General features: G+C 62.6%; 51 protein-coding genes (2 of these 51 running past the window's edge). 27 read left to right on the top strand and 24 right to left on the bottom strand.

The window, feature by feature from the left end; all coding sequences use genetic code 11:
* Positions 1 to 178: the 5' portion of a LysR family transcriptional regulator gene (locus NIM87_RS06755; protein ID WP_254673869.1), read on the bottom strand. Its footprint begins 701 nt before the window's first position; 178 of the gene's 879 nt are visible here — the first part of the coding sequence; its start codon is at positions 176 to 178; its stop codon lies off the left edge, out of view.
* 94 nt (positions 179 to 272) lie between these two features.
* On the opposite strand from NIM87_RS06755, the gene NIM87_RS06750 reads away from it, so the two are divergent.
* Positions 273 to 1,769 (top strand): CoA-acylating methylmalonate-semialdehyde dehydrogenase, encoded by a 1,497-nt coding sequence (locus NIM87_RS06750; RefSeq protein ID WP_254673868.1) that lies wholly within the window; start codon positions 273 to 275, stop codon positions 1,767 to 1,769.
* 50 nt (positions 1,770 to 1,819) lie between these two features.
* Here NIM87_RS06750 and NIM87_RS06745 read toward each other — a convergent pair whose 3' ends face one another.
* The 5 genes from NIM87_RS06745 to NIM87_RS06725 all read right to left on the bottom strand — a co-directional run bounded on the left by NIM87_RS06745 (position 1,820) and on the right by NIM87_RS06725 (position 7,612).
* Positions 1,820 to 2,818: an ABC transporter permease gene (locus NIM87_RS06745; RefSeq protein WP_254673867.1), complete on the bottom strand. Its 999-nt coding sequence runs from the start codon at positions 2,816 to 2,818 to the stop codon at positions 1,820 to 1,822.
* A gap of 11 nt (positions 2,819 to 2,829) precedes the next feature.
* Complete coding sequence (locus NIM87_RS06740; RefSeq protein ID WP_254673866.1) at positions 2,830 to 4,350, bottom strand: sugar ABC transporter ATP-binding protein; 1,521 nt, start codon at positions 4,348 to 4,350, stop codon at positions 2,830 to 2,832.
* A gap of 116 nt (positions 4,351 to 4,466) precedes the next feature.
* Positions 4,467 to 5,411: a sugar-binding protein gene (locus NIM87_RS06735; protein ID WP_254673865.1), complete on the bottom strand. Its 945-nt coding sequence runs from the start codon at positions 5,409 to 5,411 to the stop codon at positions 4,467 to 4,469.
* A 162-nt stretch (positions 5,412 to 5,573) separates the two neighbouring features.
* Positions 5,574 to 6,548 carry an NAD-dependent epimerase/dehydratase family protein gene (locus NIM87_RS06730; RefSeq protein WP_254673864.1) on the bottom strand — a complete coding sequence of 325 codons (975 nt, stop codon included), beginning with the start codon at positions 6,546 to 6,548 and terminating at the stop codon, positions 5,574 to 5,576.
* A gap of 74 nt (positions 6,549 to 6,622) precedes the next feature.
* On the bottom strand, positions 6,623 to 7,612 hold the full coding sequence (locus NIM87_RS06725) for a sugar-binding protein (protein ID WP_254673863.1): 990 nt from the start codon (positions 7,610 to 7,612) through the stop codon (positions 6,623 to 6,625).
* Positions 7,613 to 7,945: 333 nt separating this feature from the next.
* Between NIM87_RS06725 and NIM87_RS06720 the strand changes: the two genes are divergently transcribed.
* Together NIM87_RS06720 and NIM87_RS06715 are read left to right on the top strand one after the other, a co-directional pair.
* Positions 7,946 to 8,686, top strand: a complete 741-nt coding sequence (locus NIM87_RS06720; RefSeq protein WP_254673862.1) for an ATP-binding cassette domain-containing protein — start codon at positions 7,946 to 7,948, stop codon at positions 8,684 to 8,686.
* A 20-nt stretch (positions 8,687 to 8,706) separates the two neighbouring features.
* Entirely contained in the window at positions 8,707 to 9,711 is a 1,005-nt protein-coding gene (locus NIM87_RS06715; RefSeq protein ID WP_254673861.1) for an ABC transporter permease, read from the top strand.
* Positions 9,712 to 9,744: 33 nt separating this feature from the next.
* Here NIM87_RS06715 and NIM87_RS06710 read toward each other — a convergent pair whose 3' ends face one another.
* Positions 9,745 to 10,770 (bottom strand): LacI family DNA-binding transcriptional regulator, encoded by a 1,026-nt coding sequence (locus NIM87_RS06710; protein WP_254673860.1) that lies wholly within the window; start codon positions 10,768 to 10,770, stop codon positions 9,745 to 9,747.
* Between the two features lie 691 nt (positions 10,771 to 11,461).
* On the opposite strand from NIM87_RS06710, the gene NIM87_RS06705 reads away from it, so the two are divergent.
* The 4 genes from NIM87_RS06705 (at position 11,462) to NIM87_RS06690 (ending at position 17,722) form a co-directional block, all read left to right on the top strand.
* Positions 11,462 to 12,643 carry a serine hydrolase domain-containing protein gene (locus tag NIM87_RS06705; RefSeq protein ID WP_254673859.1) on the top strand — a complete coding sequence of 394 codons (1,182 nt, stop codon included), beginning with the start codon at positions 11,462 to 11,464 and terminating at the stop codon, positions 12,641 to 12,643.
* A gap of 126 nt (positions 12,644 to 12,769) precedes the next feature.
* The gene (locus tag NIM87_RS06700; protein WP_254673858.1) at positions 12,770 to 13,426 is read left to right on the top strand and encodes a carbonic anhydrase; all 657 of its coding nucleotides are present in this window, start codon (positions 12,770 to 12,772) and stop codon (positions 13,424 to 13,426) included.
* A gap of 66 nt (positions 13,427 to 13,492) precedes the next feature.
* On the top strand, positions 13,493 to 14,725 hold the full coding sequence (locus tag NIM87_RS06695) for a hypothetical protein (RefSeq protein WP_254673857.1): 1,233 nt from the start codon (positions 13,493 to 13,495) through the stop codon (positions 14,723 to 14,725).
* 57 nt (positions 14,726 to 14,782) lie between these two features.
* On the top strand, positions 14,783 to 17,722 hold the full coding sequence (locus NIM87_RS06690; protein ID WP_254673856.1) for a hypothetical protein: 2,940 nt from the start codon (positions 14,783 to 14,785) through the stop codon (positions 17,720 to 17,722).
* A gap of 157 nt (positions 17,723 to 17,879) precedes the next feature.
* On the opposite strand, the gene NIM87_RS06685 is transcribed toward NIM87_RS06690, so the two are convergent.
* Positions 17,880 to 19,307: an aminobutyraldehyde dehydrogenase gene (locus tag NIM87_RS06685; protein WP_254673855.1), complete on the bottom strand. Its 1,428-nt coding sequence runs from the start codon at positions 19,305 to 19,307 to the stop codon at positions 17,880 to 17,882.
* Positions 19,304 to 20,095: a gamma-glutamyl-gamma-aminobutyrate hydrolase family protein gene (locus tag NIM87_RS06680; protein ID WP_254673854.1), complete on the bottom strand. Its 792-nt coding sequence runs from the start codon at positions 20,093 to 20,095 to the stop codon at positions 19,304 to 19,306. The genes NIM87_RS06685 and NIM87_RS06680 overlap by 4 nt, the downstream gene beginning before the upstream one ends.
* 80 nt (positions 20,096 to 20,175) lie before the next feature.
* Here NIM87_RS06680 and NIM87_RS06675 point away from each other — a divergent pair, with 80 nt between their 5' ends.
* The 6 genes from NIM87_RS06675 to NIM87_RS06650 all read left to right on the top strand — a co-directional run bounded on the left by NIM87_RS06675 (position 20,176) and on the right by NIM87_RS06650 (position 26,245).
* Positions 20,176 to 21,537, top strand: a complete 1,362-nt coding sequence (locus NIM87_RS06675) for a glutamine synthetase family protein (RefSeq protein WP_254673853.1) — start codon at positions 20,176 to 20,178, stop codon at positions 21,535 to 21,537.
* Positions 21,537 to 22,838: an NAD(P)/FAD-dependent oxidoreductase gene (locus NIM87_RS06670; protein WP_254673852.1), complete on the top strand. Its 1,302-nt coding sequence runs from the start codon at positions 21,537 to 21,539 to the stop codon at positions 22,836 to 22,838. The genes NIM87_RS06675 and NIM87_RS06670 overlap by 1 nt, the downstream gene beginning before the upstream one ends.
* 335 nt (positions 22,839 to 23,173) lie before the next feature.
* A complete protein-coding gene (locus NIM87_RS06665; protein WP_254673851.1) occupies positions 23,174 to 23,545 on the top strand; it encodes a GntR family transcriptional regulator in 372 nt (123 codons plus the stop codon).
* A complete protein-coding gene (locus NIM87_RS06660) occupies positions 23,542 to 24,441 on the top strand; it encodes an ABC transporter ATP-binding protein (protein ID WP_254673850.1) in 900 nt (299 codons plus the stop codon). Before NIM87_RS06665 ends, NIM87_RS06660 begins: the two co-directional genes overlap by 4 nt.
* The gene (locus NIM87_RS06655; protein ID WP_254673849.1) at positions 24,438 to 25,328 is read left to right on the top strand and encodes a hypothetical protein; all 891 of its coding nucleotides are present in this window, start codon (positions 24,438 to 24,440) and stop codon (positions 25,326 to 25,328) included. The genes NIM87_RS06660 and NIM87_RS06655 overlap by 4 nt, the downstream gene beginning before the upstream one ends.
* Before the next feature lie 107 nt (positions 25,329 to 25,435).
* Entirely contained in the window at positions 25,436 to 26,245 is an 810-nt protein-coding gene (locus NIM87_RS06650) for a hypothetical protein (RefSeq protein WP_254673848.1), read from the top strand.
* Here the strand turns inward: NIM87_RS06650 and NIM87_RS06645 are convergent.
* From NIM87_RS06645 to NIM87_RS06635, 3 genes are read right to left on the bottom strand one after another with little or no spacing between them, the layout of a single operon-like run.
* Positions 26,242 to 27,114, bottom strand: coding sequence for a glycosyltransferase family 8 protein (locus tag NIM87_RS06645; protein ID WP_254673847.1), 873 nt, complete (start codon positions 27,112 to 27,114; stop codon positions 26,242 to 26,244). The genes NIM87_RS06650 and NIM87_RS06645 overlap by 4 nt on opposite strands.
* 3 nt (positions 27,115 to 27,117) lie before the next feature.
* Positions 27,118 to 27,993 (bottom strand): glycosyltransferase family 8 protein, encoded by an 876-nt coding sequence (locus NIM87_RS06640; protein ID WP_254673846.1) that lies wholly within the window; start codon positions 27,991 to 27,993, stop codon positions 27,118 to 27,120.
* Positions 27,990 to 29,195 (bottom strand): O-antigen ligase family protein, encoded by a 1,206-nt coding sequence (locus NIM87_RS06635; protein ID WP_254673845.1) that lies wholly within the window; start codon positions 29,193 to 29,195, stop codon positions 27,990 to 27,992. The genes NIM87_RS06640 and NIM87_RS06635 overlap by 4 nt, the downstream gene beginning before the upstream one ends.
* 129 nt (positions 29,196 to 29,324) lie before the next feature.
* On the opposite strand from NIM87_RS06635, the gene NIM87_RS06630 reads away from it, so the two are divergent.
* The 5 genes from NIM87_RS06630 (at position 29,325) to NIM87_RS06610 (ending at position 34,347) form a co-directional block, all read left to right on the top strand.
* Positions 29,325 to 30,212, top strand: coding sequence for a metal ABC transporter substrate-binding protein (locus NIM87_RS06630; RefSeq protein ID WP_254673844.1), 888 nt, complete (start codon positions 29,325 to 29,327; stop codon positions 30,210 to 30,212).
* The gene (locus NIM87_RS06625; RefSeq protein WP_254673843.1) at positions 30,209 to 31,081 is read left to right on the top strand and encodes a manganese/iron ABC transporter ATP-binding protein; all 873 of its coding nucleotides are present in this window, start codon (positions 30,209 to 30,211) and stop codon (positions 31,079 to 31,081) included. The genes NIM87_RS06630 and NIM87_RS06625 overlap by 4 nt, the downstream gene beginning before the upstream one ends.
* Positions 31,074 to 31,925 carry a metal ABC transporter permease gene (locus NIM87_RS06620; protein WP_254674084.1) on the top strand — a complete coding sequence of 284 codons (852 nt, stop codon included), beginning with the start codon at positions 31,074 to 31,076 and terminating at the stop codon, positions 31,923 to 31,925. The genes NIM87_RS06625 and NIM87_RS06620 overlap by 8 nt, the downstream gene beginning before the upstream one ends.
* Positions 31,925 to 32,758 carry a metal ABC transporter permease gene (locus tag NIM87_RS06615; protein ID WP_254673842.1) on the top strand — a complete coding sequence of 278 codons (834 nt, stop codon included), beginning with the start codon at positions 31,925 to 31,927 and terminating at the stop codon, positions 32,756 to 32,758. The genes NIM87_RS06620 and NIM87_RS06615 overlap by 1 nt, the downstream gene beginning before the upstream one ends.
* A gap of 542 nt (positions 32,759 to 33,300) precedes the next feature.
* Positions 33,301 to 34,347: a DUF2793 domain-containing protein gene (locus tag NIM87_RS06610; protein ID WP_254673841.1), complete on the top strand. Its 1,047-nt coding sequence runs from the start codon at positions 33,301 to 33,303 to the stop codon at positions 34,345 to 34,347.
* Between the two features lie 107 nt (positions 34,348 to 34,454).
* Here NIM87_RS06610 and NIM87_RS06605 read toward each other — a convergent pair whose 3' ends face one another.
* The gene (locus tag NIM87_RS06605; RefSeq protein ID WP_254673840.1) at positions 34,455 to 36,113 is read right to left on the bottom strand and encodes an MBL fold metallo-hydrolase RNA specificity domain-containing protein; all 1,659 of its coding nucleotides are present in this window, start codon (positions 36,111 to 36,113) and stop codon (positions 34,455 to 34,457) included.
* 124 nt (positions 36,114 to 36,237) lie between these two features.
* On the opposite strand from NIM87_RS06605, the gene NIM87_RS06600 reads away from it, so the two are divergent.
* Positions 36,238 to 36,588, top strand: a complete 351-nt coding sequence (locus NIM87_RS06600; protein ID WP_254673839.1) for a DUF1428 domain-containing protein — start codon at positions 36,238 to 36,240, stop codon at positions 36,586 to 36,588.
* Between the two features lie 52 nt (positions 36,589 to 36,640).
* Here NIM87_RS06600 and NIM87_RS06595 read toward each other — a convergent pair whose 3' ends face one another.
* Complete coding sequence (locus NIM87_RS06595) at positions 36,641 to 37,192, bottom strand: ActR/PrrA/RegA family redox response regulator transcription factor (protein ID WP_254673838.1); 552 nt, start codon at positions 37,190 to 37,192, stop codon at positions 36,641 to 36,643.
* Positions 37,193 to 37,243: 51 nt separating this feature from the next.
* A complete protein-coding gene (locus NIM87_RS06590; RefSeq protein ID WP_254673837.1) occupies positions 37,244 to 38,551 on the bottom strand; it encodes an ActS/PrrB/RegB family redox-sensitive histidine kinase in 1,308 nt (435 codons plus the stop codon).
* 149 nt (positions 38,552 to 38,700) lie between these two features.
* Between NIM87_RS06590 and NIM87_RS06585 the strand changes: the two genes are divergently transcribed.
* From NIM87_RS06585 to NIM87_RS06570, 4 genes are all read left to right on the top strand, one after another.
* Positions 38,701 to 39,168, top strand: coding sequence for a DUF2852 domain-containing protein (locus NIM87_RS06585; protein WP_254673836.1), 468 nt, complete (start codon positions 38,701 to 38,703; stop codon positions 39,166 to 39,168).
* Positions 39,169 to 39,293: 125 nt separating this feature from the next.
* Entirely contained in the window at positions 39,294 to 40,043 is a 750-nt protein-coding gene (locus NIM87_RS06580; RefSeq protein ID WP_254673835.1) for a M48 family metallopeptidase, read from the top strand.
* Between the two features lie 49 nt (positions 40,044 to 40,092).
* Positions 40,093 to 40,431, top strand: a complete 339-nt coding sequence (locus NIM87_RS06575) for a hypothetical protein (RefSeq protein WP_254673834.1) — start codon at positions 40,093 to 40,095, stop codon at positions 40,429 to 40,431.
* Positions 40,432 to 40,486: 55 nt separating this feature from the next.
* Positions 40,487 to 41,173, top strand: a complete 687-nt coding sequence (locus tag NIM87_RS06570; RefSeq protein WP_254673833.1) for a L,D-transpeptidase — start codon at positions 40,487 to 40,489, stop codon at positions 41,171 to 41,173.
* A 79-nt stretch (positions 41,174 to 41,252) separates the two neighbouring features.
* On the opposite strand, the gene NIM87_RS06565 is transcribed toward NIM87_RS06570, so the two are convergent.
* Complete coding sequence (locus tag NIM87_RS06565) at positions 41,253 to 43,922, bottom strand: transglycosylase domain-containing protein (protein WP_254673832.1); 2,670 nt, start codon at positions 43,920 to 43,922, stop codon at positions 41,253 to 41,255.
* Between the two features lie 252 nt (positions 43,923 to 44,174).
* On the opposite strand from NIM87_RS06565, the gene NIM87_RS06560 reads away from it, so the two are divergent.
* The gene (locus NIM87_RS06560) at positions 44,175 to 44,702 is read left to right on the top strand and encodes a hypothetical protein (protein ID WP_254673831.1); all 528 of its coding nucleotides are present in this window, start codon (positions 44,175 to 44,177) and stop codon (positions 44,700 to 44,702) included.
* Here the strand turns inward: NIM87_RS06560 and NIM87_RS06555 are convergent.
* Positions 44,699 to 45,721: an LLM class flavin-dependent oxidoreductase gene (locus tag NIM87_RS06555; protein ID WP_254673830.1), complete on the bottom strand. Its 1,023-nt coding sequence runs from the start codon at positions 45,719 to 45,721 to the stop codon at positions 44,699 to 44,701. The genes NIM87_RS06560 and NIM87_RS06555 overlap by 4 nt on opposite strands.
* Positions 45,722 to 45,832: 111 nt before the next feature.
* Here NIM87_RS06555 and NIM87_RS06550 point away from each other — a divergent pair, with 111 nt between their 5' ends.
* Positions 45,833 to 46,180, top strand: coding sequence for a zinc ribbon domain-containing protein YjdM (locus NIM87_RS06550; RefSeq protein WP_269467953.1), 348 nt, complete (start codon positions 45,833 to 45,835; stop codon positions 46,178 to 46,180).
* A gap of 59 nt (positions 46,181 to 46,239) precedes the next feature.
* On the opposite strand, the gene gyrB is transcribed toward NIM87_RS06550, so the two are convergent.
* From gyrB to mutM, 7 genes are all read right to left on the bottom strand, one after another.
* A complete protein-coding gene (gene gyrB, locus NIM87_RS06545) occupies positions 46,240 to 48,693 on the bottom strand; it encodes a DNA topoisomerase (ATP-hydrolyzing) subunit B (protein ID WP_254673828.1) in 2,454 nt (817 codons plus the stop codon).
* Positions 48,694 to 48,791: 98 nt separating this feature from the next.
* Entirely contained in the window at positions 48,792 to 49,907 is a 1,116-nt protein-coding gene (gene recF, locus NIM87_RS06540) for a DNA replication/repair protein RecF (protein WP_254673827.1), read from the bottom strand.
* Between the two features lie 165 nt (positions 49,908 to 50,072).
* Positions 50,073 to 51,194 carry a DNA polymerase III subunit beta gene (gene dnaN, locus NIM87_RS06535; RefSeq protein WP_254673826.1) on the bottom strand — a complete coding sequence of 374 codons (1,122 nt, stop codon included), beginning with the start codon at positions 51,192 to 51,194 and terminating at the stop codon, positions 50,073 to 50,075.
* Positions 51,195 to 51,317: 123 nt separating this feature from the next.
* A complete protein-coding gene (locus tag NIM87_RS06530) occupies positions 51,318 to 51,713 on the bottom strand; it encodes a hypothetical protein (RefSeq protein ID WP_254673825.1) in 396 nt (131 codons plus the stop codon).
* 238 nt (positions 51,714 to 51,951) lie between these two features.
* Positions 51,952 to 53,403 carry a chromosomal replication initiator protein DnaA gene (gene dnaA / locus NIM87_RS06525; RefSeq protein WP_254673824.1) on the bottom strand — a complete coding sequence of 484 codons (1,452 nt, stop codon included), beginning with the start codon at positions 53,401 to 53,403 and terminating at the stop codon, positions 51,952 to 51,954.
* A gap of 914 nt (positions 53,404 to 54,317) precedes the next feature.
* Entirely contained in the window at positions 54,318 to 54,584 is a 267-nt protein-coding gene (gene rpsT, locus NIM87_RS06520) for a 30S ribosomal protein S20 (protein WP_254673823.1), read from the bottom strand.
* Between the two features lie 167 nt (positions 54,585 to 54,751).
* Complete coding sequence (mutM, locus tag NIM87_RS06515) at positions 54,752 to 55,636, bottom strand: bifunctional DNA-formamidopyrimidine glycosylase/DNA-(apurinic or apyrimidinic site) lyase (protein WP_254673822.1); 885 nt, start codon at positions 55,634 to 55,636, stop codon at positions 54,752 to 54,754.
* Between the two features lie 100 nt (positions 55,637 to 55,736).
* Between mutM and ubiE the strand changes: the two genes are divergently transcribed.
* Together ubiE and ubiB are read left to right on the top strand one after the other, a co-directional pair.
* A complete protein-coding gene (ubiE, locus tag NIM87_RS06510; protein WP_254673821.1) occupies positions 55,737 to 56,501 on the top strand; it encodes a bifunctional demethylmenaquinone methyltransferase/2-methoxy-6-polyprenyl-1,4-benzoquinol methylase UbiE in 765 nt (254 codons plus the stop codon).
* A 3-nt stretch (positions 56,502 to 56,504) separates the two neighbouring features.
* A protein-coding gene (gene ubiB, locus NIM87_RS06505) for a 2-polyprenylphenol 6-hydroxylase (protein ID WP_254673820.1) crosses the window boundary here: on the top strand, positions 56,505 to 56,957 show its 5' end (the start). Its footprint extends 1,092 nt past the window's final position; only the first 453 of its 1,545 coding nucleotides appear in the window; the start codon lies at positions 56,505 to 56,507; the stop codon falls past the right edge of the window.

Below are 56,957 nucleotides of genomic sequence, written 5' to 3'. Positions count from 1 at the left end.
CCCCGGACAGGTCCGAACCATTGGTCTTGCGCACAAAGAGCTTGCTGCCAAGCGCCTCCTCCAGAGCCGTCAATCGGCGCGCGACCGTGGCATGGTTGAGCCGCAAGGCCCTGGCCGCGCCCAAGATCTGCCCACTCCGGGCAATGGCTAGAAAGATGCGAACGTCGTCCCAATTCATGGCACTATAATATCTGCACAACAGATGCGAAAACAATCGTGTAGTTATGACAATTGTGCACGCGCAGAGTGTTCCCCGAACACGGGAGACCCTCATGCGCACCATCGGCCATTTCATCGACGGCGTCGAAACCACCGGCAACAGCGCCGAATTTCAGGATGTATTCAATCCCGCCACCGGCGAGGTTCAGGCACGCGTGGCGCTGGCGACCGAGGCGGACCTCGACGCCGCCGTAGCCGCCGCTGCCGCCGCCCAGCCAAAGTGGGCCGCGACCAATCCGCAGCGCCGCGCCCGTGTGTTCTTCAACTTCGTGGCGCTGATCAATCGCGACATGCAGGACCTGGCCGAATTGCTGAGCGCCGAGCACGGCAAGACGGTGGAAGACAGCAAGGGCGATATCCTGCGCGGGCTGGAAGTGGCCGAGTTCGTCGCCGGTGCGCCGCATTTGCTCAAGGGCGAGTTTACCGACGGAGCCGGACCGGGCATCGATATGTATTCCATGCGCCAGCCGGTTGGTATTGGCGCCGGCATCACGCCGTTCAATTTCCCAGCGATGATCCCCCTCTGGATGCTGTCGCCTGCCATTGCTGCCGGGAATGCCTTTATCCTCAAGCCATCCGAGCGCGATCCCTCCGTGCCGATGCGTCTGGCGCAACTGGCTATCGAGGCCGGCCTGCCCAGGGGCATTCTCAACGTACTGCACGGCGGCAAGGCGGTCGTCGATGGCATCCTGCATCACGACCAGATCAGCGCCGTGAGCTTTGTCGGCTCCACCCCGATTGCCCGCTATGTCTATGCCACGGCCGCCAGCGAGGGGAAGCGCGTGCAGGCCTTCGGCGGCGCCAAGAACCACATGATCATCATGCCGGACGCCGACATGGACAAGGCCGCCGACGCCCTGATGGGCGCTGGCTATGGCTCGGCTGGCGAGCGTTGCATGGCCGTGTCGGTGGCGGTTCCGGTGGGCGAGGAAACGGCGGACCGCATCGTTGCGGCGCTCAAGCCGCGCATTGAAAAGCTCAAGGTGGGTCCGGCCACGGACAAGGCAAGCGAAATGGGCCCTGTCATCACCAGGGCCTCCAAGGACCGCATCGCGGCGCTGGTCGAATCCGGCATTGCCCAGGGCGCCACGCTGGCCGTCGATGGTCGCGCCTTCTCGTTGCAGGGCTATGAGAATGGCTATTTCGTCGGGCCGTCGCTGTTCGACCATGTGACCACCGACATGGACATCTACAAGGAGGAAATCTTCGGTCCGGTGCTGAGCGTGGTGCGCAGCAAGACTTACGAAGACGCGCTCAGGCTGACAATGGACAATCCCTATGGCAATGGCACCGCGATCTTTACCCGCGATGGCGACGCGGCGCGCGATTTTGCGGCACGGGTCAATGTGGGCATGGTGGGGATCAATGTGCCCGTGCCGGTGCCGCTGGCCTATCACAGCTTCGGCGGCTGGAAAGCCAGTGCCTTTGGCGACCTCAACCAGCACGGCACCGACGCCATCAAGTTCTGGACCCGCACCAAGACGGTGACGGCCCGCTGGCCCAGCGGCATCAAGGACGGCGCCGAGTTCCAGATGCCGGTGATGAAATAGGCGAGCGCTGACGTCATGCGGATTGCAACAAGCCCGGCGCCAATGGTGTGTCAGCCAGGGGTGGCGGCTTCCTTGTCCAATGCATCAAGGGCCCGGGCGGCGCGGCGTTGCTGGCGGTAACGGCTAAACTGCTGGTCGGCCAGGACGCCCACCAGGATGACACCGCCCATGACCGCGAAGTTGAGGGACGAGGGAATGCCGAGCAGGTTCACCAGGTTCTGCAGTTGCTGCAGCAGCACGGCGCCCAGGATGACGCCGATGATCGAACCCTCGCCACCGCGCAGCGAGAAGCCGCCCAGAACCGCAGCGGCAATGGCGTAAAGCTCATAGAAATTGCCGTGGGAAGACGGCTGCACCGACCGGGTGAACATAGCGAAATAGACCGCGGCAATCGATGTCAGCACGGCGCAGATGACATAGGCCGAGGTGATGACCAGACCCGTCCGCACCCCGGAATAACGCGCCGCATCTTCATTTTTGCCGACGGCTTGAAGATGGCGCCCGTAAACCGAGCGATGCAGCACGAACCAGCAGATCACCCCGATGATGATCATGGCGTAGAAGGAATGGGGAATGCCGAAGGAGCGGCCAATGGTCAGCCATTCCAGTTCGGGATAGCTGGCCCCGAACGGGAACCCCGCCGTTGCCTCGCCGGTATAGCCTCTGGCCACGCCGCGATAGATCAATAGGCCGCAAAGCGTGACCACGAAGGGCTGCATCTTCAGTTTGGTGATCAGCAAGCCATGGGCCAGGCCCATCAACGTGCCCACAAGGACCGTGATGGCCATGGCCAGCGGCCAGGGGACGCCCAGCCGACCGACCAGATCGACAAAAATCACCCCCAGCAGAGCGATCATCGAACCGACGGAGAGGTCGATCCCGCCCGTCATGATGACAAAGCCCTGGCCGATGGCGAAGAGGCCGAACAGGCCGATCAGGTTGGCGGTATTGCCCAGGTTGATGGGTGAGAGAAATAGCGGATTGCGCAGATAGACAATGGCGCCCACCACGATGATCAGGACCGCCAGTCCCATGTCTTTCTTGTGCATTGTACTGGTCCCTAATTGGCGCCGACGGCGAGCCTGAGCACATTGTGTTCGGAGAATTGGGCGCGCGGCAGTGATCCGGTGACCTGGCCTTCCCGCAGCACCACGATACGGTCAGAGACGCCGATGACTTCCTCCATGTCGCTCGAGATCATCATCACCCCGACCCCGGCTTCGGCCAGGGCCCGCATGAGCTTGTAGATTTCCCACTTGGCACCGACATCGATGCCACGCGTTGGTTCGTCGAAGATGAGGAGCCGGGGCCGCATGGAGAGCCACTTGCCCAGAACCACTTTCTGCTGATTGCCGCCCGAGAGCTCCGCGGCATTGCGCAGAACGTCGGCGGCCCGGATATCGAGCCGGCGGCGCTGGGTTTCGGCCCGCGCCTCGACCAGCCCCCGGGAAACAAGGCCCCGGCGGCTGACAGAGGCCAGGTCGGCCAGCGAAATGTTCTCGCAAATCGAACTTTCAAGGACGAGGCCGGTGCGTTTGCGGTCCTCGGGCACCAGATAGAGGCCGGCTGCGATGGCATCCCGTGGCGACCCCGGGCGGAAGGAATTTCCGGCCAGCACCACGTCGCCCTCGAGCACAGGCGCAATGCCGAATATGGCCTCGGCCAGTTCGGTGCGTCCCGCACCAACCAGTCCCGCAACACCCAGGATTTCACCCGAGCGCAGCTCAAGATCGACACGGGCCGCGGGATTGGCCTCTATCCGCACACCCCTGAGCGAGAGGATGACATCCCCGGCCGGGCGGCTTGGCGGCATATAGAGCGACTTGAGGTCGCGACCGATCATCAGGCGGATCATGGCGTCATGGTTGATCTCGTCGCGCTCGAGTTCTCCGGCGACATGGCCATCGCGCAAACCGAAGACCCGGTCGGCACAGTCCTCGACTTCACCCAGGCGATGGGAAATGTAAATAACGGCAATGCCCTGCGCCTTGAGATCAGCAATGACCTTCATCAGGGTTCGCGTCTCGGACAGCGTCAGGGAAGAGGTCGGCTCATCCATTATGACGACGCGGGCGTCGATGGAGAGCGCCTTGGCGATTTCGAGCAGCTGCCGCTCCGCCAGGGACAAATCGGCCACCGGTGTTTCGGGCAGGAATGTCGCCCCCACCCTTGCAAGCAGGGGCCGGGCAGCCTCGCGCATGGCCTTGAGGTCGAGCAGCTGAAAGAACCCGGCACGGATCTCGCGGCCGAGGAACATATTGGCCGCGACGTCGAGATTGTCGAAGACGTTGAGTTCCTGGTGCACGAAGGCAATTCCGGCCGCTTGCGACTGGGTCACCGAAAGCTGGTCATGGGCCACATTGTCGATGATGATCCGGCCCGAACTTGGGGCGATCACTCCACCCAGAATTTTCATCAAGGTCGACTTTCCGGCGCCGTTCTCGCCGATCAGGGCCAAAACCTCGCCGGCCCTGACAGACAGGGTGACGTTGGAGAGGGCCACCACGCCGGGGTAGACCTTGGAAATGTTCTCAAGCACCAGCAGCGGGTGCGGGTGGGGCATCGCGTCGGGGGACTTCATATTCAGGCAACCCAAAAAGCGGCAACGGCAGCGGGCTGCCGCTCAACATAGTCTTGCATGGACAGGCACGCACCGGGCCAAATACGGACCCGGTGCGGCTGCGCTGGCTGGGAGGATTACCCGCCAATACGCTCCTTGAGTTCAGCCTCGAAGGCATCGACATTGGACGCGTCGATGACTTTGGTCGGAACAATAATCAGGCCGTCTTCAGGCACGCCCGAGGTGTCACCCTCGAGATATTTGGCCATCAGGTGCATGCCCTGGTAACCCCATTGGTAGGGATCCTGCACGACAGTGCCGGCAAAGCTGCCCTCGCGAACCGCGCCAAGCGTGATCGGGTCCTCGTCAAAGGCAATGACGGTGACATCGCCGAGCTTGCCGGCCGCCTGCAGCGCTTCGTAGATCTTGGGCGGATTGTAGGAATAGAACCCGACCATGCAGTTGATGTCGGGGTTGGCAGCCAGGACGTCATCGACATTGGAACGGGCGCGCGCGAAGTCCACGTCGTCGCCACGCACATCCACCAGCTCGATACCCGAGCCTTCCACCGCCTGGCGGAAACCGGCGATCCGCTCGATGGCATTGTCAGCACCCAGGAAGCCGACGAAGCCCATGCACTTTGCACCATCGGGCAAGGCGGCAACGGCGATCTCGCCGGCCTGGACGCCCGCCAGGGTGTTGGACGACCCCAGATAGGCAATGCGGTTGCTGTCGGGTGCGTCGCTATCGGTGGTGAACAGCGGCACTTGGGCGGCGATCCGGTTGAAGGCGTCGATGGAATTTTTCGGATCGGCCGAGGAAATCATGATGGCATCGGTTCCGGCGGCGACCAGATCGTCCATCAGTGCATTTTGGAGGGCCGCCGTGCCCTGCGCAGGGTAGCGGAACTGCAGGTCATAGCCAGGCAGTTCGCCTTGTGCCTTGGCTACGCCGGCTTCGGCCAGCTTCCAGAAATCGGAAGCCGCATTCACCACAAAGGCCAGTTGCGGCTTGTCCTGGGCAAGCGCGGGCCCAGCCATAAAGGCCAGGGCCGCTATCGAAACAGCGAGTTTGACTTTCATAGTATCCTCCCATGCCGAGGGCACCCCTTTTTGGGCACTCCGCGACCTTTTTGACGTGCCCGCGACAAACCGTTTGCCATCGAGCGGTTCATATCCCTGGCCCGGCGCGTCCCCTTGGTGGGTGGGGCATCCATGCCTTGGATATTGCGTGTGCGCATGCTGCTATCCGGGGTACCAGATGATGCGCGGATCGTCGGGCGCACGGACATAGTCCCAGGCCCGATCGACAAGATCTTGAAGGTCGACCTGCGGCTTCCAGCCGAGCAGGAGGCGAGCCTTGGCATTGTCCAGCCAATTGCTGTGAAAGGGTGTGCTGATCTCGGCCGTCGGCAGGGATCGGGTGTCGCGCAGATATTGCGCGACCTGGCCATAGTCGACCGGCTCGTCCATCGCGATATTGAACAGCTGCCCGGCGGCAGCCGGGTTGTCGAGGGCAGCCAGAATGGCGCCCACCAGATCATCGACATGGATAAAATTGCGCCGCAGCGGCACGCCGCGTGCATCGTGCAGCAGGGGCACGCTGGCCGAACGCGCGTGCCGCTCCACATCTTGGGTGCTCAGCAATTGGCTCCAGGCCGGCCCGCCGAACTGGTCGACAAAGCTCAGCGCATACCGAAAGTCGTCCTTTTCCACGATCCATGGCGCGCGCAGGCAGCAGCCATTGGTGCCATACTGGATGCCGTATTGCTCCAGCATGACCTCTTCGAGAACCTTGGTCAGGGCATAGCATCCGGGATAGGCGCGGCGGGGCGCCGCCTCGGTGATCGGGGCATCGTAGTGCTGGAACGCGTGGCCCACGGTGCAATCGCCGCTGAGCAGCACGAATTGCCTGGTCCCCGCGGTGGCCCGAAATGCCTCGAGCAGGTTGAACATGCCCTTGACGCCCACATCCATGGCCAGCGCGGGCGTTTCCTTGACGGCGGCCATGTGTAGCACATGGGTCACCCCGTCCATGGCGGCCCTCATGGCAGCGGCATCCGAGAGGGAGGCCCGCACCACTTCCACACCCGGGTGATCGATGATGCGATTGTTGCAGATGGCCCGGATGGACCAGCCCGCAAATTTTTCCGCCTTGAGAAACGCGGGCAGGAAATTGGAACCGACTTTTCCGGTAATGCCGGTGACCAGAAGTCTCACTTGGCGCAGTCCTTCCCGAACGCTCAACTCATTGAATAGGTTGGGCACGGCGCCGGAACGCCGTGCCCGGGAGTTTATTGGGCGCAGAAGCCCGGCTCTTCATGGGTGCAGACATCCAGACCGGTGTAGATCGGGTCTTCAACCGGTTCGCCATTGATGAGCTGGATCATCACGTCGGGCGCACGCTGGCCCATTTCAAACGGACGCTGGCCGATCTGGGCATGGCTGCGGCCTTCATTGAAGGCCTGGACCTGTGGCGGCAGCGTATCGCCCGCAATGATGATCAAGTCATTGCTTTCCAGGCGATCCATGACCTGGTCGGTGACCTGGGCGTAGGCCTGGGGCGCGAACTGGGCCCAACCGCCGATCAAAATGAAGGCATCCAGATCAGGATTGGCCGTGAACACGTCCGCCATCTGCTGGTTTGCCAGGTCGATCTGGTCATTGGTAAAGACCGGGCAACCTTCAATTTCGCTCCAGCCGCCCTGCCCGGCCAGCCGATCGGTGCCTTGTGCCCCGGCAATCGTGTCGCGGAAGCCGGCCGCGCGGGCATTGATGTTGTCGGCGGCGACATTGCCCAATTGCAGGCACACCGAGCCACCCTCCGGCTTCAGGCGCTGGGCCTGTTCGGCCATCATCACGCCCATGAGGTAATTGTCTGTGCCCAAAAAGGTGGTGCGCAGCGACCGGTCGGCTTCGGACAAGTCAGCGTCCACGGTCATGACCGGGACATCGGGGGCGATTTCGCGCAGACGGTTTGCCATGGCGGGGGCGTTGGAGGGCGAGATGGCGATGGCCGCCACGCCCCGCGTGATCAGGTCATCAACCAACTGCACCTGACCGGCCTCGTCGGCGCTCGACGCCGGACCGGTGTACAGGCACTCATATTCGGAATCGGGGTTGTTCGCGGCCCAATCCTGGCAACCCAGGTTGATCTGTTCAAAAAATGGATTGTCCAGGCCCTTGACCACGATGGCCAGGGTCTTCTTGTCCTGGGCCTGAGTTCCCCCTGCAGCCAAGGCAAGCACTGCTGCGGCAATCGCCAAGTGATTAACGTACCTCAAGATTGTCTACTCCTCCCGTTTGATTGAACCGACAGTGCCGCGGACGCGATCCTGGCCCTGTCGATGAGCGCCGCGTTGCCGATCCCGGCAACGCAACGAACCTCCCCTGGCGCCCACTGGATTTGCTCCAGCGTGACAACCCTATGACCACTTTCCTGTGGACTGATCATATTATGTGCTAATATAAGCGCAGCCGGATAATGTCCGTCAAGCGGGAAATGCGGATGAACTATTGCCGGACTGGCCGCCAAAGCCCGGAAACCCGGCAGGAGCAGCCAAATTATCAGGGAAGCTTGCTGCTGGAGTGTCGGCAAGTTGGGGAGGGGGAGGCGCATGAGCGCACTACGATTAGCAAATATTACTAAGAGTTTCGGAGCAATTCATGCGCTCACGGACGTCTCATTGGCCATCGAGCCGGGGGAGGTCGTGGGACTGATGGGCGACAATGGCGCGGGCAAGTCCACGCTGGTGAAGGTGATTGCAGGCAATTTTGCGCCCACCAGCGGCGAACTGTTCCTGAGCGAGCGGAGGGTGGAGTTTCACAAGCCCCTGGACGCACAGCGTGCCGGTATCGAGGTGGTCTACCAGGACCTGGCCATTTGCAACAATCTGTCCGCCGCGTCCAATGTCTTCCTGGGCCGCGAGCTGACCCGACAGATCGGCCCGTTCCAGATCATCGACTATGCCGGCATGCGCAATCGCGCCGCCGAATTGTTCGCCCGGCTCAAGTCCGAAACGCGCCCCCGGGACCTGGTCAAGCGCATGTCGGGCGGGCAACGGCAGGCGGTCGCCATAGCCCGGACCCTGCTTTCGGACGCCAGCATCGTCCTGATGGACGAGCCGACAGCCGCCATTTCGGTGCGACAGGTGGCCGAAGTCCTCAACCTGATCCGGCACCTGCGCGACCATGGCATCGCCGTGGTGCTGATCAGCCACCGCATGCCGGATGTCTTCGAGGTTGCCGACAAGATTGCCGTGCTGCGACGCGGGCGCCTGGTCGCCAGCAAGAAAGCCGCCGATTCGTCTGCCGAGGAGGTCACCGGCCTCATCACCGGCGCGATCGAGATGGCCTGAGCCCCATGAGGAAGACCACAATGTCCCAGACCAACTCAATCACGGACGTCATCGACCAGTCCGAGCACCGCGGCGCCCTTTCGCGCCTGGCCAGCCACCAGACCTTCTGGGTTTTCATGGCCGCCCTGCTGGCCTGCCTGGCCCTTTCCATGCTGACCGATACCTTCGCCTCGGAGCGAAACCTGTTCAATGTGTCCCGCAATTTTGCCTTTGTCGGCATCATCGCGCTGGGCATGACCGCCGTGATCGCCTCGGGCGGCATCGATCTTTCGGTCGGCTCGACCGTGGTGCTGTCGGCCATGACGGTAGCCGTGCTGATGTCGTCGGGCATGCCGATCTGGGTCGGCATACCGGCCGCACTGCTGGTCTCGGTCGGCGTCGGCCTCGTCAATGGCGCCTTGATTGCCTATGCGGGCATGCCCCCATTCGTTGTCACGCTGGGCATGCTGTCGGTCGCCCGCTCGCTGGCCATGGTGCTGTCCAACAACAAGATGATCTACGAGTTCGGGCCAGACCACGCTGTCCTGCTCGGGCTTGGCGGCGGGTCCACATTCGGGCTGCCCAATCCGCTGATCGTTCTGGCGGCATTGGCCGTCCTGACCGGGTTCCTGTTCAAATGGACGCGCTGGGGGCAGCATATCTTTGCCATGGGCGGCAATGAACAGGCGGCCAAACTGACTGGTATCGCCGTCAGGCAGCTCAAGGTGTCGGTCTATGTCTTTTCCGCGGTGACTGCGGGCCTGACGGGGATTCTCGAAGTCGGCTGGCTGGGTGGCGTGACCACCAATCTTGGCCAGGCGATGGAATTGTCGGTCATTGCCGCAGCCGTCATTGGCGGGGCCAATCTGGCCGGCGGGGTCGGCACCGCCTTTGGGGCCGTGGTGGGCGCCCTGCTGATCGAAGTGATCCGCAACAGCCTGATCCTTCTGGGCATCAGCACCTTCTGGCAGGGCGCCTTTGTCGGCTCATTCATCGTGATCGCCGTTGCGTTCGACCGGTTCCGAAACGCTCGTTCGTCAGACTGATGGCCGCAACAATAGCGCGGCGCGACGGTCGTGCTACTGCGCCGCCACCTGCCCGGCGTCCATGCTCGCCGGGCGGGTCGAGCCCCGCACGATCAATTCGCATTCCACCTTGATGCGGGTCGTGCGAGCTTCCAGCCCGGAGGCGCTGTCGAGCAGCAGTTCGGCGGCGGTCTGCCCCATTTCATACTGAGGCAGCACCAGGGTGGTCAGGGGCGGATGCAGGAACCGGGCAATTTCCCGGTCATCAAAGCCGATCACCGCGACATCCTCAGGTATTCTGCGTCCCAATTGCTTCAGCGCCTCCATGCAACCCATTGCCATCAGGTCGTTGGCGCAGAATATCGCATCGGGCGGCTCCGGCAGTGCCATGAGCTCCATGGTCATTTCGAACCCTGACGAGGGCTCCCAATTGCCTGGTTTGACCAGCGCTGCGTCGAACGCCAGATCATGCGTAGTCAGCGCCTGCTTGTATCCTTTCAGCCGGTCTCGCGGATTGTCGAGGCCCTGCTGTCCGTTGATCAGGCCGATGCGTCGGCGTCCCAAACCGATCAGATGCTCGGTCGCCACGCGGGCGCCCAGCAAGTCGGCCGGCAGTACCGCCGGAAGGTTCCCCGCCTCGTCATAGCAATTGACCAGAACCGTGCGGTGCGCTGCAAAGGCCGGCGGCAGCCCTACCCGCCGGGTCAGGATGGTTCCGTATATGATCCCCAGGATCGATTGTTCCCGCAGATTGGCAAGGATGCCGGTTTCAAATTCGGCATCGCCATGGCTGACGGCCATGACCGCGTTCACGCCGAACTCCAGGGCCTTGTCCCGCGCCCCTTCGAAGGCAAGCGTCATCCATGGGTCCGTCGAGACTTCATCGGCAATAAACAGGATTGTCGATTTGCCCGGCGTGGCGGTTCTTTGGCCGCGGCGTACGAATTTGTAGCCAAGCCTCTCGGCGGCCTCGGTCACGCGCCGGCGCGTCGCGTCTGACAGCCGCGCCATCTTGCTGCCGTTCAGCACCAGCGAAACCGTTGCCTGGGACACGCCCGCCGCGGCAGCGACGTCCATCATCGTGGGTCGCGTCCCTGCAGCCTGTTGTTTTGACTTTACCATCGACCTGCCTGTACCGCCCCTATCGCATGGGCGGGCATCTAGAGGGACAGCTATAGCAACCGAATCAAGGCGCTGCCCAGTTGTCTCATCAGCATCGCTGGCTGAAGGCCGACTACCTGCGCAGGGTCTGCCGACCTGCCAAATCGCCCTCGGCTGTGACGCTTTGGGACCGAAAGCAGACCAACATCCTCTGACCTCTGCATCGGATATCAGATATTCAGACCGATGAAGCAACACTCTTCATATAGCACAGAGTGGACACAGAGCGCCGGACCACCGCGAGAAACCGCCGATCCTGTTGACAGGCCAGCAATGCCGGCCGAGAACGCCAATCCAGCCGATGCAAAGGCGGCCTATTGTTCGGGACAAAATTCCAAATTGTTCATGATTGTTGATGATAGTGGCCAGCAAATGCCATCGGCGGCTTGGCAAGACTGGTGCATTGCACTCTATGATTGATGGCGCAGCTTTTACAGATATCGGAAGCCGCTCCGCCATATCTTCTCTAGCGTCCCTTCAAAATTGGGCGTGATTCACTCCAGGGAACAGGATTCCCGCGTTGGCCGGCTCCGCGGCGCAAGCAAGAACAAACCTCTGACTGTAAAAAAGACCTGGTGCGAATGTGAATATGGCGAACGTAAGAGCTGACATGAACGGTTTCGCCTCGGCCCTGCGGGTGCTGACGGGCATCCTGGCAACCGGGTTGTTGCTTGCTTCGCCGTCTGCCCAGGACATGGACCTGGACAGCTACCTCGATGCGGTTCGGACCGAATATGGCCTGCCTGCGCTGGCCGCTGCGGTGGTGAAGGATGGCAGCGTGGTTGCAGCTGCGGCCACCGGGACACGCGTCCACGACGGCGATATTCCTGTCACTATCGATGACCGCTTCCATATTGGTTCAAACACCAAAGCCATGACCGCAACCCTGGCCGGAATGATGGTCGAGGCGGGCAAGCTCCGTTGGGATTCGCGGGTCGGCGAGGTGCTTGGCGATGATGTCAGTGACATGAGCCAGAGCCTGGCCAACGCCACGCTTGAACAGCTTCTGTCACACGCAAGCGGCATTCCCAGCGACACCGCGGACATGCTCGATCTCTATTTCAGCGATAGTGTTTTCGACCACAATCTGGTCGAGCAGCGCCGGCGCGCGCTTGACGCCTGGAAGCACAACGACCTGGTCGTGCCGGCGGGTTCGCCCTTCCAATACTCCAATTTCGGCTACATCATCGCCGGTATGATGCTCGAAAAGGTCAGCGGCACCCCCTGGGAAACGCTGATGTATGAGCGCATCTTCGCGCCCCTGGGCATGGACAGCGCGGGCCTTGGTCCGCAGGCTACCTATGGGCTGATCGATGCCGCGGTTGGGCACCGCGTCGCGCCGGATGGGTCGATTACCCCGATGCTGTGGGGGCCCGCGGCGGACATTCCGCCGGTCATGGCGCCAGCCGGCAATGCGCATATGTCCATTCTCGATTACGCCAAATGGGCCAGCTGGAATGCTGGTCAGGCTGAGCGCGGTCCGCATCTGATTGCGCCCGAAACGCTCGCCTACATCCAGGCGGAACACGTCCAGACGCCGGTACGCGAAAATCCGCCGCCGGGAACCCCCGGCACGGGCGGATATGGCCTGGGCTGGGGCATTGTCGCGTTTGAGTGGGCCGACAAACCGCTCCTCACCCACAACGGTTCCAATTCGATGAACCTGGCCAGGATCCTGGTCGACACCGACCGTGACCTCGCCATCGTCGTGACGACAAACTTTCCCGGTGGCGGCGCCAATGCAGCGGCAGGCGCCGTCATTGAACATCTCTACGCGGCCTACGCCGACTAGCGACAGAATCGCAAAATCTGCATCGCGACAGAATTTGAATATTTGGACAACATCACAGGGGGAACTTCTATGTGCGACGATTGCAATACAGGAACCATTAGCCGCCGTGGATTGATCGCTGGGGGATTGGCGCTGTCTCTGACCGCCCCGCTAGCCACCCAGGCGAGTGCCGAAGAGGCCGCCGCCGCTGCTGCGCCTGTTTCGCCGGAAGAGGCGCTGCAGCGCCTGATCGAGGGCAATGCGCGCTATGTCGCCAATGCCGCGATCAACACCGACCATTCCCTGACGCGCGTCAGCAGGACGCAGGGACAGCAGCCCTTTGCCGCCATTGTCAGCTGCTCGGATTCCCGGGTGGCGCCGGAACTGATTTTCGATGAAGGCCCGGGCGAATTGTTCGTCGTCCGCGTGGCCGGCAACTTCATCAGCGAAGAGGGACTGGCCACGCTCGAATACGGCGTGGCCGTGCTGGGCATCAAGTCGATCGTGATCCTCGGGCACACATCTTGCGGTGCCGTGGACGCCACGATCAAGTCGATTGCCGACAATGAACTGCCCCCCGGCCACCTTCCGAGCCTGGTCAATGCCATTCGCCCCGCGGTCTATGATGTGATGGGTGACAAGCCGGCTGACCTATTGGCGGCGGCCACAGCGCAAAATGCCAGGCGCAACGCCGAGCGGGCGCAGACCGAAGGCCCCATTCTTTCGGAAGCCTTTGCGTCCGGTCGCCTGAACACGGCAGCCGCCATCTATGACATTGCCACCGGCAAGGTGGATTTCATCTAGCCTGCTGCGGGACCTCGTGCTCGAGGGCACGGCCGCAAACTGGATGACCACAGGGGGGAGCCGATAATGCGCCTGACCAGGATCGTGTCCATGCTCGCCCTTGTGAGCCTGATAGCCGGCGCGGCCGGCGCCCAGGAGGGGTCCGGCGGGGCGGGTTCGGCCGCACCATGGGCTGTCCCCGACGACCCGGCAGTCGCCCTGCGCGAGCCGGATCGCTTTGCCTGGCAATTGTTCCGCGCCCTGACCTGGCCGGCGGATCTGGACACGCGCATGGCGGACCCGGAAGCAGCCTATGGGGCGGAAGTGCCGGTCGTCTTCCAGACCTGGATATTGGCCAGTGCGGCCTATCCTGATAACGGCGGCATGCCAGCGCCCTGGGAAGAGTTCAACCCCGAGACCGTGGTCGAGCTTGACGGGACCGACGGCCCGCTCCAGCTCAGCCTGTTGCGCGAAATCCCGCCAATTCCGCCCGGTACGGAAGGGCATCAGGCCGACGAAGTGCGGATGAACAGGCCGGCATTCGACTATATTCGGGAGAACGGGCTTTATTCGACCCAGGGCCAACAGCGCTTCTATTATGGGCAGCGCGAAGTGTCGTTTCCGCCCGAGGCCATCGAGATCAAGGCGGTGTGGCGCCCCATTACTCCCGAACAAGCTGATCGCTATCACTGGTCCCGGTTCCGGGATGCCGAGAGCGGCGAAACGCTGCTGTATGGCCTGACGGCGCTGCACATCATGTCCAAGATATTGCCACGATGGCACTGGTCGACATTCGAGCATGTCGACAATCCTTTCCGGGATGGCATTCACGACGAGGGCTGGCTCAATCGCTCGCGCGACAGCCTTGCCTGTCCGCCTGAACGGCTTGACTGCAACCTCGCCCCGGAAGGCCTGGGGCTCGAGGGCACGCATTGGGAAAACTATCGATTGAGGGGCTCTCAAATCGAGTTCACGGACGACATGGGCAACCCCGTGATCCTGGCCAATTCCGAGTTGGAGACCGGTTTTCAAACCACTGCATCGTGCATGAGCTGCCATGTCCGGGCGACTATCGGGCCCAATGTCAACGCGCCAGCCTCGTTCGAGTTTGGTCCCGGCCACCAGGACCACCCGCTGGCCCCACCGCGCGCCAGCCGGATGTCTGTGTTCAATGTGGCCCCGGACGGGCGCATTACCAGCTATTTCGGCACCCCCGATCCCGATCAGTTCAGGATCAAGGGCATGGAGGGCCCTTATGCGGCGACCTATACGCTGCTCGATTACGCGTGGTCGCTGGCCCGCGCCAAACCTCAACCATGAGAGCGTAGGATCGCCGCCCGTTTGGCGGGGGCTCTGGTGAGGGAGGGGACGGGGACAATGAACCTGATCAGAACTGTCGCCATGGCTTTGGCACTGTCAGGCCTGTCGACAGGCGGCGCCCTGGCAGGAAGCTGCACAGCGGAGCGCACCCAGGCGCTGGTGCCGGTCGACAAGGACTTGTGCCAGACACTCGAAGTCGACATTCGGAACCCGGGCGGCTTCCCCCTCGATGTTTACGAGAACAAGCTCGATAGTTTCCTGGGCAATTACTGCCATCGCAACGCCGACACGGGCTGGGTGCGGGACAAATCCATCCGCGATACCGGCCCCTTTACTGCAGTGCTCGGCGACGGCAGCTGGCAGGGCAGCTATCACGGCACCCATGCCCCGGTTGTCATCTGGTATTCGCCCGAAATGGCCGAATGGCTGGTGGCCAATCGGGGCGCGGATGCCCCCGCGTCCGATGCCATCCCGCCAGTGCCCAAGGGTGGCGTGATGGTCAAGGAGATGTTTCCTGCGCCGGCCGGCGATTGCGCCAAGGTCGACCCGCTGCACCTGTTCCCCACCAGCGGTGCTGCGATCATGGTACGCGACCCTGCGGCATCCTTTGATGGCTGGTTCTGGGGTTGGTATGGCTTTGCGCCCGACAGCTGGGTTCCCGACTGGCCAGCCGGCCCGGGCAATAGCATCCCCAATATGGGCTTTGCCCAATACTGCATGAACTGCCATGCCTCGGCAGAAAACAACCTGACATTTGCCACGCCGACAAACATGGAAGGGCAGCCAGGCCGCCCTCAGGTCTTCCTGAGCCAGAATTTTTTCGCCTCGCAACCCGCCAGCGTGCACCACGAGGATGTGCGTGCGCCCGACGGCAGCTTGCAGCTCTCCAAACCGCACGACACGGTCGACATGGCCGTCATTGCGGATCTGCGAGCCTATGCCCAGACGCTGCCGCCGGTTGGGGGTGTGGCGACGATGCCCTCGCAAACCTACGACAACACCTGGGTAGGCGCTGGTGGCCCCACGGCCGCCGACACCTTCCTGACCTCAAGCCAGTGCCTTGGCTGTCACGACGCGGGGAGCACGGGCCTGCAGTTCGACATGACCCAGCCCAATCCGCATGGCGACGACCTGGCCAATCTTTCCCCCTATGCAACCTGGCGCACCTCGCCGATGGGTCTTGCCGGACGGGACCCGTTCTTCTTTGCCCAATTGGCCAGCGAGGTGCAGACCTTTCACAAGGACGACGGGGACCTGGTACAAACGGTCTGCCTGGGCTGTCATGGCATTGCCGGAGAACGACAATTCAATATCGACACCGTCGCCAAGGGCGATGCCTGCGCGCCTTTTACCCGATCGGTTCTGGACACCCTGCCCTGGGTGAAAAGCGGCGATGGGCCGGATGTCGCAAAATATGCCATGTTGGCGCGCGACGGGATTACCTGCACCGCTTGCCATCGCATGGCGCTGGGTGATCGGGCCACCGAGGCGCAAGCCGCTGCGCCGGAAAACGCCTGCGTAAGCGAACGCCAGGACTTGCTCAATCCAGACAGTCGCGGCTTCGCGCGCACATTTACCGGCAGTTTCCTGGTCGGACCACCCGATAGCCTGATCGGGCCCTTTGAGGCCCCGCAAGCCGAACCCATGCAACATGCCATGGGGATAGATCCTGAGCATCACGAGACGATTTCGAGTTCGGAAGTCTGTGGCAGCTGCCACACGGTTCATTTGCCGGTGCTGCACGACGGCAAGACCCTCGGGCATGTCTATGAGCAGACCACCTATCCAGAATGGGCCTTCAGCGCCTATCGCACCGGCACGACGCCGGATGGAGCCCTGCCGATGGGTCCGGGTGCCAATCCGACTTCGTGTCAGGAGTGCCACATGCCAAGTCGCGACGCCAATGGCGTGCCCTATCGCTCTAAAATGGCCAGCATCGAGGAATACTCGAACTTTCCAATGGCCGAGCATACCCTGCCCCCGGCGGAGATCGACTTGCCGGTGCGCGATGGCTTTGCACTGCACACCCTTGTCGGCCTCAACGTCTTTCTGATCGAGATGGCCCAGCAGTTTCCCGAAATTCTGGGCATCCCCATCAAGGACCCCATGCTGGGCGCCAAGGGTACCGACCCGTTGCTGCGAACCGAACAGGCCATGATCGACCAGGCCGCCCTAAACACGGCCGATCTCGCCATCTCCGATGTCGGGATCGAGGGCGACAAGCTGACCGCAACGGTGACGGTCACCAACAAGACCGGTCACAAGTTCCCATCGGGCGTAGGCTTCCGCCGGGCCTTCCTCGAATTCTCCGTGCTCGATGCCGGCGGCAAAGTGCTCTGGCAGTCGGGCGGAACGAATGCGGCCGGCGCCTTGATCGACGCCAATGGCAAGCCGCTCGATGGCGAATATTGGTGGCAGGACGACTGCTCGGCCCGCATTGCGCCTCAGGCGCGCCTGCACCAGCCGCACTTTGCCACGATCACCAGTCCGTCGCAGGCTCAAATCTATCAGGAATTGGTGTCCGCCCCGTCCGGGGACACATCAGTTTGCGGGCCCGGTGCACCCCCGACCGGCGCATTGACCACCAGCTTCCTGTCGATCTGCGCACCCGTAAAGGACAACCGCATTCTCCCCGACGGCTTCCTGCCCTTGGCAGAGCGCCAGGCTATCGCCGAAGCGCTCGGGGCCGGCGCCGAGCTGGCAGAAGAGGCTGGTCCCCATGTGGTTCATGACGATCCGGCCTATCAGCAGGGGGGCTTTGACAGCCTCAACTACGAGATCGACCGCGCCACCTTCAATGGCGAACCCGCCGGCGTCCAGGCGCGGCTTTACTACCAGGCCACTCCGCCATTCTATCTCCAGGATCGCCTCTGCACGGCCAGCGGCCCAGACGCCGATCGCCTCTACGACATGGTCGGACGCCTCAACCTCGAAGACACCCCCGCCGCCGGCTGGAAATTGCAGATCACCAGGACCGCTGCAATGCAGGTGCCCTGACCTGTCGGCCTCTAAGCCGCCTAGATAGCGCCCTGGATGTATGTCGCCTGCAGATAGAACTCCTTGGGCCCCTGAATGTGCCGGCGGATGATTTCAGCGAGTTCGTCCGAGGCGCCGCGGGCCAGAAGCGGGCGATCGAAGGTCGATCAGACGGCGCTTACCCCAGCATCAGATGGCGGATCTGGGTGTAGTCGAGCAGCGATTGCATGGAGAGATCGGACCCATAGCCCGAATTCTTCATGCCGCCATGGGGCATTTCGGTGGCCATGACGCCGTGGGTATTGATCCAGGTGACGCCATATTCGAGCGCATTGGCGATTTCCATCGCCACTTCGGTCTTTTGCGACCAGACCGACGAGCCCAGCCCATATTCGGAGGCATTGGCCCAGTCCAGCGCCTGCTGGTTGTCGTCAAAGGGGGTGATGCTGAGCACCGGCCCGAACACTTCCTTCTGGACGATTTCGGCCTCGATAGGGGCCGCCACCAGCGTGGGCGAGAAGAAATAGCCCTCCGTTTCGGCCTTGGCGCCTTGCATTACGTCATAGCCCTCTGCCCGCGCCCGCTCGACAAAACCATCGACGCGCTCGTGCTGGCGGGCGCTGATCACCGGGCCGAATTCCACATCGTCCCGTTCGGGACGGCCATAGACCAGCGCGCCGATCATGGCTTCGAGCCGGTCGGTCAGCGGCTGGACCACATCGCGGTGGGCCAGGATGCGGCAGGCGGCAGTGCAGTCCTGCCCGGCATTGTAGAAGCTGGCTTCGCGCAGAGTTTCGACGAGTTTATCGAGATCGGCGTCGGCACAGACGATCACCGGCGCCTTGCCGCCCAGTTCGAGATGGGTACGCTTGATCATCGGCCCGGCGGCGGCCTGCAGCACCGCACGGCCGGTGCGCACGTCGCCGGTCAGCGAAATCATCCGCACCAGGTCATGGGTGATCAGCGCCTGCCCCACATCGGGGCCATTGCCGCAGACCACATTGACGACGCCGGGCGGCAATATCTCGGCAAAGATTTCGCTCAGCGCCAGAAGGCTCAGCGGCGTCATTTCCGAGGGCTTGATCACCACCGCATTGCCCGCAGCAATCGCGGGGGCGATCTTCCAGGCCGCCATCAACAGCGGATAGTTCCATGGCGCGATCTGGGCGATCACGCCGATGGGGTCGCGACGGACCAGGCTCGTGCGTCCCGCACCACGATAATTGCCCGCCGCCGGGGCGGGCATATTGCGCACGGCGGTGCCAAAAAAGCGAAATACATCGGCGACATTGGCCAGTTCGCCGGCCTTGACGAAGCGCAACGGCTTGCCGGCATTGCGGGACTCGACCTCGGCCAGGGTATCGGCGCGCGCCTCAATGGCTGCGGCAATGGCAAATAGTGCAGCGCTGCGGTCACGCGGGGGGCGCCTTGACCAGACCTTATAGGCGGCATGGGCCGCCCGGACAGCCTCGTCGACCTGCGCCGGGCTGGCAGAGGCAATATCGGCCAGCGGCTTGCCCAGCGCCGGCTCGAAGGCGGTTTCGACCGGGCCCTGGCCCGCGACGAACTGGCCATTGATGAACAATCGGGTTGCAAATGGGGTCATTGGGTCAGCTCCGCGCCCGGGGCCGGCAAATAGCGCATGCGCGCCGCCTCCCCCAGATAATGCCAGAAGGCCAGATCGTGCGGCCGGTTCTCGGGCAGCCATTCGGGGTGCCATTGCACGGCAAAGACCGGCGCCGGCGTATGGGTCGCCGCGACAGCCTCGATGACGCCATCGGGGCCGGTGGCATTGACCACCAGTCCCTCGGCCAGGCGGTCGATGGCCTGGAAGTGAACGCTGTTGACCACCAGCGTCGTGGCCTCGACAAAACGGTGCAACATACCATTGGCGCTGATTTTGATGGGATGGGAATAGCCGAACATCTCGTCCAGCGCGGCCTCGGCGGGCGCATGGTGCTTGGCGGCCAGGCCGGTCTCGCGCAGGTCGCGTAGCGTACCGCCCAGCGCCACATTGATTTCCTGGAGGCCCCGGCAAATGCCGAATACCGGCTTGGCAGCGGTAATCGCCGCCTGGATCAGCGCCTGGCTGAAATCGTCGCGACCATCATCGATGGGGGCCTGTCCCTGGCTCGAAGACCCATAATGGCGTGGCGCAATGTTGGAATTACTGCCGGTCAGCACTAGCGCATCGAGGCGCCCCACGATTTCGGCAGCATTGGCCATGGCCTGGTTGGAGGGCACGATCAGCGGCACGGCCTCGGCAAATCGTTCGACGGCCTCGAGATAGCGGTGCTTGACCGCCTGGGCCGGTTCGCCCTCGACCGTGCGCCCACAGGCGATAACCCCGATCACAGGCCGATGCTGGAGCCTTTGCGTGTCTGAATTTGGCATTGTTGCCGCACCCGCTTCCCGTTCTGCACCAGCACCTGCTAGGCTGAAGTCATGTCATACAAAAAAGGCGACGGACAGGCATGAGTTCCGAAACGATCGCAAACGAAGACATTGTCTCCTGGCTGGCAGACAATCCTCAGGTGGAAGTTCTGCACACCGCGGTGTGCGACCTCAACGGAATTTTGCGCGGCAAGCGCATTCCCATCGACCAGGCGCGCCGCGTGGCCGAAAACGGCATTCGCATGCCGCTTTCGATTGTCGGCGTGGATGTGTGGGGCGAGGATATCGTGGGCAACCCCATGGTCTTTTCCAGTGGTGATACCGATGGCATCTGCAGCCCCACGGGGCGCGGCGCGCTGCCCATCAACTGGACCACGCGCCCCAGCGCCATGATTCCGCTCTGGCTGTTCGAGGATGCGCGCACGCCGTTCCTGGGCGATCCGCGCCAGGCGCTGGCCCATGTGCTCCGGCGCTATGCCGAACATGGTCTCAAACCCGTTGTCGCCACCGAGCTCGAATTCTACCTCGTCGATCCCAACCCCGATTCGGCGCAGCCGCCGATTTCGCCCTATACCGGCAAGCGGCTCGATTCGGACGCCATTCTTTCGCTCGACGAGCTGGAGGATTTTGGCGAGTTCTTCCGCGACGTTTATCTCCAATGCGAGCAGCAGAATGTGCCCGCCGATACCGCGGTGGCGGAAAACGGCATCGGCCAGTTCGAAATCAACCTGCTCCATACCGATGGACTCAAGGCCGCCGATGACGCGGTGCTGTTCAAGCGCATCGTCAAGGGCGTGGCGCGCAAGCACAATCTGGTCGCCACCTTCATGGCCAAGCCCTATGGCGCCCGCTCGGGCAATGGCTTTCACGTGCATTTCAGCCTCAACGACGTGTCCGGCGTCAATGTCTTTGACGATGGCACCGAAAGCGGTTCGGAAGTCATGCACCACGCTGTAGGCGGCCTGCTCGCCGGCATGGCTGAAACCACGCTGCTCTTTGCGCCCCATTTCAACTCCTACCGGCGCCTCCGGCCCGACACGCATGCGCCCAGCGCCGTGTCCTGGGGCTATGAAAACCGCACCACGGCGGTTCGCATTCCGGGCGGCAATCCCAAGGCGCGCCGCATCGAGCACCGCGTTTCGGGCGCCGACGCCAATCCCTATCTGGTGCTGGCCGGCATTCTCGGCGCCGCGCTTGTGGGCATCGAAGACCAGATCAAGCCGCCAAAGCCGTTCAAGGGACGCGCCTATTCCGAGCGCTTGCCCAAGCTGCCGGCCGACTGGGCCTCGGCGGTCAATGCCTTTGAGGACGGTGGCATGGTGCCGCGCATTTTCGACAATGCGCTGCAATCCATGTTCGTGGCCTGCAAGCGCCAGGAGATTGCCGGCTTTGCCTCGCAGGTGACCGATCTCGAATTTTCCGCCTATCTGGAGGCGGTGTGATGTCCGAAACGCCGCAGGCAAATTCGCCCTATCCTCCCAGCTATTACGCGGCATCACGCAATATCGTCCGCCAGCCGGTGACGCTGGCCGGGCAAGTTGAGGCCGAAATCTGCGTGGTCGGGGCCGGCTATTCGGGCCTCTCGGCGGCCATTAGTCTGGCTGAACACGGCTTTTCGGTCGTTGTTGTGGAAGCGGCAGAAGTGGGCTGGGGCGCTTCGGGCCGCAATGGCGGACAGGTGGTCAATGGGCTCAATGCCAGCCTTGGCACCATCCAGCGCCGCTATGGCGACGCGACCGCCAATTTCGTCGGCGGCCTGCTCCAGGAAGGCGCGGGGATCATCTATGATCGGATCGCGCGCTACGGCATCGATTGCGACTTGAGGCGCGGCAATATCTATGCGGCCTATACCCCCAAGCATATGGACGAGCTTAGGGCCAAGCAGGCGCTGTGGCGCACCCATGGCATGGACGACCATGAATTGCTGGACCAGCACCAGATCCGCCAGCATATCGGCTCGGACGTTTATTGCGGCGGCATGATCGACCGGTCGGGCGGACATATGCACCCGCTCAATCTGGCCCTGGGGGAGGCAGCCGCGCTCGAAAGCCTCGGCGGCCGGATTTTTGAGCATTCGCCCGTCACCAGGGTCGAGCAGGATGCCACTGGCGCGACGGTTCACACCGCCAGTGGCCGGATCAAGGCCAAGACGGCGCTGGTCTGCGGCAATGCCTATCTGGGCAATGTGGTGCCCGAGCTGACGGCCCGCGTGATGCCGGTTTCCACCCAGATGATGGCCACCGAGCCGCTGGGCGAGGAGCGTGCCAGAGCGCTATTGCCCACCGGCATGTGCGTTGAGGATGTGCGCTATATTCTGGATTATTTCCGCTTGTCGGCCGATCACCGGCTGATCTTTGGCGGCGGTGTCGTTTATGGCGGCACCGACCCGGCCGATGTCGAGGCCAAGCTCCGGCCCAACATGGACAAGGTGTTCCCCCAGCTCAAGGATGTGCGGGTCGACTATGCCTGGAGCGGCAATTTCGCCCTGTCCTTCTCGCGGGTCCCGCAACTGGGCCGGCTGGGCAAGAACGTCTACTTCGCCCATGGCTATTCAGGTCACGGCATTACCGGATCGCACCTGTTCGGGCGCATCCTCGGCGAAGCCGTGCGTGGCGACATGACCCGCTTCGACACTTTCGCCAGCCTGCCCTGGATCCCCTTCCCCGGCGGCCGCATGTTCCGCGCGCAATATTCGACGCTCGGTTCGTGGTGGTACGCACTGAAAGACCGGCTGGGGATGTAGGGGCCCAATTCGGCACTATTGACCGGCAGCACCCACACATCACCCTCCCCCTTGAGGGGAGGGTAGCGCAGCTTGGCCTGACCAGGCCTAGCGAAGCTAGGGAGGGGGTGCTGCGATCCCTCGACGCGGCGCACCCGAAATCACCCCACCCTCATTCCCTCCCCATCAAGGGGAGGGAGGCGTTGGATGAAATGCCAGTGTTCATCGTCTCCCTCCCCCTTGTGGGGAGGGATCAAGGGTGGGGGTGAGCTAACCGCATAACCCAAAGTTGCCGCCCCCCATTGACACCCGATTATAGTGTGCTACATATCTAGCACACTAGATAGGCAAGACACATGGATGATTTTCACGCCAGCCAGCCGATCTTCGTTCAGATCCGGCAACGGCTGATCGAGATGATCCTGCGCCGACAGGTCAATGAGGGCGAAGCACTGCCCTCGGTGCGCCAGATCGCCGCCGATCTTTCGGTCAATCCGTTGACGGTCACCAAGGCCTTCGAAGCCTTGGTCGATATTGGTGTGGTCGAAAAACGCAGGGGACTGGGAATGTTCGTTACCGCCGGAGCACGGTCAGGCCTTTTGGCCCATGAACGCGATAAATTCTTGAAGGAAGACTGGCCGCGCATCGCCGCGCAGATCAAGGCACTGGACCTCGATCTCAAGGACCTGGTCAGCACCGACAGCACGCCTGAGGGACAGAAGAAATGAGTGACCTTTCCGCATCCGCCGATCCCATCGTATCGGCCCGGGGGCTTTCCAAGTCCTTTGGCCGCAAGCAGATCCTGCATGGGCTCGACTTCGACATTCCCGCCGGCCGCATCTATGGGCTGATCGGCCATAATGGCGCGGGCAAGACAACCACGCTCAATGCCATGCTGGGCCTGACCAGCTATGAGGGCACCATCCGCGTTCTGGGCGAAGACCCTTTCGCCCGCCGCGCCAAGCTGATGGAAAACGTCGCCTTCATTTCCGACGTCGCAAGCCTGCCGCGCTTCCTTCGGGTGCGCGAGCTTTTTGCGTTGCTCACCAATATCCACCCCAATTTCAGCCCCGAAAAGGCGCGTCAGTTCCTCGAGGGCACCGACATCAGGCCCGAGATGAAGATCAAGACCTTGTCCAAGGGCATGATCGCGCAGCTCCATCTCGCCGTGGTCATGGCCATCGACGCCAAGCTCCTGGTGCTGGACGAACCCACGCTCGGCCTCGACATCACCTATCGAAAGCGCTTCTACCGGCGCCTGCTGGAAGACTATATGACCGAGGAGCGCACCTTGATCATCACCACTCACCAGGTGGACGAGATCGAGTTCATGCTCTCCGACATCATGTTCATCCGCGATGGTGAATTGATCCTCCATATGCAGATGGAAACGGTCAGCGAGAAGTTTTCCCAGCTCGTCACCAATGAGCCCGAGGCGCAGGACAAGGCGCGGGCCATGAACCCGGTCTATGAGGAAACCCGCTTTGGTCAGACAGTGTTCATCTTCGATGGCCAGGACCGCGAAAAACTTGAACCGCTGGGCCGGGTCTCAACCCCGACCATGTCCGATCTCTTCGTGGCGCTGATGCAGCGTCCCACCGCAAACCCGGAGACCGCCCGATGAAGGCCTTCTTCGCTCTCGTCCACCGCGAGTTCATCGAGCATCGCGGCGCCTTCCTGATTGCGCCTTTGGTGCTGGTGGGCGTGGTGTTCACCCTGGCGCTCCTGGCCTTCAGCGTCGACCGGCTCGACAGCCGCATGACCGGCCAGCTGTCGTTCGTCGTCCCGACCTGGGTGTTTGAAGCCGGCTTTGCCGGCCTTGCGGGCGCCTGGCTGTCCTATCTTGGCTTTGTGCTGTTCTTCTATTGCGCCGATGGCTTTGCCGCCGATAAGCGCAACAATGCCATGCTGTTCTGGAAGTCCATGCCGGTCAGCGACCTCAAGGTGCTCCTGAGCAAGCTTGCGGCCGCCCTCACCATCCTGCCCGGCGCGGTCTTTGGCGTGGCGCTGGTCAGCATCCTGATCATGTTCGGCGTCGCCTATGTCACCGCCATGATTGCAGGGCTCGGCAACGCTGCCCTGCTGGGGACCATTGCCGGCATTTATGTGCAGATGGCGCTCGTCTTCCTCGTGGTCATGGTCTGCGGCCTCCTCTGGTATCTGCCCTATATGGCGCTGGTGGGCGCCATGGGCAGCGCCGTCGGCCGCTGGGCCATTCCCCTGGCGCTATTGCTGCCCACGGTGATTTCGGCGCTCGAGTGGGTCACGCTGGGTGGCATGCACCCCTTTGCCACCCGCACCTGGGCCTATCTGACCTATCGCTCGACCATGCCAGGGTCGACCAATCACCTCGACAAGGTGTTCGAGGGGCAGGAGAGCTTCAACGCGACCCTGTTCATCACCGACTTCCTGCAGAAATTCGACTGGCTGCAGGTTGGGATCGGCGCGGTTTTTGCGCTGGTCGTCATCTACCTGGCCTCGGAATATCGCCGCAGGTCAGCCGCCAACTGAAAACTGATCCCATGCAAGACCTCCGCCGCCGTGCTCGCAAGTGTGCGGCGGTTTTCTCGCGCCCCCTGCCATGCTAGATGCGCTCCACGGATCGGCGCGAGCACCCCATGACCCTACCCACAATCGTCAGCTTCTGGCACGGCCCGCTGAGCTGGCTCGAAGTGCTGTGCATCACGTCCTTTATCCGGCAGGGCCATCGCGTTCTGGTTTATTCCTATGACGCCATGGAAGGCCTGCCCGAGGGCGCCCAATGGCGCGACGCTGCCGACGTACTGCCCAGGGAGAAGCTGGTTTTCTATAAGGGGCGCGGCACACCGGGGGTATTCTCGGACCACTTCCGCTACGCGGTATTGCGCTTGGGATTGGGCGTCTATGCCGATCTCGACATCTATTGCGTCCGGCCTATTGCAGGGCCGCCCGATTACCTCTTTGCCTGGGAGCGGCCCGGTTCGGTCAATGGCGCTGTGTTGCACATGCCGCCCAACGCGCCGCTCCTGGCGGACCTGATCAGCATTTTCGAGACCCCAAAACGCCCGCTTTTCGAGCCGCACCTGCCGCCGATGCGCCGCATTGAAGTGGCCATCCGACGGCTGGTCGGCGACCGGGTCACGCCAGAGCACATGCAATATGGCGCTACCGGTCCCATGGCCCTCACCCATTACGTGGCGCGGCACGGCCTTACCGATCAGGTGCGCCCCGCGGCGACCTTCTACCCCGTGCCCTATGAAGCTATTCCGGCCCTGATGCGGCCGGGCTCCAGCCTTGAGACCGCCATTACCGCCCAGACATTGGGCGTCCACCTCTGGCGCAGCCAGCTCACCGACCGCGGTCGCGCCGGGCTGCCCCTGCCGGCGAAGGGCAGTGCGCTGGCCGCCCTCTGCGCCGCCGAGGGGCTGGACCCGGCTTCGCTCGCCTAGCGGCCCAATCCCAGCTTTTTCTTCCACCACCGCTTCCAGCGATGCCGGGCAAAGCGGTAGAAGAGATCATTGGTCATCACGTGGCGATAGAGCCGAGCGTAAGCCACGGACTGCAGCATGCCCGACAACACGCCCCAGGGCTTGTTTTCGCCGGTGTAGTGCAGAATTGCCGGGTCGAGCCCTTCATGCGCGTGGCGCGCGTCGATGGTGTTCCAGCGCCAGGGAAGCTTGAGCCACTTGTCCTTGAAGATCAGGTTCAGCAGATCCTGGTCGTAATAGATGCGCTGCATCACCCCCGACGCATAGGCCGCTTCCATGCGGCCGATAATGTCGGCCTCGCGCCAGCTTGCAACATCGATGAGCACCATGCCGGCGTTAAAATAGCAATCAGCCGGATCGAACAGGTCACGGTTCCGCGCCAGATCGCGTTGGCCGGTAATCAGCGCACCGACGGGATCGCGCACTGCGGCTATGGCTTTGCCTTCAAGATCAAGTTCAAAGAGGAAACTTACATCCTCGCGCACCAGCATGTCGCAATCGAGATAGAGGATGCGAGCGACCTCCGACCCCACCAACCGATCTATCATAAGCCGGGCATAGACGATGTTGGAAAGCCGCGTATTCTCGGGCATTCGGGCCGCGATGTCTTGAAACAGCTCCGACTGGTCCAGATCGTACCAGCGTAGTTCAACCGGAAATTCTTCGATGATCTTTTCGAGGTCGGCGCGGTGCGCAGCACTCAACGTCCGATGGCAGAGATGAAAGACCAGAGCTTGACGACTGTGGGTGAACAGGCAGACCGAGCGCATGGTGGCGTAGGCCGGTGCCCAGAAATTGTCGTCGAACGTCAATGCGACATGCATGCTCATGGATCAGGTGAGCCTCAACCGCTTAAGCCACCAGCGTTTCCAGCGGTGTCGGGCAAAGCGGTAGAATAGCGCATTGGTCATCACGTGGCGGTACCAACGTGCATAAGCAGTGCTGCGCAGGATGCCGGCGAAAATGCCCCAAGGCTTGGCAGGCTTGGTGAAATGCAGGATCGCCGGATCGAGCGCTTCGTGGGCCTCGTGCGCATCGATGGTATTCCAGCGCCATGGCAGCGCCTGCCATTTATCGCGGAAAATCAGATTGAGCAGATCCTGGTCGAAATAGAGCTTGGCCAGAATACCGCGCTTGGCTAGCGCATCAATTTCTGCGCGCAGGTCCATCTGCCGCCACAGATCGAGGTCGATGACCAGCATTCCCGAGTTAAAATAGGGATCGGCGCCGTCGAACAAATCGGCGTTCTGGATCATGTCTCGGCGCATGGGAATGAATGGCGCCAGTGCGTCGCGCACTGCGCCCAATGGCTTGCCGGCGAGATCGATGTCGTAAAGTTCCTCGATGGGGGCACGCACCAGCATGTCGCAATCGAGATAGATCACCCGCTCGACCTCTTGCGGCAGCAGGCCGGGAAGCAGCATGCGGGCATAAACAACCTTTGGCCAGCGCCCGCCTTGTGGCAAGCCAGCGACAAAGTCTTCAAAAAACGGCTCGCCTACGAGGGGATAGAAGACCAGGGCGGCCCCGAACTCCTCAGTTATCCTGGCAAGATCGGCCCGGTGTTCCGCGCTTAGCGGCATATGGAGGAGATAAAACACAATCTCTCCACGCCGTCGCGTCGACAGGCAAATCGAGCGCATAACCGCATAAGCCGGTGCCCAAAAATTGTCATCGAAGGTGAGGGCAATGTGCAAGGACTTGTTCATGCCCGCTCTTCCCGAGCCAGAACGCCAATAAGCGCCAGCATCAGTCCATAGAGTACGGTCTGAGTGAGCACGCCCATCATCGCATTGGTCAGGCCCATGACCAGATATCCTGCGCTAGCCATCAAGGCAATGAACATCAGCAGCGGCCGCTGTTCCGCCCCTGCGCGCCGTGCCCCGTAAAGCGGCGCGATCAGCACCAAAAGGTAGCAGATCAGCCCCGTCAGGCCACCGATCACTGCGAAGTCGGCGATGTCGTTATGCAGATGGCTTGAGGGCCGGTACGGGTTGTCCTGCGGTCCAAACTGGGCGGCGCTGACCGTGTAGTCGATTAGGCCATGGCCATAGATCGGCGATGCCTGAAAGGCTCCCCAAGCGCTGCGCAGCATGTAGAGGCGCTCATTGGTTGATCCGTCCGCGGCCTCACCACTGAGCACGCTCTGCGCCAGGCTGACCAGGCGAAGCTGGCGCCCACTCCCCAGCTCAAATGAGATAAAAGGGGCCACCATCACGGCCACGGCCAGCGCGAGGCCGACCACAAGCAAAGTGGCCCGCGACGGTCGCCAGATCATGATGATGTAGTAGATGGTTGCCAGAACACTCAGCACCAGTAGGGCCAGCAATGGCCCTCTTGAGCCTGAAAGCAGCACTGCGACCAAAGCCAGAGCGGGGCCGAGCAGGAAGAAGAAGCGCCAGCGATGGCCACTAAACAGGCCCACAAGCGCGAGAAATCCCAAGGCCACGGCAAGATCTGCCAAATGGATGGGATTGTTGACCGAAAAACCTCCTCGCCGCATCTGCAAGAACACCACGTCATAAGCAGCAATTAAAACAGCGCCCAGAGTGCCGGCAGCGGCCATGCATCCAAGCCAGAACGGGGAGAGCAGCCGCGCCGGCGCTTTGGCAATCAGACCGGCATAGGGACCGGCCAGCCACAGGGGCACCAGGATCAAGATTGCGGCCAGATGTTCAAGGCTTTTCGCAGTGGGAATAAGGGCAGTCAGCAGGATCAGCCCCGCCACATATAGTAGTTGAAAGGGCGGACCTGCAGCCACCTGCCGGGCCTTTGCGTCGATGAATACCAGCCCGAGCCCTGCCACCATGCAGGCAATGGCGGCCACGTTCGCGACTTCGGGCATGGTTGTCGACAGAACCAGACCGGCAAAAAGCGGGATGGTGGCGAGATGGGAAAGCAGCGTTGGCAATGGGTCACCCTGTCGATGGATTTTCGTTGTGTCGGTTCGGTCTCGCCACGTCAACACTACATCGCCCGCCCCACTTGCGAATGATTTGCAATTGCACTATTTCTAGCAGCGTCCAAACCGGAGTTGTTCATGCGCCGCCTGCTCACCGTGCTCATTCTTACCGCCCCGCTGGCCTTTGGGCTTCCCGCTGCGGCGCAGGAGCGGATCAAGGCGGTGACCAGTTTCACCATTCTGGCCGATATGGCGGCCAATGTGGCGGGGGAGGCGGCCGATGTGGTGTCGATCACCAAGCCGGGTGCAGAGATCCACAATTACCAGCCGACCCCCGGCGATCTCGTCGCGGCGCAGGACGCCGATCTGATCCTCTGGAACGGGCTTAATCTGGAACAATGGTTCGCCCAGTTCCTCGACAATCTGCCCGATGTTCCGAGCGCTATCCTGACCGAGGGCATTGAACCGATGGGCATTGGCGAGGGGCCCTATGAGGGCAAGCCCAACCCCCATGCCTGGATGTCGCCGAGCGATGCGCTGATCTATGTCGAGAACATCCGCGCCGCCTTTGTCGAAGTCGATCCGGCCAATGCGGCGACCTATAATGCCAATGCGGCGGCCTATGCGGCCAGGATCACCGCGACGGTCGAGCCGATGCGCCTGGCGCTCGCCGCCATCCCCGAGGATAGGCGCTGGCTCGTCACCTCGGAGGGCGCCTTTTCCTATCTGGTGCGCGACTTCGGGTTGAAGGAGCTCTATCTCTGGCCGATCAATGCCGACCAGCAGGGCACGCCGCGCCAGGTGCGCAACGTCATTGACGCGGTGCGCGAACACCAGATCCCGGTGATCTTTTCGGAGAGCACCATTTCTTCCAAGCCGGCCGAGCAGGTGGCGCGCGAAACCGGCATCGCCTATGGCGGGGTGCTTTATGTGGATTCGCTATCGGAAGCGGATGGGCCGGTGCCGACCTATCTCGATCTCCTCAGCGTCACCACCAGCACCATTGTCGCGGGCCTCAGCCAATGACCATCGCGCCCGGCCTTGCCATTGATGACATCACCGTGGCCTATCGCAATGGCACCACGGCACTCAAGCACGCCAGCTTTACCGCGCCGCGCGGCTCCATCACTGCGCTGGTGGGGGTCAATGGCGCGGGAAAGTCCACCATTTTCAAGGCCATCATGGGCTTTGTGCCGGTCACCAGCGGCAGCATTTCCATCCTTGGCCAGCATGGCCGCGAGGCACAGCGGCAGAACAAAATTGCCTATGTGCCGCAGTCCGAGGATGTCGACTGGAATTTTCCGGTGCTGGTGGAAGACGTCGTCATGATGGGCCGGTTCGGCCACATGAATATCCTGCGCATTCCGCGCGCCGTGGACCGCCAAAAGGTCGCCTCGGCGCTCGCCCGCGTCAACATGACAGACTTCGCCAAGCGCCAGATCGGCGAACTTTCGGGCGGACAGAAAAAGCGCGTCTTTCTTGCCCGCGCCCTGGCCCAGGAGGGCGAGGTGATCCTGCTCGACGAGCCCTTCACCGGGGTCGACGTCAAGACCGAGGATGCCATTATCGCCCTGCTTCGCGACCTGCGAGACGAGGGCAAAGTGATCCTGGTCTCCACCCATAATCTGGGCTCGGTGCCCGAATTCTGCGACCGCACGGTGCTGGTCAAGGGCACGGTGCTGGCCGCCGGCCCCACCGCCGAGGTGTTCACCCGCGAAAAGCTCGAAATCGCCTTTGGCGGCGTGCTGCGCCATTTCGTGCTGTCGGGACCGGGCCTGCATGCCGATGACGACCCGCGCCATCTCTCGGTCCTGACCGACGACGAGCGACCACTGGTGTTCTATGGCGAAAAGGGCAATGAGGCGCATCAGCAGTCGGGCCCGACCGATGATTGAGGTGCTGCTCGAGCCCTTCGGCTACAATTACATGGTCAATGCCATGTGGGTTTCGGCGCTGGTCGGCGGCGTCTGTGCCTTCCTTTCGGCCTATCTCATGCTCAAGGGCTGGTCGCTGATCGGGGATGCGCTCTCCCATTCCATCGTCCCGGGGGTCGCCGGCGCCTATATGCTGGGCCTGCCGTTTTCGCTGGGCGCCTTTATTTCGGGCGGGCTCGCCGCAGGGGCCATGCTGTTTCTCTCCCAGCGCACCCGGCTCAAGGAGGACGCAGTCATCGGGTTGATCTTCACCGGGTTTTTCGGCCTTGGCCTGTTCATGGTGTCCGTCTCTCCCACCTCCGTGGACGTGCAATCCATCGTCCTGGGCAATATCCTGGCCATCACCCCGGAAGATACGATCCAACTGGTGCTGATCTCGGTGGTGACGCTGGCGGTTATGCTGGTGATCTGGAAGGACTTGATGGTCACCTTTTTCGATGAGAGCCATGCCCGCTCCATCGGGCTGAGGACCACCTGGCTCAAGGCGATTTTCTTCACGCTTTTGAGCGCGGCCACGGTTGCCGCCATGCAGACCGTGGGCGCCTTTCTGGTCATCGCCATGGTCGTCACCCCCGGCGCCACCGCCTATCTCCTCACCGACCGCTTCGCGCGCCTGATCATCATCGCCATCACCGTGGGCGTGCTGTCCTCGTTGATCGGGGCATATCTGAGCTATTTCCTTGATGGCGCCACCGGCGGCATCATCGTGGTGCTGCAGACGCTGGTGTTCCTCGCCGCCTTCGTGTTCGCGCCCAAGCACGGCTGGCTCGCCGCCCGCCGCCGCATTGCCGAGGAGGCCGCGTGATGGTTTCCGTGTTCGACTGGCTGGTCTGGCCGTTCCAGTTTCCCTTCATGGTGCAGGCCATGGTCATTGCCGCGCTGGTGGCCGTGCCCACTGCGCTGCTCTCCTGCTTTCTCGTGCTCAAGGGCTGGTCGCTGATGGGCGACGCTATTTCCCATGCCGTGCTGCCCGGGGTGGTACTGGCCTATATCGTCGGCATTCCCCTCGGCATCGGCGCCTTTATCGCCGGCATGGTCTGTGCCCTCTCGGTGGGTTTCCTCAAGGAGAACTCGCGCATCAAGGAAGACACGGTGATGGGCGTGGTCTTTGCCGGGCTTTTTGGCCTCGGGATCGTGCTTTACACCGCCATCACCACCGATGTGCATCTCGACCATATCCTGTTTGGCAATATGCTGGGCGTTGGCAGCGATGACATTGTGCTGGCCATTATCATCGGCGTGCTCGTGGTTGGCATTGTTGCGGCCAAGTGGCGCGACCTGATGCTCTTCATCTTTGATCCGCAGCAGGCCGGGGCCATCGGCCTCGACACCCGCCTGTTGCATTATGGCCTGCTCGCCATGATATCGCTGACCATTGTGGGCGCGCTCCAGGCGGTGGGCATCGTGCTGGTCATTGCGCTGCTGATCGCGCCGGGCGCCATCGCGTTCCTCATCACCAGGCGCTTTGGCATGATGCTGGTGGTGGCGATGGGCATTTCCGTCACCTGCAGTCTCTTCGGCGTCTATCTCAGCTTCTTCCTCGACAGCGCCCCCGCCCCCACCATTGTCCTGCTGATGAGCGCAAGCTTCATCGCGGCGTTCGTGGCAACGCAGCGAAAGAGCGTGGCGGTGGTTTAGGCAGCGGCGCCGAGGGTCATCAGCGGACCTTGTTCCAAAATAGTTATCCTCGGTCCCTCAGCCATCCCCCATACTCCTCGCCATCTCTCCCGTGAAAGGGCGGACTGCAGCGAACGGTTGCGGGGGGAAAGCCGGGCGTGGGGTAGTCGCTTGCCGCCACGGTCTGGGAGGCACTGGATGATAGTCCGGATACTGTGGGCAGCACTTGGATGCTGTCCCCGGAATAGTCCAGCAAGGTCCCCCCTAACGAGAAACTTCGATCCGTCCCGCCGGGCAAATCTCTCCGGTGGAGAGATTTGAGGCGAGAAGGCCATAAGCGCTACGCGCGAATGGCTAGCGTCCCGAGACGGCTTCGTTTCGTTTTTTTACCTATCCTTTGAGACGGAGGCCGTCTCGGGACCCCGCTCTATTTCAAACCCGGAGGTGTCCGCACCGTCCGGCAAACTGGGCTGTCGGAACGGTTTCCGACCGCCCGCAGGGCACTTATCCCCGGAAGCTCCCGCCGCCGCACACTGGGTTCCCCGATCACACAGGAGCCTTCCATGAACGACACCTCCCGCCTTTCCCTGCCCTTCATCATGGCCGGGCAGGCCCTCAAGCACATTACCCACAATGATGCCCTCAACCGCCTCGACGCGCTGGTGCAGCCGGTGGTGGAATCAACGGTGCTGACCAGTCCGCCGGTGACACCGCTGCCCGGCGAGGCCTTTCTGGTCCCGTCGGGCGCCAGTGACGACTGGGCCGGCCATGGCGATGAAATCGCCGCCTGGCAGGATGGCGCCTGGCGCTTTTATGATCCGGCCGAAGGCTGGCAGGTGTTCGACCGGGCCAGCGGCACTTTGCAGGTCTTTACCGGCGCCGATTGGGTCGCGGTGGCCGCCACCGGGTCCGGCCTGCCGCAACTGGGCATTAATACAAGCGCCGATGGCACCAATCGCCTCGCCGTCGCTGCTGCAGCGACCCTCCTCACTCACGAGGGAGCCGGGCATCAGCTCAAGCTCAACAAGGCAAGCAGCGGCGATACCGCCAGCCTGCTCTTTCAGTCCAACTGGTCGGGCCGCGCCGAAATGGGGCTGATGGGCGACGATCACTGGCGCATCAAGGTCAGCCCCGACGGGTCTGGCTGGACCGATGCCATTGCCATCCACGCGACAACGGCGGCGGTGAGCATTGCCGGCGTCCTCGGCCCGGCCAGTGACAATACCCTGACCCTTGGCACCAGTGGCGCCCGCTGGTCAGCCGTGTGGTCAGCCACCGGCACGATCCAGACCTCTGACCGCCGGCACAAGATTGCCGTGGCGCCCAGCGCTCTGGGCCTTGATTTCATCCAGGCGCTGGAGCCGGTGCAGTTCCAGTGGAAGGGCGGTGACACAAGTACTCATTATGGACTGATCGCCCAGCAGGTGGCCGAAGTGACCGAGCGCCTTGGAGTGGACTTCGGTGGCCATGTGTTGGCCGACCCAACCGACCCTCAAAGCCAACAGGCCCTGCGCTACGACCAATTCATCGCCCCACTGGTGGCCGCCGTGCAGGCGCTGGCAGAACGGGTGGAGACGCTGGAGGGGCATTCACAGACCCCCCACCCTTGATCGATCCCCACAAGGGGGAAGACGATGAACACTGGCATCTCGGCCTTGCGCCTCCCTCCCCTAGATGGGGAGGGAATGAGGGTTGGGTGAGCCTGGAACACTGACCCCTATTCGTCATACCCCGCAGTCTCCACCGGCGTCACCGGGGTCGGCCGGCCTTTCGGGCTGGGCTCGGCGCCCATCTCGGACAGCCGGCCCTGCAACGCCTGCATCAGTTCGAGCTTTTCGGCGTCGGGCAGGTCGTGCAGGCGCTGGCTGAGACGGATGGTGAAATCGGAGAAAGCATTGTGCCAGTCCGAGGGCATCTGCTTGAGATCGACGCGCCGGGCAGCGGGGGTCCTGGCGGCCTGCACGCCCGCGGCGGTGAGCTCGAAGAAATCATCCAGCTCAGGCAGGATGACCTGGTCGCCCCCGAGCTTGCCCGCATTGATCAGCGCGGCGCGCAGGGCATTGCGTTCTTCTTCTTCGCCATGGGTGAGAAACAGCGCCCCATGCGCCGGCAGGCGATGGGCGATCCAGTCCATCAGCTCGGAATGATCGGCATGGGCGGAATAATTGCCCATGGAGCGGATCGCCGCGCGCACCGGCACCAGCGAACCATGGATACGCACCTCCCTGGCCCCCGAAAGGATGACCTGCCCCAGCGTACCCGGCGCCTGATAGCCCACGAACAGGACAGTAGCATTGGAGCGGATGAGATTGTTGCGCAGATGGTGCTTGATGCGCCCGGCATCGGCCATGCCCGAGGCCGACATGATGATCGCCCCGCCCTTGATGGCGTTGAGGGCCTTGCTGTCCTCCACCGCCTCGATGATGCGGAACCGCTCGTCGTTGAACAATTCGTCGGCGCTCAGCTCCGTGTCCTCGAACATGCGCGCATATTTGCGATAGACGCCGGTGACCTTGCTCGCCAGCGGGCTGTCGAGCACCACCAGGCGCGGATCGATCTCGCCGGTCTTGATCAGCGTGCCGATGTCATGGAGCAATTCCTGGCTGCGCTCGACCGCGAAGGTCGGAATGATCAGATTGCCGCCGCGTTGCATGGCCGCCTGGATTTCGGCCTTGAGCGCCGCGCGCCGTTCTTGCAGCGTATAGTCGGCGCGTTCGCGCCCGCCATAGGTACTTTCGCATAGGATATAGTCAAAGCCCGAGGGCCCTTCGGGCTCGTTGTAGAACACCTTCTCGTCTGGCCCGATATCGCCCGAAAACATCAGCCGAACCGGCTTGTCGTCGCCGTCGAGCACTTCCACCTCGATGGAGGCCGAGCCGATGATATGTCCGGCGTTCCAATATCGCGCCCGCACCCCCGGCCCCGGCTCAATCCATTCGCCATAGCGGCAGGTCTGGCGGTGATCGAGCGCCTCTTCGGCATCTGCCATGGAATAGAGCGGCTTAACCGGCTCGTCCCCCCGACGGCTGCGCTTGCGGGTTTCGCGTTCGGCCTCGCCTTCCTGGATGCTGGCGCTATCGGGCAGCAGATATTCGAGCAGGCCGGCGGTAGGCTCGGTCATCCACATCGGTCCGCGCCAGCCCTGGGCATAGAGTTTGGGCAAAAGGCCTGCGTGATCGATATGGGCGTGGGTCAGCAGCAGGAAATCAATGGCTTTGGGATCAAATGGCGTCGGCTTGAGATTGAGCTCGCGCACGCTCTTGTTGCCCTGGAACAGGCCGCAGTCGACGAGAAACTGCCCCTTCTGGTGGACCACGCGATAGCAGGAGCCGGTTACCGTGCCCGACGCTCCGTGGAAATGCAGTGTAACTGTCACAGGCCGATCCTCGTTTTAGGCTGGTGGATGTCGAGGTTAGCGCTTCCCATTCGTCTAAGTCGAGATGAGGCCCGAAATCGAAGCGCCATGAGGGCGCGCCGGTCCGATCAAAGGAGAACGATCCATGAGCTATATCGATGGAATGGTCACCGCCGTGCCCAAGGCCAATCGGCAGGCCTATATCGCCCATGCCAGCAAGGCCGCGGACCTGCTCAGGTCCTGGGGCGCCACCCGCGTCGTCGAGAACTGGGGCGATGATGTGCCCAAGGGCGAAAACACCGACTTCCAGCGCGCCGTGCAGGCCAAGGACGACGAAGTGATCGTCTTTTCCTGGATCGAATATCCCGACAAGGCAACGCGCGACGCCGCCATGAAGAAGATGATGTCGCCCGAGGCCATGGCCGAGTTCGGCGAAATGCCCTTCGATGGCCGCCGCATGATCTTTGGCGGCTTCGAGACCCTGTTTGTGAAGTGAAAGAGTGTCCCACCCGGCTTCCCCCCTCAGGGGGAGGTTGGGGCGGAAATCCTTAGCGGGGCGCGCGTTTGGCCAGAATGCGCTGCAGCGTGCGTCGATGCATGTTCAACCGCCGTGCCGTTTCCGAAACATTGCGGTCGCACAATTCATAGACGCGCTGGATATGCTCCCAGCGCACGCGGTCGGCCGACATCGGGTTTTCCGGCGGCTCGGGCTTGTCCTCGCCCGTGGCGAGCAGGGCATTGATGACGTCGTCAGCGTCGGCGGGCTTGCTGAGATAATCCATCGCCCCCAGCTTCACCGCCGTCACGGCGGTGGCGATATTGCCATAGCCGGTGAGGACCACGGCGCGGGCATCGGCGCGCTTCTGGTGGAGGGCGGAGACGACATCGAGCCCATTGCCGTCTTCAAGCCTAAGGTCAACCACTGCATAGGCCGGCGCCCGCTCGGTCACGGCGGCAAGGCCCGCCGCCACGGTTGCAGCAATCCGCACTTCAAAGCCCCGGCGCGTCATGGCGCGTTCAAGGCGGCTCAAAAAGGCGGCATCATCATCGACGAGCAGGAGGCTCGGATCGGCAGCCAGAAGATCTTCAATCGTATCCATGGCATTTCCAATATTCTGTTGCGCAGGTTACGTCAAAACCATCTGCACGGATCACGCCAGTGTGCTGCGTGGCCAGGTGATGCGCACCCTGGCGTGGCCATTGGCCTGGTCATTGTCAAAGGTCAGCTTCGCCCCGGTCCGCTCGAGCAGCGTCTTGGCGATGAAAATGCCCAGGCCAAGCCCGCCGGGTTGGTGCGCATCGCTGCCCGCGGGATCGCGCGGGCGGCTGGTGAGATAGGGTTCGCCCAGCCGCGCGATCAGCTCGGGCGCAAAGCCCTTGCCGTCATCAATAATGGCGACATGAATGCTGTGCTGGTCCCAGCGGCTTTCGATCCGTACCGTCTGGGCAGCAAAATCGGTGGCGTTCTCAATCAGGTTCCCCAGCCCATAGAGCAGACCAACGCTGCGCGGAAACACCGGAATGGGGCCAGTGGTATCTTCGGAATAAAACAGGATGACCTTGCCGCGCCCCTCATGGGGCCGGGCCACCTCGTCGAGAATATCGGGGAGCGGCGCTTCGGCAAAAAGATCCGCCGGTTCATTGCCCAGGTTGCGCAGCTTGGCCAGGATCGCCCGGCAGCGAGCGACCTGGGCGATGATCAGTTCCACATCCTCGGCCAGCGGGCTGTTCTGTTCCACCTCGTCGCGCATTTCTTTGGCAGCCAGCGCAATGGTCGAGAGCGGCGTGCCCAGCTCATGGGCCGCGGCGGCTGCCAGCCCGTCCAGTGCCGAGAGCTGTTCGCGCCGCGACAGCGCCAGCTCGGTGGCGGCCAGCGCATCGGCGATCTGGCGCGCGTCATGCGCCACGCGATTGGTGTAGGCGGAGATGAACACCACGCCGCAGATGATCGAGACCCAGATGCCAATGACATAGATGCGATTGAACACGATCTGCTGGCCTACTTCCCAGGGGAGGGGCATGTGCACCACCGCCAGCAGCGAGGCAATGGTCGCCGCAAGCAATGCCACCAGAAAGGCCTGGCGCTGGGGCAGCGAGGTTGCCGACACCGAAACCGGTGCCAACAGCAGCAGGGAAAACGGGTTATGCAGGCCTCCGGTCAGGGCCAGCAGGCCGCCGAGCTGGCAGAGATCGAAGGCCAGTTGCAGCGCGGCAATGCGTGCCGAGAGGCGATAATGGGGGCCCAGGCGCAGCACCAGCCCGACATTGAGCGCCGCGGAAAGGCCGATCAACAGCAGGCACTCGACCAGCGGCAGCGGGAAGCCCAGCCCCCAGTTGACGAAGAGCACACCCAGGGTCTGACCGATTACGGCCAGCCAGCGCAGATTGACCAGCGTTTGCAGGCGCAGCGGTCGCCAGCTCGATGGCAGGGGCAGGCTGGGCGTGGTCTGGTCGGTCATACCGGCCTCCGGGGCGGGTCGGGTGAGAACAATTGTGGCGCATAGGAAGGCCAGGCGATGATTTCAAGCACAAAAAATCGACAGGCACATGCTTGATCCTGCCTCCAGCCGGACCACTTCTATCTCATCGTGACTGGGAGACTAACGACATGAACACTGCAATCATCAAACCACAATGGTCGCCGCTGACCATCGGCCTCATGGTCCTTGGCTTTATCATCTTCTGGCCGCTCGGCCTGGCCATGCTTGCCTATATCATCTGGGGCGAAAAGTTCGGCGGCTCCGCCGACAAGGCCCAGGCCTATTGGAACAAGGGATGCGGCTATATGCGCAACAATCACAAGCATCACGGCTTTAGCCGTTCCGACTTCACCAGCTCGGGCAATGCCGCCTTCGACGAATATCGCAGCGAGCAGCTCAAGCGCCTTGAAGAGGAACGCGCGCGCCTCGACGCCGAGATCGACGCCTTCCACGAATATATGGCCAATCTGCGCAAGGCCAAGGACCGCGAAGAATTCGACCGCTTCATGGGCGAGCATCGCGGCAACCGCCAGGGTTATGGCGACAAGCCCAATCCCGACCAGAACAATTGGGGCGACAATAACAACGGTCAGTGACCGCCGCCCCGTCCGACCTTCCCTGCCTCCAACGGCAAACTGGCGCCCCGCAAGGGGCGCCTTTTTCGTGTTGATATGCGTCAGCACGAGCTAGACTTTGAACACCTGATTCCTCGCGGCAACCCATGTTCTCCTTCCTGCGCCAGCGCCCCGCGCCGCCCAAGACCACCCCCCTCGACATTGATGGGGTGCGCATTGACGTCGCCGTCAAAGTTTCGGCGCGCGCCCGCAGTTTCCGCCTGTCGCTGCCGGCGTCGGGGCCGCTGCTGACCCTGCCTGAAAAGGCACGCTGGGCCGATGCCGAGGCGTTTCTCTTGCGCCATCGGCATTGGCTGGCAGCCCGCTTGCCGCGCGCGGCCCAGGCCCAGCGGCTGATGGCGGGCGTCGAAATACCCTTGCGCGGCGTGCCGCATCTGGTGGTGCCAACCGGCGCGCTGCGCGGGCGGGTCGAAATTGCCGTCACCGACCAGGGGCCCATGCTGCGCGTGCCGGGCGATGCGGCGCATCATCCCCGCCGCCTCTATGACTGGCTGAAGGCCGAGGCCCTGGCCGACCTCAATGCGCAGAGCGCCTTTCATGCCGAGCGGCTGGGCGTCAGCGTCAGGCAGGTGCGGCTGCGGAGCCAGTCAAGCCGCTGGGGCTCGTGCTCCTCGAGCGGCACCATCAACTACAATTGGCGGCTGATCCTGGCGCCGCCGCATGTCCTCGATTATGTCGCCGCCCATGAGGTGGCGCATCTGGTCGAGATGAACCATTCCCCTGCCTTCTGGGCCACCGTAACGCGCACCCTGCCCGACATGGAGCGGGGAAAAGCGTGGCTAAAAGCACACGGTCGCGCGCTGATGGCCTGGCAGGCGCCGACGCAGGCCTCCTAGCCGGCTGCGTGCCGCGATGCTGCCGCAATCGGCACCCTATCAGAGGACCATGCATCGCCTCGCTGTCATCATCGCTATCGTCTTCGGCTTTGCCGCCCTTGGCGGGGCGACGACGGCGCATGCCCATCGCTATGTGTCGACCCCGATTGTGGTGCTGAACCATGTCGATGCGCAAAATCAGGCGATCCCGGTCGTGGTGCAGATCCAACGCGGCCAGATCGATCTGGGCGCCGGCATTGTCATGCCCTGCGGATCGCATAATGCCATTGGCGTTACCGTTGCGAGGTTGCCCATGGCGCCAGACTGTGCGGCGCCTGAGCCGGCCCTTCAACCTGTGCTGAGCCCTCATCCCGGTGCCCGCCTGCTACGTCCGCCCATAACGGCCTGAGCCTGTCCGAACCCCGTTTCTCAATGCTCAGGCCCTTTGGGCCAAGGATGAAATCATGTCTTTTGCTACCGACGCGACCCTGTCGCGCCGCGCCCTGCTGTCTGGCCTTGCCAGCCTGGGCGCTCTCACCCTCGCCGGTTGCTCCACCACGGGCACGTCACGCGTGGCGACAATCGCCGAGCCCGTGCGCCCGACGATTCCCGCCGATGTGCTGGCCAAATATGCCGCACGCCCCGACGAAGCCTATCCGGTGCCGGCCGCCGATATTTCCCATCTCGACCCGACCTATTGGCGCCAGGAGGTCGACAATATCACCGGCGAGCCCGAGGGCAGCGTGGTGGTCGATACGGCCAATTATGTGCTCTATCTGACGCTGCCCGGTGGTCGGGCCATGCGCTATGGCGTTGGGCTCGGGCGCGCCGGCTTTGCCTGGAGCGGGGAGGGTCACATTGCCTACAAGCGCAAGTGGCCGGTCTGGACCCCACCCGCGGAGATGATCGAGCGGCAGCCCGAACTTGAAATGTACCGGCATGGCCAGCCACCGGGCCTGCTCAATGCCCTGGGCGCCCGCGCTCTTTACATCCACCAGGGCAATCGCGACACGCTCTACCGCATCCATGGCACCATGGATGTCGCCTCCATCGGCAAGGCGGTTTCGTCAGGCTGCGTGCGCCTGTTGTTCCAGGACGTCATCGATCTCCATGACCGGGTGCCCAATGGCGCACCTATCCTGGTGGTCTAGTCACCAAGGTCCATACCACGCCGAAGTAAAAAGCCCCGGGAGCAATCCCGGGGCTTGTCACAGGTGCCGAGCGTCGAGACTAGTTCCCGAAGATCAAGTCCATCAGTGTGCGTTGGGAACGCTCCTCCTGATAGACCGGCTGTTCCTGTTGCAGTTGGCCGGGCGGCACGACCTGGGCGCCGTTCTGCGTCGGGGCGCTGGGGACCCAGACCTGCTGGCCGGTAGCCGGATCGACGATCAGGGTCATCGGCAGGCCCGTTTCAGGATCGATGGGTGCCGCACCAAAGCCGTTGGTCGGCTGCTGCAGCGGGAAGCCGGTGACCGGATCGATGGCCTGGCCATTGCCGTCATATTGGATGATCTGGCCGGATTCGATGGGCAGACCGGTGTTGGGATCGATCTGCTGGATCGGCTGTCCCGTCGTCGGATCAATCCCGCCCTCAACCGGCAGGCCGGTGGCCGGATCGATCATGGTGCCGGTCTGGATGGGCGGATTGATCCCCTGGCCGCCGGCAGGCGTCAGTCCCTCGATAGGCGCGCCGGTGGCAGGGTCGATGGCGAAGACCTGCCCGGTGGATGGATCGGTCATGGTCTGCACCGGCTGGCCGGTACCACCGTCGACATATTGCACCTGCGGCTGCCCCGTCGCGGGATCGATCAGGGGCATGCCGGTATTGGGGTCGATCATCTGCTGGGCGATTAGCTGGCCGGCATACGAACCGCCGGGAATGGGCGCCGGTGAGCGGCCTTCATGCGCCTTGGTCATGAACTCGGACCAGATTGTCGCCGGCACATTGCCACCCGACAGGGTCGTCTTGGTGTCATTGTCATTGCCCAGCCAGACGCCCGTGACCATGGCCGATGTGTAGCCAACGAACAGCGCATCGCGGGCGTTCTGGCTGGTGCCGGTCTTGCCGCCAAAATCCCAGCCCCCCAGATTGGCGCCACGGCCCGTGCCCACCTCGACGGCGGTCTTGAGCATGTCGTTCATCTCGGCGAGCACATTGGGGTCGATCACCCGGCCCGGGCCGGCATTGGAGGCTTCATAGAGCACATTGCCTTCGACATCGGAGATGCGGGTGATGACATTGGGGATGACGCCGTTGCCGCCATTGGCGAAGGGGGCATAGGCGCTGGTCAATTCGAGAAGGTTCACTTCCTGGGTGCCCAGGGCGATGGACGGCACCGGGGTCAGGCCGGAGGAGATGCCCATGCGCATGGCCACTTCCACCACCTTTTCGGGGGTCACATCAATGGCGAGGCGAGCGGCAATGGTATTGAGCGAATAGGCAAGGCCCTGCCGCAAAGTCACCGTGCCGGCGTATTTGCCCGAGGCATTGCGCGGGCTCCAGCCATTGTAGTCAAACTGGGCGTCTTCGGCCAATGTGTCGGGCGTATAGCCCTTTTCCATGGCCGCCAGATAGACGAAGGGCTTGAACGTCGAGCCGGGCTGGCGCCGCGCCGTAACGGCACGATTGTACTGGCTGGCCTGATAGTCAACGCCGCCCACCATGGCGCGGACAGTGCCGTCGATATCCATGGCCACCAGCGCGCCCTGGGTGAAGCCGCGCTTCGGGCCTTCGGCCGCCACCTGCTCCTTGACGATGAACTCGGCGTCCTTCTGCATCTTGAAGTCGATGGTGGTCTGCACCACCACGTCGCCATCGATCTCACCGATATACGCGGTCATCAGGCTTTCGACCCAGTCGGCCACATAGGATTCCGAGCCCGCCACCACGGTGCGGATGGTCTGGTCCGGGTTGATGCGGGCCGCATTGGCTTCTTCGGCGGAAATATAGCCTTCCTGCGCCATGGCATTAAGCACAAGGCGCTGACGATCCTTGGCAACGTCAGGATTGGTCTTGGGGTTATAGGCCGAGGGTGCCGGCAGGATACCCACCAGCATGGCCGCCTGGCCTAGCGACAGATTACGCGCCGAAACGCCGAAATATGTCTGCGCCGCGGCCTCGATGCCATAGGCCCCGGCGCCGAAATAGACGCGGTTCATATAGAGTTCGAGGATCTCTTCCTTGGTGAAATTCTGTTCGAGCCAGACGGCCAGGATGGCTTCCTGCACCTTACGCCCAAGGGTCTGGTCGGGGGTGAGGAAGAGGTTCTTGGCGACCTGCTGGGTCAGCGTCGAGGCGCCGCGCGTCACTTCGCGCGCCTGTACGGATTCGATTGCCACCGACAAAAGGCCGATGGGATCAACGCCGAAATGGCTCATGAAGCGCCGGTCTTCCGAAGCGATGAAGGCTGCCGGCACATATTGGGGCAGCTCGCGGAAGGTCACGGCTTCGCCGCCGGTCTGGCCTCGATTGGAAATCAGGCTCCCGTCGGCTGCCAGAATGCGGATATTGGGCGGACGCTCGGGAATGGCCCAGGTGTTGGACGCGGGCAGCTGGGCGCCATAGTAGACGATGATGCCAATGCCGATGATGCCGCCCCAGAGGCAGGCAACAAAGCCCCACCAGAGGAGCCCCATGAGCAGACCGCCGGAACGGCTTTTCCTGCGCTGGCGGGCCGGTTGGGCCTTCCCCTTGCGCGGCGGCTTTCTGGAACCCTTGGGTGGCTTGCCACCGCCGCCATTGCCGGAACCCGAGGGACGCTCGGCATCGACCGAAAAGGCCATGGATTGTCCCATGACCGGCTCGACGCGCTGCCCCTTGGCCGCAGGACGGGCCTGAGGCTTGTTCTGGCGTCTATTGGGGGCGCCAACACGGTCATCAGCCGATATGCGAAAATCCATCAGGCAAACCTAGCAAAGACAAGGATCAGCTGCTTCTACCCTGTTCGTTCCGCAAGGGAAACAATTGGTAAGCAAGAGGTTAAGACGCGATCCTTGATGACCGAACCGTCTCTCGCTGGCTCCAGCAGCACATGGATACGCTTTTCCGCGCGAAATGTGGCCGGTTTAAGGGACTGTAGCGTTCTGGGCCGGCATTGTGGCGCAACCACCACAGGTCATCTCCCGGCCACAATGGAAGGCAATCACCGCCAGATGCATCCGCTGTCCATTGCCGTCGCACTCACTATCTTGCTTGTTTCGGCGCCCCAATCGCGCGCCGACGCCATCAACAATGCGTTCAACGACGCCATTGCCCTGTTTGAACGGGCCGCTCCGCGGCTTTCGTCCGTTCATCAAGGCGTCGACATTGGCGCCTTCCGGGATGCGCTGACTCTGGGGCAATTCAACTCCGGCTATTGGGGCCGCGACATTACCCTGAGCATCACCGAGCAGACGTCGGCGAATGGCTCCTGTGCGAATTATGCCGCCTTCATGCGCATTCCACCCCAGGAGGGGCACATCGAGATGACATTCTGCCCGGAATTCTCCACCCATGGCTCACCGACGCTGCGCCGCCTGACGGTGCTGCATGAAATGGTGCATGTGGTGGCCGGCGCGGATGAGTGCGGCGCCATGGCCTTCGCATCTGCCGTGGAATACGCGGCGACCGGCAGCTTTACCGGCGTCGAACGCTATTGGCGGGCCAATCAGTGCGACCGCTCGGGATTTGCCCTGCCTTAGCGCCAGCCGAGACCCGGCGCGACGTGGGTGAGAATGGCTTCGATGACATGGGCATTGTAAGCGACGCCCAATTGGTTGGGAACGGTCAGCAAAAGCGTATCGGCCTCGGCAATGGCCTCGTCTTGCTTGAGTTGCTCGATCAGCTTGTCCGGCTCGGCAGTGTAACCGCGTCCGAACACAGCGCGCTTTTCCGGCTCGATATAGCCAAACTGGTCTTGCTCGGGTCGGCCAGTGCCGAAATACATGCGGTCCTGGTCATTGACGAGCGCAAAGATCGAGCGACTGACCGAGACGCGCGGCTCGCGGTTGTGGCCAGCCTCTTTCCAGGCCGCGCGATAGGCGCGGATCTGTTCGGCCTGCTGGATGTGGAACGGCTTGCCGCTTTCATCGAATTTGAGCGTCGAGCTTTGCAGGTTGAGGCCCAGTTGCGCCGCCCATACTGCCGTGGCGTCGCTGGCCGCTCCCCACCAGATGCGCTCGAGCAGACCCTCGGAGTGCGGCTCGAGCCGCAGCATGCCGGGCGGATTGGGGAACATGGGCCGCGGATTGGGCTGGGCGAAGCCCTGGCCGGTGAGGGCCTTGAGAAAGATCTCGGCATTGAGGCGGGCCATGTCGGCGTCGGTCTGGCCTTGGGCCGGCTCATAGCCAAAGTAGCGCCAGCCATCGACCACCTGCTCGGGTGAGCCGCGCGAGATGCCAAGCTGCAAGCGCCCCTCGGAGATCAGATCGGCAGCGCCGGCATCCTCGGCCATGTAGAGCGGATTTTCATAGCGCATATCGATGACGGCCGTGCCGATCTCGATCTTGCTGGTTTTCGCGCCGACGGCTGCCAGCAGGGGAAAAGGCGAGGCCAATTGCCGGGCAAAGTGATGCACGCGGAAATAGGCGCCATCGGCGCCCAGCTCTTCGGCTGCTACCGCCAGATCGATGGACTGCAGGAGCGCGTCTCCCGCCGTCCGCGTCCCTGAGTTGGGCGAAGGGCTCCAATGGCCAAAGGAAAGAAAACCGATCTTTTTCATGTCTGCCTCACGGGGCCCGATTGCTCGGGCCATAGCTAGTCAGTGATGGCGCAAGACACAAGCCGGCCGGTCGGAACGGTTTGATAGGCAGGGGTGAACAATGGCCGTCCGTTGGCAGGACTTGGCAAGCTTGCCGCCACCTGCCATAGGGAGATCATGACCAGTTCCGATGATGACTACGTATACGACGAGACCACAGGCGAATGGCGTCCGGCCGCTGAGGTCGCTGCAGCCCAGGCACAATCGAGGGAGGTGCGCGACGCCTCCGGCAATCTCCTGGCGGACGGCGATTCCGTCGTTCTCATCAAGGATCTCAAGGTCAAGGGCGCTGGACAGACCCTCAAGCAGGGTACGGTCATCAAAACGATCCGCCTGACCGACAATCCTGAAGAGATCGATTGCCGGCACGATGCTATCAAGGGCCTGGTCCTGCGCACCGAGTTCGTGCGCAAGCGCTGAGACCTTTCCGCCAGGACGCCAAGGCCTCCAGGCGGGACGTCCTGTTTGATGCACGGCTCCTAGACGTCCAGATTGCTTACGTTGAGCGCATTGTCCTGGATGAAGTCGCGGCGTGGCTCCACCAGATCGCCCATGAGGGCGGTGAAGATCTGGTCGGCTTCGTCGGTCTGGTCGATCTCGACCCGCAACAGGGTTCTGGCATTGGGATCGAGCGTGGTTTCCCAGAGTTGCTCGGCATTCATTTCGCCCAGACCCTTGTAGCGTTGGAGCGACACGCCCCTGCGGCCAGCATCGGTGACGGCTTTGAAGAGGCTCGCCGGGCCAAAGATATTGATGGTCTCGCCCTTGCGGGTCAGGGTCGGAACGCCGCCGAACAATTCGTCGAGCCGACCGGCCAACTGCCGGAGCTTGCGGGCATCGGCGCTCTGGAGCAGGGCGCGGTCGATGTGGTGGGTTTCGGTGACGCCGCGCACGGTGCGGGAGAACGCCAGCGCCTCCTCATCGGTCACTTCGCCGCTCCAGCCGCGTTCCAGTTCGTCGGAAATGCGGTCGAGGCGGTTGGCAACGCGCTTCAGCGTCTCGGCGCTTTTGGCTGGGTCCGACATGCCGTCGGGATCCAGGCCCCCGACAATGGCTGCCTGCTCGACCAGATTGCGGTTGTAGCGGGTGTTGAGGTTGTTGATGGCTTTGACGATGTCGCGGGACTGCTGCAGGATCGCCAGCAGATCGGCGCCAGCGTGCTCGGACCCGTCGCGGGACTTGAACACCGCGTCCTCGAGCCCGCCTTCGAGCAGGTAATCCTCCAGCGCAACCTCGTCCTTGAGATAGAGCTCGGAGCGACCGCGCGTGGCCTTATAGAGCGGCGGCTGGGCGATGTAGATATGACCGCGCTCGATCAGTTCGCGCGTCTGCCGATAGAAGAAAGTCAGCAGCAAGGTGCGAATATGGGCGCCGTCGACGTCGGCGTCGGTCATGATGATGATCTTGTGGTAGCGCAGCTTGTCGGCGTTGAATTCCTCACGGCCGATGCCGGTGCCGAGCGCCGTTATCAGCGTACCGACCTGGTCCGACGAGATCATGCGATCAAAGCGGGCACGCTCGACATTGAGGATCTTGCCGCGCAGCGGCAGCACCGCCTGGTTGGAGCGGTCGCGGCCCTGCTTGGCGGAGCCACCGGCCGAGTCGCCCTCGACGATGAAGATTTCGCTCTTTGCCGGATCGCGCTCCTGGCAGTCGGCCAGCTTGCCGGGCAGGGACGAGATTTCGAGCGCCCCCTTGCGGCGGGTCAGATCGCGCGCCTTGCGGGCCGCCTCGCGTGCGGCTGCGGCTTCCACCACCTTGCCCACGATGATCTTGGCTTCGGCGGGATGTTCCTCGAACCACTGACCGAGCTTTTCATTGACGATGTTCTCGACCACCGGGCGAACCTCGGAGGACACCAGTTTGTCCTTGGTCTGGCTCGAAAATTTCGGATCGGGCACCTTGACCGAGAGCACGCAGGTAAGGCCTTCGCGGGTATCGTCGCCGCTGAGCTCGACCTTCTCCTTCTTGGCGATGCCCGAGCTATTGGCATAACCGGTCACCTGGCGCGTCAGCGCGCCGCGCAGGCCGGCAAGGTGCGTACCGCCATCGCGCTGCGGGATGTTGTTGGTGAAGCACAGCACGTTCTCGTGGTAACTATCGTTCCACTGCAGCGCCACTTCGACGGTGATGCCGTCCTTTTCGGACCGCATGGTGATCGGCGTTTCCAGCACCGGCGCCTTGGACTTGTCGAGATATTTGACAAAGGCCTCGAGCCCGCCCTCGTAGTAGAGCTCCACATCGACCGGCTCGGGGTGGCGGCGATCGGCCAGGAAAATGCGCACGCCCGAATTGAGGAAGGCCAGCTCGCGCAGGCGATGCTCAAGCGTCTTGAAGTCGAACTCCACCATGGTGAAGGTTTCGGAGCTGGGCAGGAAGGTGATTTCCGAGCCCGAGCGCCCCTCAAAGGTGCCGGGTTGGTTGTTCTGCACATAGGTGCCGGTCACCTTGAGCGGTGCGTCGGCGACACCATGGGTGAAGGTCATCTCGTGGATTTCGCCATCGCGGCGAATGCGCAACCCCAAAAACACCGAGAGCGCATTGACCACCGAGACGCCCACACCGTGCAGGCCGCCCGACACCTTGTAGGAATTCTGGTCGAACTTGCCGCCGGCGTGGAGCTGGGTCATGATGACCTCGGCCGCCGAGACACCCTCTTCCTTGTGGATGCCCGTTGGGATGCCGCGACCATTGTCGTTGACGCTCACCGAACCATCGGCATTGAGCGTCACGGTGACGAGATCGGCGTGACCGGCCAGCGCCTCGTCGATGGCATTGTCGACCACCTCATAGACCATGTGGTGCAGGCCCGAACCATCATCGGTATCCCCGATATACATGCCCGGGCGCTTGCGCACGGCATCAAGCCCCTTGAGCACCTTGATGCTTTCGGCGCCATACTCGTTCGGGATCGGGTTTTCGCTGTCGCTCATGGGGTCCGAATCAGTCGATTTCTGGTGAGTTTCGTTCTAGCGGAATGGGGGTCAAACCCCAAGGAATTTGGCCGTTTGCGTGGTATTTGCGGGGGATTTCACGCCCCCGGGGAAACCCGTCCCTCGCGCACCGCAATTCGCTGCGCCCGATCTTCCAGCGCCTCGAACAGCACCGCGTCGGTACCGGTGAGAAAGCACTGCGTCTCCAGCCCATCAAGCGCCGCAAACAAGGCCCTTCTGCGGTCGGGGTCGAGGTGGGCAGCAATCTCATCGAGCAGCAGGAACGGCACGATGCCGGTGCGCAGCCGCACCAGCCGCGCATGGGCCAGGATCAGCCCGATCAGCAGCGCCTTCTGCTCGCCAGTCGAGCCCAGTGCCGCCGGCATGGATTTTTGCGCATGCAGGACCTCGAGATCCACCCGGTGCGGTCCTGATGTGGTGCGTCCCGCCGCCCGATCAAGGCCGCGCAGGCCATGCCAGCGTTGCGCCAGAAGGGCCTCCAGCGCGGCCGAGGTGGCCGGCTCGCCCCCATCCTCGAACAGGGGCGTCAGCGACAGCAGCGCCGCGGGGAAGCTGCCGCCATCCAGGCTCTCGGCGATCAGCGCCTGCAGGTGATGCAGGCTATCGGTGCGGTTGAGATGGATGGAGGCGCCCAGCTCGGCCATCTGCGCCTCGACAGCTGTCAGCCAGCGCGGATCGCTGTCCTCTTCGAGCAGCTTGTTGCGCTGCCGCATGGTCTTTTCAAAATCGGAAACGGCGGCTGAATGACCCGGGATCAGTGTCGTCACCAGCCGATCCAGAAACCGGCGCCGTTCCCCGGCAGGGCCTGAAAACAGGCCGTCCATTGCCGGGGTGAGCCAGAGCACCCGCAGGTAATCGCTCATGGCTTCAATCGAGCGGGCATTGGCGCCATTGATGCGCACCCGCCGACCGCCATCGGGCAGGGCGCCGGTTCCGATATCGGCCGGCCCATCATCGGTCTCGATGGTCGCCGCCACCGCCCAGGGCAGGTCCGAGCCCTGCCCCTGCAACGTCTCGAAGCTGGCGCCACGCAGGCCCCGCCCCGGCGAAAGCACCGAAATGGCTTCCAGCAAATTGGTCTTGCCCGAGCCATTGGGTCCGGTCAGCACCACATGGCGCTCGTCAAGATCAAGCGCGGCAGCGGTGTAGTTGCGAAAGCCGGTCAGGCGCAGACGGGAGATGTGGCGGATCATTGAAAAGCCCCCTCACCCTGACCCTCTCCCCAAAGGGGCGAGGGGACGATAGAGCCGGGATATCTGACGAGACGCAGAAACTCACCTCGCCCCTTCGAGGAAAGGTCGGCGCGGCCGCGCCGGGTAAGGGGTTGCGACATCAAGGCGAACGCTATTGCAGCCGGCTCACACCCGCATCGGCATCAGCACGTAAAGCGCGCTGGATTCGCCTTCTTCCTTCACCAAGGTCGGCGAATTGGCGTCATTGAACAGGAACACCGCATTATCGGAGCGGATCTGGGTAATGATGTCGAGCAGGTAGCGGGCATTGAACCCGATCTCGAAGCCGTCGGTGTCGAAATCCACCGCGACTTCCTCGCTGGCCGTACCATGGTCCGGGTTGGTCACCGAAAGCTCGAGCAACCCATCCTTGGCGGCCAGCTTGACGGCCTTGCCGCCGCGATCGGAGGCAATGGTCGAGACACGGTCGACGGCAATGGCAAAGCCGGCCTTGTCGACCAGCATCTGCTTGTCATTGTTCTTGGGCGTCACCCGGTCATAATCGGGGAAGGTGCCCTCGATGAGCTTGGAGAGCAGCACGACCGGGCCCACGGTGAAGCGGATCTTGGTGTCGCTGACCTCAACCTTGACGTCGCCATCACTGCCATCGAGCAGCTTTTGCACTTCGCCCACGGTCTTTTTCGGCACGATGATGCCGCTCATGCCGGCAGCACCCTCGGGTGCGGCAATCTCGGCGCGAGCCATGCGGTGGCCATCGGTGGCGACGGCACGGAACAGGCTCCCCGAGGTCGAGTTTTCAACGCCGTGGAAATAGATGCCGTTGAGGTAGTAGCGCGTCTCCTCGTTGGAGATGGCAAATTGGGTGCGCTCGATCAGCTCGCGCAATGATGCGGCGGAGATATCGAACTCATGGGCAAAGGCGCCGGATTTGAGGTCCGGGAAACTGTCGGGCGACAGGCACGCCAGATTGAAACGCGAGCGCCCGGAGGTGAGAACCATGTTCTCGCCGCCATCGGTTTCGAGCCGCACTTCGGCGCCATCGGAAAGCTTGCGCACGATCTCGTACAGCGTATGGGCCGGCACGGTGGTCGAGCCGGGCGTGGAGACCATGGCCGGAACACTCTCGGTCACCTCGATATCAAGGTCGGTGGCGCGCAGTTCAACCCGATCGTCGGCAGCCTTGAACAGCACATTGGCCAGGATCGGATAGGTATTGCGGCGCTCGACCACCCGATGCACATGGCTCAGCGACTTGAGCAGATGATTGCGTTCGAGTGTGACTTTCATGGAGCTTTTCTTCCCGGGCGTACGCGAGTGCAAAACCCGGCGCAAGCCGGGGTTGGGACGTTTACAGTTTCATAAGAAATTGGCAAGGTCAGCACGGCGTTTGGTCACAGCCAAGCTGTGGAATCAGCTCTGGAAATGCACGGTAATGTCGAAGCGTTCGCCGGCCTCGGCGCCCAGCGCCTCCAGGCCCGCAAACGGCAGGCAGCGCTCCACGGCCTCGCCAATCGAGGTCATCAACACTGGATATTTGCCGGCCGTGCGCAGGCTCTCGGGCACCACATAGGGATCGCCATCGAGCGTGCCGTCGCCCAGAAAGGCGAGCCGCACCGAAATGGCTTTTCCTTCATAGCCGGAAGGCAGGCGCCAGCAGGCGAGCAATTGCGCCTGCACGGCGCTGGCAATGGCCAGGTTCTGCGCCGCGCGCGCCTCTTGGGTGAGCGGATCAGCGGCGGGTTCCTCACCCAGAGCGGGAGAGGCAAAGGCAGCCAGGACAAGAAGGCGGGCAAATAAACGCGTCATGAGCAAGCATTGCCCCGCTGGTTGGGCTGGATAAAGGCGGGAACAAGAAAGAGTCTCTGCCCGGCCTGTCTATCAAACACAGACCCCCGCTTTCGCGGGGGTGAAATCGTGGCGGCAGCGACCAAGGCCTCCTGCTCTGCGCGCATGCTGCAGGCCCTGCGAGCATAGCTCTTCGGGCGTAGCCACCTCAAATCAGTCCACTGGACCGATTTGACCACGCCTTCGGCGCGGCCGGTGACTACTCCTCCAGCATACGCTTGAGCAGTTCGATCTCCTGGCCCAGTTCCAGGTCATCCTTGATCATCTGCTCGACCTTGCGCACCGAATGGAGCACCGTGGTGTGATCGCGGCCGCCAAAACGGCGCCCGATCTCGGGCAGCGACCGGCTGGTCAGGGCCTTGGCCAGATACATGGCGATCTGGCGCGGACGCACCACATCGCGCGAGCGACGGGCTGACAGCAACTCATTGCGCGGCACCTTGTAGTGGCGCGACACGATCTTGAGAATATCCTCGATGCGCACACGCTTGGCGTCCCGGGTCCGGATGAGGTCGGCCAAGGTCTTTTCGGCCAGCGGAACGGTCACCAGTTCGCCAGTCAGCTGATAGGCGGCCACCAGGCGATTGACAGCGCCATCGAGGTCACGGCCATGGCTGATCACCGAGCGGGCAATGTAGTCCACCACAGGCGTCGGGAAATGCAGGCCGAAGCGGGTAGCGGCCTGGTCGGCGCGGCGCTGCACGATATCGCGGCGCAGGTCATGGTCGAAGGTCGAGATCGGCACCACCAGCCCGCCCGAGAGGCGCGAGCGCACGCGCTCATCGAGCATTTCGAGGTCCCGCGGCGGCGCGTCACCGGCAACAACCACCTGTTTGGCGCCGGTCAGCAGCGCGCCCAGCGTGTGACCGAATTCAGTGGCCGACTTGCCCTGCAGGAACTGCATGTCATCGATCAGCAGCAGGTCGACGCGGCGCAGCCATTCCTTGAAGCCGAGCGCGCTCTGGCGCTGCACGGCGGTAATGAAATGGTACATGAAGTGGTCGGCCGTCAGATAGACGATGTTCTTGGAAGGGTCGGCCTGCGACACCGCATGGGCGATGCCGTTGAGCAGGTGCGATTTGCCCAGGCCGACGGTGGAATGAATATAGACCGGGTTGAAGGTCACGGCATTGTTGATGGCGGCGCTGGCGATCTGCTTGGCTACGCCAAAGGCCATTTCATTGGCAGAACCGGCGACGAAATTGTCAAAGGTCATGCGCGGATCAATGGTGCTGCCATTGAGGGCGTCGCCGCCCTTGGCGCTGTCGCGCACCAGGCGCGGGGCCATTGGAGCGGCGCTTGGCGCGGGAGTGGCCTGCTGGGATGCCGGCGCTTCGGGCGCAACCTCAACCACGGGCGCCAGGCGCGGACGAGCCTGGCCATTGACCCGCATCGTCACCTGGAGGCGCGCGGCCTCGACAATGTCATTGCGGAAGGCTTCCACGATACGGTCGGCGTAGTTGGACTGAACCCAGGAACAGAGGAACCGGGTCGGGGCACTCAGGTGCACCAGATCGTCAACGATCTCTTCCAACTCCAGGCGCGCAAACCATGAGGTGAACACATCTTCGCCCACCGCGGTCTTCAGACGGGCGCGCACACGGGCCCAGAGTTCACGGTGATCAGGAGAGGTTGTGTCGGAACCGGACATGACAGGAGTGCCGCCTTTGGTTGAAGTGGTTGTGGAAGGTGAATTGGCCGCAGCCCATTCATCCCTTCCCGCGGTCGCCTGTCGCATCATTGTTTCTAGCCCCATTTGATTGCCGCCAATCCAGCCCGCAAAGCTGGACAAGCCCCTGATCTGTTTCGTGTGTCCTTCCGGTCCCTGATGGCCCGGTTTAACTAGACACGGCTTCGCCCCTGCATCCGCCACGCGGACACACCGATTTTGTCCGGCGACATCACGTGTCGCCGTTTCCCTCTTGACCTTTCACTTGAACCCAGCCTGCCCCAGCCGACTGTCGTTTGAACGTTGCCAACCCAAGTTTGACCGATTGCCCGAGGGCAATCAAAACTAAAAATACCGGCTTAAATGACCGGCGCGGACGCCGGATATGCCCCAGATCTCAACTCCCGAGCGGGAGCCTGCCTTTGGTTCAGGAGGGTCGTTCCACCCCTCTTTTTCCCCGCTGGCCAGATTACCTTAGAGGCACTGTTTTGGACCCGCAACACGTGAATTGTTGAAATAGGGGCTTGACTCAGAGGCCTGTTTTTCGGGGCTGTACGGCCGCTGAAACAAGGCTCCGGCAAGCGCCTGTGACTCAAGGCAGAATCGAACACTTAGCTGTCTGGATGCGTTAAAATTATATTTCAGCGGGCCACAAAATCCGCACCGGACCACGTGCCATCAGCAACGCCAGGGAACCAACAAACCCCTGATGACGCAAGGAAAAACCAAGGCTTCACCCTTCGTTCTCCCGCAGGCGCATCTGTCACTGAATAGTCATGTGACAGAACAATGTCGAAAAACCTTGCCTACCTACCATACAACAAAAAGGGCTCCCTGCGGAGCCCGAATTGTAGCGTTTTGGCCGCTTTTTCGAAAAGCGCCGGCGCCGGTGCGTATTAGGCGTTGAGAGCCTTAACGCGGCTGTTGAGGCGGGAGACCTTGCGGGCCGCCAGATTGGCATGGACAATGCCCTTGCCGGCAGCGCGGTGGATCTCGGGCTCGGCAGCCTTGAGTGCGGCAAAGGCGACGGCATGATCACCGGCGGTGATCGCTTCCTCGACCTTGCGAATGAACGTGCGCACGCGGCTACGACGCGACTTGTTGACCGCGGTGCGGGCTTCGATCTTGCGGGTAGCCTTCTTGGCTGACGGCGTATTGGCCATAACGGTCCTCTTGGCGTCCAACCGGCCGTTTGCATGCTTGTCGCGCTGCAGTCGTCCGGGATGAAATGAAATCGGCGGCTATCGACTGCCGCCAAGTTGGGGGGTCTATAGGGTAAAGGCGGAAGAGCGTCAACTGGATTCAGGACGCGAACCGCACCCGAACGGGGTCAATGCGCCTTCTGGCACGCCGGGCAATAGAAGGTCGAGCGCCCCGACTGGACGATGCGCTTGACCACGCCCTTGCACAGCGGGGTCGGACAGGGGTCGCCCTCGCGGTCATAGACGGCGAAATTGTGCTGGAAGTAACCCGCCCCCTCGACGCTGCGGAAGTCACGGATGGTCGAACCGCCCACCTCGATAGCCGCGGTCAGCACCTCGCGCACCGCAAAGGCCAGGTCTTCGAGCGCCTTTTTGGGCTTGCCCGACTTGGTGACCAGGGTGCGCGCCTCAATGGTGGGCAGGATATGGGCGCGGTGCAGCGCCTCGGCCACATAGATATTGCCCAGGCCCGCGACCACGCGCTGGTCGAGCAGGGCGGCCTTGATCGGCGCCTTCTTGCCCTCAAACGCCGCGGCCATCTGCTGGGCAGAGAATTGATTGCCCAGAGGCTCGGGGCCAAGCCCCTTCAGATAGGGGCTCTCACCAATGTCGTCATAGAGATCGATGAAGCCGAAGCGTCGCGGATCGGCGTAGATGAGATGGCTCGCGCCATGCCTGGGATGGTTGAGGGTCCAGACCATGTGATCGTGCTTTGGCTCGGTTCCCGGCTCATAATAGCGCGGCGGCTTGTCGATGGGATGCTCGGCAAAGCGCCACGAGCCGGTCATGCCCAGATGGCTCAGGAGCGTCTTGCCGCCCGAGAGCCCGACCAAGAGATATTTGGCCCGCCGCCCGACATGGGTCACCTGCTGGCCCTCCAAAGCGCTCTTTAACCCTTTCGGGAAGGGGAAGCGCAGATCCGCCCGATTGAGCGTCACGCGCTCGATAGTCGCGCCCTCAAGCCAGGGCGCCAGCCCCCGGCGGACAGTTTCGACCTCGGGCAGTTCGGGCATGGGGCAACTCCTTCACCCTGCGCGGCTTTGTGCCATGGGCATTTTCCGACGCCTTATATATGGTGCGCTCAAATTTTGACGACGCCTATTGAGGGCTGACATGACCGAGCCATCGCAAACCACCCATTTTGGCGAACGAACCGTCGCGCTTGAGGACAAGCAAGGGCTGGTCAACAAGGTGTTCCATGACGTGGCGGACCGCTACGACCTGATGAACGACCTGATGAGCGCTGGGGTTCACCGGCTCTGGAAAGATGCCATGGTGGCCGAACTCGCTCCGCCCAAGGCCGGTTCGCGGCCCTATAGGGTGCTCGACATGGCCGGGGGCACAGGCGATATCGGTGAGCGCATCGTCAATGCCTCGCTCGGCTATGCCGAGGTCGTGGTTTCCGACATCAATGCCGACATGCTGCGCGTCGGGGCCGAGCGCGCCAAGTCCTGGCGCTATCCAGGCCAGGTGAGCTTTCTTGAAGCCAATGCCGAGGAATTGCCTTTCGAGAGCAATGCCTTTGACGCCTACACAATCGCCTTCGGTATTCGCAATGTGCCGCGCATCCAGAAGGCTCTGGGCGAGGCCCATCGCGCCCTCAAGCGCGGCGGCCGCATTCTGGTGCTCGAATTTTCCCAGGTCGACGTGCCGGGGTTCGATGCCATCTACAAGCTCTATTCGGATCGGGTCATTCCGCCCATGGGCCGGGCCGTCACCGGCGACGCGCAGCCCTATCAGTATTTCGTGGAATCGATCCGCAAGTTCCCCGATCCGGCGGCATTTTCGGCCATGCTGTCCCAGGCCGGATTTAGAAGGGTCAAGCACACCAGCATGACGGGCAATATCGCCACCCTGTTCTCGGGCTGGAAACTCTAGCCCATGGCGCTCGGCTCTTACTTTCGTCTCGTCAATGCCGGCTGGGTGCTGGCGCGGGAAGGCGCCTTCTCGGTGCTGCCGCCTGAGTCCCTGCCGCCCTCGATGAAGCTGGGTGTTGGACTGGCGCGGCTGGTCGAGCGTCGTTCGGTGCGCAAGACGGGCAGCGTCGAACGTCTCAATGCCGCCTTGCACAAGCTGGGGCCCAGTTTTGTCAAATTCGGGCAGACGCTGGCGACCCGCCCGGACATTGTCGGCGCCCAGGCCGCGGCCGATCTTTCCGGCCTTCAAGACCGGATGCCCCCTTTTGATCCCAAGCTCGTGCCCGGCATTCTCGAGGCAGCGCTGGGGTCAAAGGCAGCGCTCTTGACCGAGATCAGCGCCCCGGTTGCCGCCGCCTCGATTGCCCAGGTGCATCAGGCGCGGCTGCGCGTATCGGGCGCCGTGCCCAAGACCGTG

Source organism: Devosia ureilytica (genome assembly GCF_024273195.1).
In the GTDB taxonomy this organism is placed as follows: domain Bacteria; phylum Pseudomonadota; class Alphaproteobacteria; order Rhizobiales; family Devosiaceae; genus Devosia; species Devosia ureilytica.
Note: the sequence above shows the minus strand (reverse complement) of the source record. Positions and strands in the feature narration are given on the sequence as shown.

Bases quoted from the DNA above. Each gene is read 5' to 3' on its own strand.
- NIM87_RS06750 (WP_254673868.1), top strand. From the start codon at position 273: ATGCGCACCATCGGCCATTTCATCGACGGCGTCGAAACCACCGGCAAC.
- NIM87_RS06745 (WP_254673867.1), bottom strand. From the start codon at position 2,818: ATGCACAAGAAAGACATGGGACTGGCGGTCCTGATCATCGTGGTGGGC.
- NIM87_RS06740 (WP_254673866.1), bottom strand. From the start codon at position 4,350: ATGAAGTCCCCCGACGCGATGCCCCACCCGCACCCGCTGCTGGTGCTT.
- NIM87_RS06735 (WP_254673865.1), bottom strand. From the start codon at position 5,411: ATGAAAGTCAAACTCGCTGTTTCGATAGCGGCCCTGGCCTTTATGGCT.
- NIM87_RS06720 (WP_254673862.1), top strand. From the start codon at position 7,946: ATGAGCGCACTACGATTAGCAAATATTACTAAGAGTTTCGGAGCAATT.
- NIM87_RS06715 (WP_254673861.1), top strand. From the start codon at position 8,707: ATGTCCCAGACCAACTCAATCACGGACGTCATCGACCAGTCCGAGCAC.
- NIM87_RS06710 (WP_254673860.1), bottom strand. From the start codon at position 10,770: ATGATGGACGTCGCTGCCGCGGCGGGCGTGTCCCAGGCAACGGTTTCG.
- NIM87_RS06705 (WP_254673859.1), top strand. From the start codon at position 11,462: ATGAACGGTTTCGCCTCGGCCCTGCGGGTGCTGACGGGCATCCTGGCA.
- NIM87_RS06695 (WP_254673857.1), top strand. From the start codon at position 13,493: ATGCGCCTGACCAGGATCGTGTCCATGCTCGCCCTTGTGAGCCTGATA.
- NIM87_RS06690 (WP_254673856.1), top strand. From the start codon at position 14,783: ATGAACCTGATCAGAACTGTCGCCATGGCTTTGGCACTGTCAGGCCTG.
- NIM87_RS06685 (WP_254673855.1), bottom strand. From the start codon at position 19,307: ATGACCCCATTTGCAACCCGATTGTTCATCAATGGCCAGTTCGTCGCG.
- NIM87_RS06680 (WP_254673854.1), bottom strand. From the start codon at position 20,095: ATGCCAAATTCAGACACGCAAAGGCTCCAGCATCGGCCTGTGATCGGG.
- NIM87_RS06675 (WP_254673853.1), top strand. From the start codon at position 20,176: ATGAGTTCCGAAACGATCGCAAACGAAGACATTGTCTCCTGGCTGGCA.
- NIM87_RS06670 (WP_254673852.1), top strand. From the start codon at position 21,537: ATGTCCGAAACGCCGCAGGCAAATTCGCCCTATCCTCCCAGCTATTAC.
- NIM87_RS06665 (WP_254673851.1), top strand. From the start codon at position 23,174: ATGGATGATTTTCACGCCAGCCAGCCGATCTTCGTTCAGATCCGGCAA.
- NIM87_RS06660 (WP_254673850.1), top strand. From the start codon at position 23,542: ATGAGTGACCTTTCCGCATCCGCCGATCCCATCGTATCGGCCCGGGGG.
- NIM87_RS06655 (WP_254673849.1), top strand. From the start codon at position 24,438: ATGAAGGCCTTCTTCGCTCTCGTCCACCGCGAGTTCATCGAGCATCGC.
- NIM87_RS06650 (WP_254673848.1), top strand. From the start codon at position 25,436: ATGACCCTACCCACAATCGTCAGCTTCTGGCACGGCCCGCTGAGCTGG.
- NIM87_RS06645 (WP_254673847.1), bottom strand. From the start codon at position 27,114: ATGAGCATGCATGTCGCATTGACGTTCGACGACAATTTCTGGGCACCG.
- NIM87_RS06640 (WP_254673846.1), bottom strand. From the start codon at position 27,993: ATGAACAAGTCCTTGCACATTGCCCTCACCTTCGATGACAATTTTTGG.
- NIM87_RS06630 (WP_254673844.1), top strand. From the start codon at position 29,325: ATGCGCCGCCTGCTCACCGTGCTCATTCTTACCGCCCCGCTGGCCTTT.
- NIM87_RS06625 (WP_254673843.1), top strand. From the start codon at position 30,209: ATGACCATCGCGCCCGGCCTTGCCATTGATGACATCACCGTGGCCTAT.
- NIM87_RS06620 (WP_254674084.1), top strand. From the start codon at position 31,074: ATGATTGAGGTGCTGCTCGAGCCCTTCGGCTACAATTACATGGTCAAT.
- NIM87_RS06615 (WP_254673842.1), top strand. From the start codon at position 31,925: ATGGTTTCCGTGTTCGACTGGCTGGTCTGGCCGTTCCAGTTTCCCTTC.
- NIM87_RS06610 (WP_254673841.1), top strand. From the start codon at position 33,301: ATGAACGACACCTCCCGCCTTTCCCTGCCCTTCATCATGGCCGGGCAG.
- NIM87_RS06600 (WP_254673839.1), top strand. From the start codon at position 36,238: ATGAGCTATATCGATGGAATGGTCACCGCCGTGCCCAAGGCCAATCGG.
- NIM87_RS06595 (WP_254673838.1), bottom strand. From the start codon at position 37,192: ATGGATACGATTGAAGATCTTCTGGCTGCCGATCCGAGCCTCCTGCTC.
- NIM87_RS06590 (WP_254673837.1), bottom strand. From the start codon at position 38,551: ATGACCGACCAGACCACGCCCAGCCTGCCCCTGCCATCGAGCTGGCGA.
- NIM87_RS06585 (WP_254673836.1), top strand. From the start codon at position 38,701: ATGAACACTGCAATCATCAAACCACAATGGTCGCCGCTGACCATCGGC.
- NIM87_RS06580 (WP_254673835.1), top strand. From the start codon at position 39,294: ATGTTCTCCTTCCTGCGCCAGCGCCCCGCGCCGCCCAAGACCACCCCC.
- NIM87_RS06575 (WP_254673834.1), top strand. From the start codon at position 40,093: ATGCATCGCCTCGCTGTCATCATCGCTATCGTCTTCGGCTTTGCCGCC.
- NIM87_RS06570 (WP_254673833.1), top strand. From the start codon at position 40,487: ATGTCTTTTGCTACCGACGCGACCCTGTCGCGCCGCGCCCTGCTGTCT.
- NIM87_RS06565 (WP_254673832.1), bottom strand. From the start codon at position 43,922: ATGGATTTTCGCATATCGGCTGATGACCGTGTTGGCGCCCCCAATAGA.
- NIM87_RS06560 (WP_254673831.1), top strand. From the start codon at position 44,175: ATGCATCCGCTGTCCATTGCCGTCGCACTCACTATCTTGCTTGTTTCG.
- NIM87_RS06555 (WP_254673830.1), bottom strand. From the start codon at position 45,721: ATGAAAAAGATCGGTTTTCTTTCCTTTGGCCATTGGAGCCCTTCGCCC.
- gyrB (WP_254673828.1), bottom strand. From the start codon at position 48,693: ATGAGCGACAGCGAAAACCCGATCCCGAACGAGTATGGCGCCGAAAGC.
- recF (WP_254673827.1), bottom strand. From the start codon at position 49,907: ATGATCCGCCACATCTCCCGTCTGCGCCTGACCGGCTTTCGCAACTAC.
- dnaN (WP_254673826.1), bottom strand. From the start codon at position 51,194: ATGAAAGTCACACTCGAACGCAATCATCTGCTCAAGTCGCTGAGCCAT.
- NIM87_RS06530 (WP_254673825.1), bottom strand. From the start codon at position 51,713: ATGACGCGTTTATTTGCCCGCCTTCTTGTCCTGGCTGCCTTTGCCTCT.
- dnaA (WP_254673824.1), bottom strand. From the start codon at position 53,403: ATGTCCGGTTCCGACACAACCTCTCCTGATCACCGTGAACTCTGGGCC.
- rpsT (WP_254673823.1), bottom strand. From the start codon at position 54,584: ATGGCCAATACGCCGTCAGCCAAGAAGGCTACCCGCAAGATCGAAGCC.
- mutM (WP_254673822.1), bottom strand. From the start codon at position 55,636: ATGCCCGAACTGCCCGAGGTCGAAACTGTCCGCCGGGGGCTGGCGCCC.
- ubiE (WP_254673821.1), top strand. From the start codon at position 55,737: ATGACCGAGCCATCGCAAACCACCCATTTTGGCGAACGAACCGTCGCG.